Genomic DNA, 54329 nt, shown 5'->3' with positions numbered 1-54329 from the left:
GCGCGCCAATGCAGGGGAAACGCGCCGGCCGCGGCGGCGCGGGAAAACTCCGCCTCGGCGATCTCGGCGTTGTCCTCGTGCGCCGAGGGCGGCCGGGTCACCAGGCGGCGCGGGAAGACGAAGCGCGGGTCGCCGGCCAGCTGCGCCCGCGCGGCGGCGATCACCGTGTCCTTGCCGGCCCCGCTCGGGCCGACCACGAGGACGAAGCCGCCCGCCATCACACCACCCGCGCGCCGGCGCGCCAGACCTCGCGGACGACGGGCACCCCTTGCGCCGTCCGCACGCGGACGAGGTCGGCGCGCAGGCCGGGCGCGATCCGGCCGCGGTCGTCGAGGCCGGTGGCGCGGGCCGGGTTGGCGGTGACGGTGGCGATGGCGGCGGCCAGGTCGATGCCGGGCACGCGCTCGGGCAGCTGGAACGCCGCCATCAGCAGGCTCGCCGGCACGTAGTCGGAGGACAGGATGCTGAGCAGGCCGGCCTCGGCGAGAGCGTGCGCCGCCACGTTGCCGGAATGCGAGCCGCCGCGGATCAGGTTGGGCGCGCCCATCATCACGGTGATGCCGGCCGCGTGCGAAGCCTCGGCCGCCTCGCGGGTGGTCGGGAACTCGGCGAGCGCGACCGCTTCGGCCCGCGACTGGGCGACGTCGGCCAGCGTCGTGTCGTCGTGGCTCGCCAGCGGGATGCCCTGCTCCCGGGCCAGCGCCACGAGGATCGGGCGGTTGCGGGCGTTGAGCGCGGCGCCGTCGCGGATCTTGCGCTCGGTGCCGGCCCGGATCGCCTCGATCGGCCGGCCGCCGCGGCCGGCATATTGATAATACTTCGCCATGTCGCGGAACTGCCGCTGCCCCGGCGTGTGATCCATCAGCGAGATCAGGCCGACGGGATGACGCCGGACGAAGGCGCGGACGGTGTCGATCACGTCGGCCGACGGGATCTCGCAGCGCAGGTGCGTCCGGTGCTCGGCCCGGAACAGGTCGGCGGCGCGCGCGTCGGCGATGGCCTGCGCCAGCGCGTCGAGCTCGGAGCCGAGGCCGCTGCCGTCCGGGTCGGTGCCGGCGCGCAGCGAATCGAACACGGTGGTGATCCCCGAGGCGGCGATCTGCGCATCGTAGGCGAGCACGGCGCCCAGCGGATGCCAGCGCACGCCGGGGCGCGGCGCGTAGTGGCTTTCCAGGTGGTCGGTGTGCAGCTCGACCAGGCCGGGGACGAGGTGGTCGCCGCGGAGGTCCCGGCCGCGCTCCGGCGCCCGGCCCGCGCCGTGCTCGGCGATGCGGCCGTCCACGATCGCGAGCCAGCCGTCGACGACGCGGTCGGCCAGGACGAGGCGCGCGTTCTCGAGGATCTCGACCCGGTCCGCCATCGCTCCGCCGTCTCCGCTCATGCCGCGCCCGTTCATGCCGCGCCCGCTCATGCCGCGATCGGCGCGCGGAAATCCGCCACGTCCACGATCCGCGTCGCCACCGCCTCGCGTACGTCGGCGTCGTGGAAGATGCCGAGGATGCCCGCGCCCGCCGCCCGCTTCTCGCGGATCAGCGCGATCACGACGCCGCGGTTGCGGGCATCGAGCGAGGCGGTCGGCTCGTCCATCAGCACGAGGGGCCGGTCGGCGATCAACCCGCGGGCGATGTTCACCCGCTGCTGCTCGCCGCCCGAGAAGGTGGCCGGCGGCAGGTCCCACAGGCGCTCGGGCAGGTCGAGGCGCGCGAGCAGCGCCGCGGCGCGCGCGCGCGCCACATCGGCGGCGAGGCCGCCCTCGATGCCCGCCGCCTCGACGATCGCGCGGGCGCCGACGCGGGGGATCACGCGCAGGAACTGCGAGACGTAGGCGACGACGTGCCGGCGCAGGGCCAGGATCGCGCGCGGCTCGGCCGTGGCGACGTCCACCGTGCGGGCTCCGTCCCAGATCCGGATCGCGCCGTGCTCGCAGCGGTAATTGCCGTAGGCCATCTTCAGGAGCGAGGATTTCCCGGTGCCGGACGCGCCGCCGAGCACCACGCACTCGCCCGCCGCGACGGCGAGGCTCGCGCCCGCGATCACCGGCAGCACCGTGCCGCCGCGCAGATGCAGGGTGAAGCGCTTGCCCACGTCCTCGAAGGCGATCAGCGGCGGGGTCATGCGGCGAGCACCGAGGAGACGAGGAGCTGGGTGTAGGCGGCCCGAGGGTCGTCGAGGACCTGATCGGTCAGCCCGGTCTCGATCACCCGGCCGTGGCGCATCACCAGCACCCGGTGCGAGAGCAGGCGGGCGACGGCGAGGTCGTGGGTGACGATGATCACCGCGAGCCCGAGCTCGGCCACGAGCCCGCGGACCATGTCGAGTAGGCGCGCCTGCACCGAGACGTCGAGGCCCGAGGTCGGCTCGTCCATCAGCACGAGGCGGGGGCTCGTCACGAGGTTGCGGGCGATCTGCAGGCGCTGGCGCATGCCGCCGGAGAACCGCGTCGGCGGGTCGTCGATCCGGTCTGCGGCGATCTCGACGCGGCCGAGCCAGTCGAGGGCGGTGGCGCGGATGCGGCCGTAATGGCGCTCGCCGACCCCCATCAGCCGCTCGCCGACGTTGCCGCCGGCCGAGACCGCCATGCGCAGGCCCTGCGACGCGTCCTGGCGCACGAAGCCCCAGTCGGTGCGCATCAGCGCCCGGCGCTCGGCCGCGCTCAAGGTCGCGAGGTCGCGGCTGGCGCCGTCGCGCATCCGGTAGGCGACCGAGCCCGCATCCGCCGCGACCTCGCCGGCGACCAGGCCGAGCAGGGTCGACTTGCCGGAGCCGGATTCGCCGACCACCGCCAGCACCTCGCCCGCCTCCAAAGTGAAGCCGACGCCGTCGCAGGCGGTGCGCGCGCCGTAGCGCTTGGTCAGGCCGGAGACCGTGAGCAGGGGGGCGGTCATGATCGTTCCTCCGCTCCGTTCTTCCCTCCCCCCGGCGGATCTCGGACTTGCCCGAGATCCGCACACCGTGTGCCCAAGTCGGGCAGGCCCGACTTGGGTGCGGGGGAGGGTGGGCCTCGCGTGAGCGAGGGTCGGGAGAGGGGAGCGACAGTGCCGGATACCGCGCTCCCCTCTCCCGACCCGCTCCGCGGCTCCCCCTCCCCCGCAGAGGGGGGAGGGGGAGCCGCCGGCCCGAACCCGCACCGGCGCCGGTCCTCGCAATGATCGGTGTCGGAGCAGACGAACATCCGCCCGCCGGCATCGTCGAGGACGACCTCGTCGAGGTAGGCGTCGTCCGCCCCGCACAGGGCGCAGGGGCGGTCGAAGCGTTGGATTTGGAAGGGATGGTCCTCGAAGTCGAGGCTGCGCACCCGCGTGTAGGGCGGCACCGCGTAGATGCGCTTCTCGCGGCCGGCGCCGAAGAGCTGCAGGGCGGGGCAGTCGTCCATCTTCGGGTTGTCGAACTTCGGCGTCGGCGACGGGTCCATGACGTAGCGGCCCGCGACCTCGACGGGGTAGGCGTAGGTGGTGGCGATGTGGCCGTGGCGGGCGATGTCCTCGTAGAGCTTGACGTGCATCGGCCCGTACTCGGCGAGCGCGTGGAGCTGGCGTGTCTCGGTCTCGCGCGGCTCGAGGAAGCGCAGGGGCTCCGGGATCGGCACCTGGTAGACCAGGATCTGGCCCTCCCTCAGCGGCGCCTCCGGGATGCGGTGGCGGGTCTGGATCACCGTGGCCTCCACCGTCCGCGTGGTGGTGGCGATGCCGGCGGTGGCCGAGAAGAAGCGCCGGATCGAGACCGCGTTCGTGGTGTCGTCGGCGCCCTGGTCGATCACCTTGAGCACGTCGGACGCCCCCAGGATCGCGGCGGTGACCTGGACCCCGCCGGTGCCCCAGCCGTAGGGCATCGGCATCTCGCGGGCGGCGAAGGGCACCTGGTAGCCGGGGATCGCGATCGCCTTGAGGATCGCCCGGCGGATCATCCGCTTGGTGCCCTCGTCGAGGTAGGCGAAGTTGTAGCCGGTCTCCGGCCGCGCGGCGGGCGTGCTCATTCGGCGGCCTCCCGAAGTGCTTCGTCCGGCCCGGACTCTCCCGTCCGCGCGGCGGCGTGCTCGGCGCGCAGGCGGCGCAGCAGCTCCAGCTCGGCCTGGAAGTCGACGTAGTGTGGCAGCTTGAGGTGCTCGACGAAGCCCGTCGCCTGCAGGCTGTCGCAATGGGCGAGCACGAATTCCTGGTCCTGCGCCGGGGCGACCAGCGCCTCGCCGAGCTCGGCCGCGCGCAGCGATCGGTCGACCAGGGCCATCGCCATCGCCTTGCGCTCGCCCTGGCCGAAGACGAGCCCGTAGCCGCGGGTGAACCGGGGCGGGACGTCGCCGCCGCCGTGGAACTGGGCGAGCATCTGGCACTCGGTCATCGCCACGGCGCCGAGCTGCACCGGGAAGCCGAGCTCCTCGGGGACGAGCTCCAGCGCCACGGTGCCGAAGCGGACCTCGCCGACGAAGGGATGGGTGCGGCCGTAGCCGCGCTGCGTCGAGTAGGCCAGCGCCAGCACGAAGCCCTCGTCGCCCCGCGCCAGCGTCTGCAGCCGGACCGCACGGTCGGCCGGGTAGTCGACCGGCTCGCGGGTCAGGTCGCCGACGGGGGCGCCCTCGTCCCGGGGCGACGGCTCGATCAGGCCGGCCTCGCCGAGCAGGTCGGTCACGCGCGGGCAGGCGGCCGCGTCCGCGCCGGGCTCGGCCTCCGCGCCGGGCTCGGGCGCCATGCCCTCGGCGAGCGAGAAGTCGATCAGGCGATGGGTGTAGTCGAAGGTCGGGCCGAGCACCTGCCCGCCGGGCAGGTCCTTGAAGGTCGCCGAGACCCGGCGCGACACCGCCATCGCCCCGGTCTCCACCGGCAGGGTGGCGCCGAAGCGCGGCAGGGTGGTGCGGTAGGCGCGGACCAGGAACACCGCCTCGACGACGTCGCCGCGGGCCTGCTTGAGGGCGAGCGCGGCCAGATCCGGATCGTGGAGCGAGCCCTCGGTCATCACCCGGTCGACCAGCAGCCGCATCTGCTCGCGGATCTGCGCCACGGTGAGGTCGGGCACCGACGGGTCGCCCCGGCGCGTCTCGGCGAGCAGCCGGTGGGCGTTGTCGATCGCGGCCTCGCCGCCCTTCACCGCCACGTACATCGGTCTACGCCTCCGAAGGGACGGGCGAAGGGGCGGGCGAAGGGACGGGCCGCGACGAGCGCGGCAGCCCGGCGACGACGCCCGGCGCGGTGAGCACGAGGTCGAGCCCGCGCGGGAAGGCGGCGTGGTTCGCCGCAAGGCGCGCGGGCCAGTCCGCCGGCAGCGGCGCGGCGGCGAGCCGGATGCGGCCGCGGATGCCGGGGCCTTCGAAGGCGGCGCCATCCTCGGACAGGCGGTCGAGGGCTAGCACCAGGGTGGCGGAGGTGTCGGGATAGTCGGGCGAGCCCTGTGCGAACGCCGCGAAGGGTGGGCAGGCGGCAGGATCCGCGATCAGCGCGAAGGCCGCGTCGGCGGGCTCGGCGACGATCGGTGCGCCGGTGTGGAAGCGCAGGAACGCGGCCACCGCCGGGTTCGCGGCGAGCGGCGCGTCGAGCCAGACCGGCGTGTCGGCATCGGTCAGCGCCAGCGCGACGGCGGCGAGTTCCGGCGTGAGCGGGGCGGGCGGAGAAAGGTCGCTCGCGAACCGCCCGATGCGGCCCGGCCGGGCGAGCGCGTCCATCAGCGTGCGGAACGCCCCTTGCGCGTCGTGGACCGGGTCGGCGAAGCCGCGGGCGAGCGCCATCAATCCTCGCCCCGCGCCAGGGTGAAGAAGTTCACCCGGGTCGCCGCGATCTTTCGCGCCGCGGCGGCCGCTTCCGAGGCGCGGCGTTCGGCAATCCCCGCCAGGGCGGCCTCGACCGCCCCGCGCCGCGCCGGGTGCTGCCAATGCGCGTCGAGGATGGCGGCGAGCCGGGCGCGCGGACGGTCGCGGCCGAGATGGTAGGCGAAGCCGGTCTCGCCGCCGGGCAGGCGCACCGCCGCCCGGGTCACCGTCGCCTCGCCGACGTTGAAGGCGCGCCCGTCGCCGCCGATGCGGCCGCGCGCCATGACGAGGCCGGTCTCGGGCGCGCGCAGATCCTCGGCCTCGCAGGACAGCCCGGTCTCGGCGAGAACGGCCTCGAGCTCGGCGAGCGAGGCCGCCCCGGCACGCGCCATCGCGGCGCGACGGGCTTCGACCTCTGGCGTTGCCGGGTCGGGTGCTGTTTGGCTGGCGCGCGGCATTCGCGTTCGAAGGCCTCCGATTTGTCTATAGGTATAGATAAATCCAATCGTGGACGCAAGGGACGATGCGATCCGTCATGGACGAGGCGAGCGACACCCCGGTGACATCCGCCCGCGCCGGCCCCGTCGAGCGCGGCGCGGGCCTGGCCGCGTGGCGCCAGATCGCCGACGCGATCGGCGGCGCGATCGCGGGCGGCGAATTTCCGGCCGGCAGCCAGCTTCCCACCGAGGCGGCGCTGGCGGCCCGGTTCGGGGTGAACCGCCACACCGTGCGCCGCGCCCTCGGGACGCTGGCCGAGCGCGGCCTGGTGCGGGCGACGCAGGGGCGCGGCACCTTCGTCGAGCCGGGGCCGATCCCCTATCCGATCGGGCCGCGCACCCGGTTCTCCGAGATCGTCACCCGGGCCGGCCGCCAGGCCTGGGGCGACCTCGTCGCGGCGGCGACGGTGCCGGCGAGCCTCGAGACGGCGGAGGCCCTGGGGCTCGCGGCCGGCGATCCGGTGATCGAGATGCTGACCCTGCACCGGGCCGACGACGCCCCGATCTCGGCGGCGCGGATCGCCCTGCCGCTGCCGCGCTTCGCCGGCTTCGCCGAGGCCTACGCCGCCTCCGGCTCGATCACCCGCGCCTTCGCCGGGTTCGGCATCGCCGACTACACCCGCCTCTCGACGCGGATCGGGGCACGCGCCGCCACCGCGGAGGAGGCCAGCCGCCTCGACGTGGCGCCGGGGCGGACCCTGCTCACGGTCGCCAGCGTCAACGTCGACGCCGCCGGCGAACGCATCCTGGCCGCGGCCTCCGTGTTCGTCGCCGACCGGGTCGAGCTGGTGGTGGATTAGCGGCGATGCCGCCGGCCGCGACGAGGGACTGAACCGGGCCTGAGTGCCGCTCCTGCGCGCGAAGCGCCCGGCAGGGGCGCCCTTGCGGACCGTCGGTCGGCTATTTCGCTGCTGCGGTCTTCAGGCGCGCTTTCGGCGGCCCTGCGGACGCCGCCGCGAGCAACGTCGCCCAATCGTCGGGGGGATGGCCCATGTCGAGCATCCGCTCGAACACGGCATAGGCGTCGGTCTTCGCGCCGTGGGTGCGCAGCGTCTCCGCGTCGTTCACCCACGCATAGATCAGGATCCTGGTCCGGCTGTCGTAGCGGAAGAACGGGCGGAAGCGGCCGTTGCCGAACTTGGCCCGGAACCAATGCTTTCGGGACGCGCCGAGGGGGGCGCCCTGGCGGTACTCGGCCCGGGACGGGTCCTGCGGGACGGTCTCGAACATCAATCTCCGCAAGACCGCGAGCAGCTTCGCGTTGGCGGTCCTGCGGTACCCGTCCGGGTCGTCGGCCTCGGCCCTCTCCACGGCGGCGGTCAGCGTCTCGAGCTGGTCGAGCAGCAGCGGATGGGCGAAGATCGTCCACGCGCCGACGACCGTCATCGATCAGAGCGCCACGGGACCGTCGATGTCCGCGCCGGGATCGGCGTCGATCCCCTCGGCGAGGGCCGACATGCGCTCCATCAGATCGGCGGGGAAGGGCGTGATGGCCTGCGGCCGGCGCGCCATGTCCTGGGCGAGGAAGGCCAGGAATCCCTCGATCACGGGGTCCGCCTCCTCGACCTCGACGCGGGTGAGGCGCACGCCGCCCTCGTCGACGACGTAGGCGATCTCGCCGCCGTAGCTGACGCCCAGGGCCTGGCGCACGGCCTTCGGGACGGTCGTCTGGCCCTTCGCGGTGATCTTGCTGCGCTCTCGTACGAGGGGACCCATCGCGGCCTCGGCCGCTTGAGGTAAGGAATTTCCCTTCCCTCGTCGGCAGCCTTCGAAGCAAGCGCGTCGCGGCGCAAGGCGACGCCTCATGCTCCCCGGCATGGGCAGGGCCGCCGAGGGCGGCGTTGCTCGCAGGTGCCCGGGTTGACTACTGACCCCGGATGCGAGGCGCACGCGCCCCCCGGCAGGATACGCAACCCATGACCGAGCCATCGGCCCGCCACGTCGTGATCATCGGTTCGGGGGCGGTCGGGACCGTGAGCGCGCTCGAATGCCTGCGCGCCGGCCATCGCGTCACGGTGGTCGATCCGGGCGTGCCCGGCGGGGAGCAGGCGTCGAGCTACGGCAATGCCGGCTGGCTCTCGTCGCACTCGGTGATCCCGCCGGCGGAGCCCGGCATCTGGAAGCGCGTGCCGTCCTACCTCGCCGACCCGCTCGGGCCGCTGGCCATCCGCTGGCGCTACCTGCCCCGGGTGCTGCCCTGGCTGGTGCGCTACATCTGGGCGGCGCGCACCGGGCGGCAGATCACCGAGACGGCGCGGGCGATGCGCACCCTGCTGGCGGATGCGCCCCGCCTCCATGCCGGCCTCGCCGAGGAGGCCGGCCTCGGCCACCTGATCGAGCGGCGCGGCCTGCTGCACGTCTATCCCGACCGGGCGGCCTTCGCGGCCGACGCCGCGGCCTGGGCGATCCGCCGCGCGGTCGGCGTGCGATGGCTCGAGCTCTCGGCCGACGAGCTGCGCCAGCGCGAGCCGACCCTGCATCGCCGCTACACCTTCGGGGTGATGGTCGAGGAGGCGGGCCATTGCCGCGACCCGGGCGGCTACGTCGCCGGGCTCGCCGACCTCGCCCGCGCCCGCGGCGCGACCTACGCCCGCACCCGCGCCACCGGGTTCCGCCTCGACGCGGGTCGGCTCGTCGCGGTGGAGACCGAGGCCGGCGCGATCCCGTGCGACCGGGCGGTGGTCGCCGCCGGCGCCCGCTCGGGCGCGCTGACCGCGAGCCTCGGCGACCGGCTGCCGCTGGAGAGCGAGCGCGGCTACCACGTGATGATCGCCGGCGCCGAGGCGGGGCCGCGCACCCCGGTGATGGCCTCGGACGCCAAGATGGTGGTCAACGCCATGGACGGCGGCCTGCGCGCGGCGGGCCAGGTCGAGTTCGCCGGGCTCGACGCGGCGCCGAACTGGAAGCGCGCCGAGATCCTGCGCGACCACCTGACCGGCATGTTCCCGGACCTGCCCGCGACCGTGCCGGCCGAGCGGATCCGGATGTGGCTCGGCCATCGCCCGAGCATGCCGGACGGGCGGCCCTGCATCGGCCGCGCCCGCCGCACCGGGGACGTGGTCTACGCCTTCGGCCACGGCCATGTCGGCCTCGTCGGGTCGGCGCGCACCGGGCGCCTCGTCGCCCAGCTCGTCGGCGGCGAGGCGCCCGAGATCCCGCTGGCGCCGTTCGACCCCGGCCGCTTCCTGTAAGAAGGCGGCACCCGGCCTATCGCGCCGGCCCGCCGATCAGCGCCCGGCGCAGCCGGCCGGACACGGCGTCGATCGCCGCCACGGCGACGAGGATCATCAGCACGAGGCAGGCGACCTGCTGCAGCTCGAGCACCCGGATCAACTCGCTCAGGTACTGGCCGATGCCGCCCGCGCCGACGATGCCGATGATCGTCGCCGATCGGGTGTTCGATTCGAAGAAGTACAGCACCTGGCTGCCGAGCACCGGCAGGACGGCGGGCACGAGGCCGAAGCGGATGCGGTGGAGCGCGCCGCCGCCGGAGGCCGCGACGCCCTCGCCGTCGCGGCGATCGACGGTCTCGACCGCCTCCGAGAACAGCTTGCCGAGCGCCCCGACGTCGGAGCAGGCGATGGCCAGCGCACCGGCGAACGGCCCGAGCCCGACGACGTTGATCCAGACCAGCGCCCAGATCAGCACGTCGACCGAGCGGACCACGTCGAGGCCGCGGCGCACCGCGAAATGCGCGAACGGGTTCGGCACCACGTTCCGGGCCGCGAGCAGCGCCAGCGGGAAGGCGACCAGCGCCGCGGCCAGCGTCCCGAGGAAGGCGATGGCCAGGGTCTCGCCGAGCGCGTGCAGGAAATCGGGGAAGCGGCCGCCGGCCGAGGGCGGCAGCATCATCAGCGAGAACTCGGCGAGCCGCCCGAGGCCGCTCACGATGCGGGTGGCCGAGAAGTCGAGGCGCACCATCGCGAACGCCGCGAGCCCGAGGAGGGCGGCCAGGGTCGCGAGCGTCGCGAGCCGCGCGCCCCACGCGGTCCGGAACGCGTCGGGGTGGCGCCGGCGCAGGGCGGCGACGTCCACGGGACGCGGCGGCCGGCTCATCGCGCGCCCTCCGCCCCGATGAGGTGGTGGCGCAGCCGCTCGGTGCCGAGGTCGATCGCCATCACCGTCGCGACGATCATCAGGAGGATCGCGCTCACGTCCGCGTCGTAGAAGTTGCGGATCGCCACCAGCAGCTCCTGGCCGATGCCGCCGGCGCCGACGAAGCCCATCACCCCGGCGCCGCGCACGTTGATCTCGAAGCGGAGCAGCCCGTAGGAGGCGAAGCTCGACAGCACCTGCGGCAGCACCGCGAAGCGGATCGCCTGGATCCGCGAGGCGCCCGATGCGGTCAGCCCCTCGACCGGCCTCATGTCGATGTTCTCGACCACCTCGGAGAACAGCTTGCCGAGCGCCCCCGTGGTGTGGAGGGCGAGCGCCAGCACGCCCACCATCGGGCCGAGGCCGAAGGCGATGACGAAGAGCAGGGCGAACACGATCTCGGGCACCGTGCGCAGGACCTCGAGGGCGCGGCGCGTCAGGAAGCGGCCGGCGCGGGTGCGGGCGAGGTTCGCGGCCGCGCCGAAGCACAGCAGGAAGGCGCCGACGCCGCCGAGCAGCGTGCCGAGATAGGCCATCAGCAGGGTCTCGCCGAGGAGCGCCGCCCATTTCGGCAGGCCCCAGTACCATTCGGCGAGGTCGCCGCGCAGGTCGGCGAGGGTCAGGTGCGGCAGGATGCGGCCGAGATAGGCGGTGAGGTTGCCGATGTTGTCGGCGAGCACCATTGGCCGCACCTCGGCCATCAGGCCCGACAGGACCAGCAGCCCGGCGACGACCGCGAGGAATGCCAGGCTCCGCCGCCGGGTCGACGCGACCGCGCGCCCGTAGGCCTCGGCCAGGGCCGCCGCCCGCTCGGGCGGCAGCGGCGCGATCCGCCCGCTCACGGCGGCGACCCGTCCGGTCCCGGGATCAGGACTTGCGGCGCTGCGCGTCGTTGAACTTCAGCATCTCGATGATCGGCTGGTAATCCTCCAGCGTCACCGGGGTGAGGCCGAGGTCCTTGCCGTCGGAGAGGCGGTCGAAGGCGGCCTTGTCGGCGGTCGGCAAAGCGACGAAGGCCTCGACGATCTTGCGCTTCAGGTCGGCGGGCAGGCTCGACAGCATCGCGAACGGGCCCTCGGGCAGGAACGCGGACTTGAAGACGATGCGGAAGTCGGACGGGCTCAGCGGCGTGCCGTCGGGCTTCTTCAGCATACCCTTGGCGGCCATGCGGGTGACGACGGAATCGGTCTCGGAGTTCCACAGGTTGGCGGCGGCGTCGGCCGTGCCCTGGGTCAGCGCCAGCACCGCGTTCTCGTGGCTGCCGGCGTAGACGGTCTTGCCGAACAGCGCGTCGACGTCGTGGCCGCTCTTGTTGAGGAAGAAGCGCGGGGCCTGGTTGCCGGAGGTCGAGTTCGGGTCGACCAGGGCGAGGTTCCTGCCCTTCAGGTCCGCGATCGTCCGGTACGGGCTGTCGGCGCGCACGTAGAGCACCGAGTAGTAGCCCGAGGCGCCGTTATCGTGCTTCTGGTTGACGATCGGGTCGATCTTCACCCCCGTCATCACCGCGCGGGCGAACGAGGCCGGGCCGTAGAAGGCGATCTGGATGTTGCCGGCGCGCTGGCCCTCGATCACCGCGGCGTAGTCGTTGGCGACCCGCAGCTTCACCGGCACCCCGAGCGCCTTGGTGAGGTAGGCGGCGAGCGGCGCGTAGCGGTCGGTGGTGCCCGTGGCGTTCTCGACGGGAATCGCGCCGAGGGTGATCTCGGGCACCGTCGCCTTCCAATCCTGAGCCAGGGCGGGCTGCAGGGCGAGCGCGGCCAGGCCGCCCGCGAGGGCGCCGACGAGGGTGCGACGGTCGAGCATCATCATCTCCGGGAAGGGGCGTGGCACGGGGTTCGTCCGGGGTCAGGCGACGAGGGCGGCGGGCTCGACCGCGTGCGGCGCCCGGTCCATCACCTCGCCGGCCTCCAGGCCGTAGAGCTGCTTGGCGACGTCCTCGGTGAGGTCGAAGGCGCCGCCGTCGAACACCACGCGGCCGTCGGCGAGGCCGACGAGCCGGTCGCAATAGGCGCGGGCGAGGTCGAGCGAGTGCAGGTTGCACAGCACGGTGATGCCGAGGCGCCGGTTGGCGTCGGCGAGCGCATCCATCACCAGCTTGGTGTTGCGCGGGTCCAGCGAGGCCACCGGCTCGTCGGCGAGGATGATGTCGGGCTCCTGCACCAGCGCGCGGGCGATCGCGACCCGCTGCTGCTGCCCGCCCGAGAGCTGGTCGGCGCGGTGGGCGGAAAAGCCCGCCATGTCGAACGCCTCGAGCGCCGCGAGCGCCCGCGCCCGGTCCTCGGCCGGCCACAGCTTCAGGAGCGCGCGGTGGCTCGGGGCGTGGGCGAGGCGCCCCATCAGCACGTTGGTCAGCACGTCGAGGCGGCCGACCAGGTTGAACTGCTGGAACACCATGGCGCAGCGGGCGCGCCAGCGGCGCAGGTCGCGCCCCCGGAGCGCGGTGACGTCGAGCCCGTCGAACAGGATCCGCCCGGCCGAGGGCTCGGCGAGGCGGTTGAGCATGCGCAGGAAGGTCGACTTGCCGGCGCCCGAGCGCCCGATCACCCCGACGAAGCTGCCCGGCTCGATCCGCAGCGAGATCCGGTCGACCGCGAGGCGCGGTCCGTAGCGCCGCGTGAGGCTATCGACGATGAGCATGCGTGCCGTCCGCCGCGAGGGATGCGCCGGTAGACCCGTCGCGCGCGACGATAGGATGACAGCCGCGCCGCGACCCGTGGTTTCATCGTGAACGGGCGCGCCGTGCGGCTACGCAGCGAACGGGATCCGGCGCAGGAGGCGGAACGGCGCCGCGCCGTCCTGGCGCAGCAGCGTGATCGCGTCGATCGTCAGCGACGTCGGCGGGCAGGCCGCCGCGAGGCGGGCGCGCCAGGTTTCGCGGGCGTCGCCGGCGAGGCGGCCGGTCAGGGTCATGTGGAAGCGGAAGGCCTCGAAGACGTGGGGATAGCCCCAGCGGTCGAGGAGCGCGCGGCGGCGCGCGTCGAGGCGCTCCGGCTGGCGGCGCGCCCGCTCGGCCGGGGTGAGGCCGGCCCGGAACGGGTCGAGGGCGGCGACGCACTCGGCCGCGAGCAGGCCAAGCCCGGGCGGCGGCGCGGTGGGCACCAGGGCGACGAAGTCCCCGAGCAGGGTCACCGCGAGGGGCCCGACCGCCAGGGGCGCGCGGGGCTGCGCCAGCGCCGCGCAGGCCGCGAGGAGGTCGCCCTCGGTCCGGCCCGCGGCGAGGCGCATCGGCGCCTTCAGCGTCGCGTGGAAGCCGTAGACCCGCGGCGCCGCGGTGACGACGGCGAGCGCCGCGCGCGCGGCCGCGTCCCATCCGGGCAGGTGCGCATCGCCGAGGACCGCCTCGCCGAAGGCGGCGAGCGCCGATCCGGGCTCCGGCGTGACGTAGAGCGCGTAGCGTGTCGGGACGTCCACCGGGGCACTCGCTTCGGGCGTGGATCGGTCACGGCCCGGCGCGGATAGAACCCGATCGCCCGCTCGGCAAGGCGCGGCCGCTCAGCCCCGCGGGATCGGGCGGTTGCGGCAGGCGGCGCGATATTGCTGCCGGCTCAGGCCGCGCATGTTGCGGCGGTCGGCTTCCTGGGTGCAGGCGATCTTGCGGTCGGCCTTGTTGAGGCTCTTCGTGCCGCTCGACGGGACGTCGGTCGGCGCGGGCGCGGTGTAGGATTGCGCGAGGCCCGACGTCGTCAGCAACGCGAGACACAGGGTGCTTGCCAAGACCGTACGCATCCAACGAACTCCTGCTTCATCTGTCGCGCTCGCCGGGCAATAACCGGGCCAAGCTTGGCGGCTCGGGGCGTGGTCGATCATGCGGTGCGGCCGGCGGCGATCGCGGCGACGACGCGGTGCGAATCCGACACCCATCCGAAGATGCCGCCCTGCGCCACGATCATCGCGAGGCCGGCCGCGTGGAAGGCCGGGATGTACGAGCCGCAAGCATCCGACACCACGAGGCAGCGGTAGCCGCGGTCGTTGGCCTCGCGCACGGTGGTGTGGACGCAGACCTCGGTGGTGACGCCGCAGACGAGCAGCGTGGCGACGCTGCGCGCGGCCAGGATCTCGGCCAGGTCGGTGGCGTAGAACGCGCCCTTGCCCGGCTTGTCGACCACCGGCTCGCCGGGGGCGGGCGCGAGGTCGGCGACGATGTCGTGGCCGGGCTCGCCGCGGATCAGGATGCGCCCCATCGGCCCGGGCGCGCCGATGCGGGCGGACGGCGTGCCGCGGGCGATCTTGGCGGCGGGCGCGTCCGACAGGTCGGGGCGATGCCCTTCGCGGGTGTGGACCACGAGGAGGCCGGCCCGCCGCGCCGCCGCCAGCAGCGCCTGCGCCGGCGGCACGGCGGCGGCGAGCAGCGAGACGTCGTTGCCGAGGCTCTCGCCGAAGCCGCCGGGCTCCAGGAAATCGCGCTGCATGTCGATGATCACCAGCGCCGTCGTCGCCAGGTCGATCGCCAGCGGGCCCGGCTCGGCATCCACGGTCACCATCGGCGCGAATCTCCCGTCCTGCGGCCGGCTCGGCGGCGCACGACGCGACGATGTCGGGCGATGGCGCGGAATGCATCCGCAAATACTGCCCGACATTGCTCGAATGTTGTGCGCATGCTGCCGACGTCATGGGCGGTGGCGCGTTCGTCGGCGGACGACGCGCCGCCGGAGGTGGGAGCCCGGCCGCCGCGTCGCGCGTTTCAGGGTCGCCGCCGCCGCACCCGTCGGAGCGGGCGCCTGCGCTCGGCCGGCAAACCTGTTGCCGAATTATGACTCGGCCGCCGCCTCTCGCCCAGGTGGCACGCGCTGGCATATCGGTTGCTGCCTGCTCACCGGATTTTCGGCACGGAGAGGGCAGACATGATCGCTCGGGGACTCGTTGCAGCGGCCATGTCGCTCGGTCTGGTGGGATACGGCGCGGCGGCCGATCTCGACGCGAAGAAGGACAAGGCGCCCGTCGAGGCGCCGGCCAAGGAAGCGCCGTTCTTCCTCTTCGCCGACACGCAGTTCAGCTATCGCTACCAGTTCCCGACCGTGTCGCCGGGCGTCCAGATCCAGAAGGCCGACGGCTCGTTCGTCAGCCGCGAGGCGCCCAAGCAGATCTACAACATCTCGCATGCCGACGCCTGGGCCTACGGCACGAACTTCTTCTCGCTCGACATCCTCAAGTCGGGGTCGCAATTCCCGGCCGGCACCACGAACCCGCCCGGCAGCGTCGGCGCGCCGTTCTTCGCCGATTACGGCAACACCGAAGCCTACGGCCTCTATCGCGGCACCCTGAGCCTCAACGCGCTGACCAACTCCAAGGCGTTCACGCTGCCGGGCATCGTCAAGGACATCTCCCTCGCCTTCGGCTTCGACGCGAACTCGCAGAACGACGCGTTCGGCTCGAAGAAGCGCGACGTGGTCGGCGGCCTCAACTTCTCCTTCGACGTGCCGGCCGGGTTCCTGAACCTGTCTGTCCACGCCTACAAGGAGTGGAACCGCAACGGCTTCAACCTGCAGCCCGATCGCGACCAGAGCTTCGACGTGGTGCCGGAATTCGAGGTGGTCTACAATTTCCCCCTCGCCTTCACCAACCTGCCGCTGAGCCTGACCGGCTTCAACAACATCGTGCTGCCCAAGGGCCGCGGCGTGCAGAACGTGGCCGACTTCGCCTTCAACCCGAAGCGCGGCCTCGAATTCCTGTCGCGCACCAACCTGGTGCTCGACGTGGGCAAGCTGATCTACGACCAGCCCAACAAGGTCGACGCCTTCATCGGCTTCCAGTACTGGCTGAACAAGTTCGGCAACGTCGAGACGGCGACGTTCAAGGGCACGGAAGAGAAGAGCTTCCTCGCCGGCGTCGCGTTCCACATCTTCTGATCGCCGGTTGGATCGCCGATCGCACGACCGTGACGGGATGGGAGACGGCATGACGGGATCCGACGCCAGGCCCCGAGGGGACGAAACGCTCCGGCGCCTGTGGATTCGCGATCCGCTGGCGATCCTCGCCGAGGGCGCCGGCGGCGGCATCGTGGTCGAGGGCAGCCGCATCGTCGAGCGCGTGGCGGCCGGCGCGCAGCCCGCCGCGCCGGTGGACGAGACCTTCGACGCGTCGCGCCACGTCGTCATCCCCGGGCTGATCAACACCCACCACCACTTCTTCCAGACGCTGACGCGGGCCCACCCGCTGGCGATCAACAAGCCGCTGTTCCCGTGGCTGAAGGCGCTCTACACGGTCTGGGACAAGATCACCCCCGATGCGTTCCGGCTCGCGACGCGGCTCGCCTACACCGAGCTGCTGCTCTCCGGCTGCACCACGGCGGGGGACCACCACTACCTCTACCCGAAGGGGCTCGAGGATTCCGTCGACGTGCAGGTCGACGAGGCGCGCAGCCTCGGCATCCGCGCCTTCGTCACCCGCGGCTCGATGAGCCTGTCGGAGAAGGACGGCGGCCTGCCGCCCGAATGCCTGACGCAGGACGACGACACCATCCTCGCCGACAGCGAGCGGGTGCTGAACCTGTTCCACGACGCGAAGCCCGGCGCGATGGTGCGGATCGGGCTGGCGCCGTGCTCGCCCTTCAACGTCACCAAGCGGCTGATGCGCGAGAGCGCGGCGCTCGCCGACCGCCACGACTGCCAGCTCCACACCCATCTCGGCGAGACGCTGGACGAGGACGCCTACTGCCTGGAGATGTTCGGCCAGCGGCCGGTCGACTACCTCGAGGAGGTCGGCTGGATGAGCCCGCGGGCCTGGCTCGCGCACGGCATCCACTTCAACGACGACGAGGTGCGCCGGCTCGGCAAGGCCGGCGTCGGCGTCTGCCACTGCCCGACCTCGAACATGACGCTGGCCTCGGGCCAGTGCCGCACCTGCGAGCTGGAGGCGGCGGGCGCGCCGGTGGGCCTCGGCGTCGACGGCTCGGCCTCGAACGACAGCTCCAACCTGATGGAGGGCGTGCGCCACGCCCTGATGATCAACCGCCTGACCTACGGCGCCGAAGCGGTGACGCATCTCGACGCCCTGCGCTGGGCGACCGAGGGCTCGGCCCGCTGCCTCGGGCGCGACGACATCGGCCGGATCGAGCCGGGCCGCGAGGCCGACCTCGCGCTGTTCACCCTCGACGCGCTGCGCTTCTCCGGCGCGCACGATCCGCTGGCCGCGCTCGTGCTGTGCGGCGCGCACCGCGCCGACCGGGTGATGGTCGCGGGCCGGTGGCGGGTGGTCGACGGAAACCCCGTCGGCATGGACACGCGGAAGCTGCGCGAGGACCACGGCCGGCTCGCCCTCAGCCTCCTCGGCGGCGCCTGATGGCGGCCGTGCCGTCGCCCGCCGCCGGCACCGCGCCGCTCTACGGGGCCTACGGCATCGTCAAGCGCTTCGGCGACTTCAAGGCCAACGACGGCGTCGACCTCGAGATCCGCGCCGGCGAGATCCACGCGCTGCTCGGCGAGAACGGCGCCGGCAAGTCGACCCTGATGAAGATCCTCTACGGGCTGCTGGAGCCGACGGAGGGCGTCGTCACCCACAAGGGCGACATCGTGCAGCTGCCCGACCCCGAGGCGGCGCGCGCCATCGGCATCGGGATGGTGTTTCAGCACTTCTCGCTCTGCGAGAACCTGACGGTGGCCGAGAACATCGCCCTCGTCATGCCGAAGACCCTCTCGGGCAGGGCGCTTGCCGAGCGGATCGCCGCGCTCGGGGCGGCCTACGGCCTGCACCTCGATCCCGCCCGGCCGGTCTGGTCGCTCTCGGCCGGGGAGCGCCAGCGCATCGAGATCGTGCGCTGCCTGCTGCAGGACCCGCGCCTCGTCATCCTCGACGAGCCGACCTCGGTGCTGACGCCGGGCGAGGCGGAGCAGCTGTTCTCCGTGCTGGAGCGGCTGCGCGACGAGGGCCGGGCGCTGCTCTACATCTCGCACCGGCTCGACGAGGTGCGGCGCCTGTGCACCCGCGCCACCATCCTGCGCCACGGGCGCGTCGTCGGCGCCTGCGATCCGCAGGGGGAGAGCGCCCGCTCGCTCGCGGCCCTGATGGTCGGGGCGCAGGTCGGCGCGGTGACCGGCCGAGCCGGCGCCGCGCTCGGCCCGCCGCGCCTCGTCCTCGATCGCCTGTCCCTGCCGGCGCCCGGCCTGCACGGCACCGCGCTCGCCGACATCCGCCTCACCGTCCGGGGCGGCGAGATCCTCGGCGTGGCCGGCGTTGCCGGCAACGGGCAGGCGGAGTTCTTCTCCGCGCTCTCGGGCGAGACCGCCGCGGCGCGGGCCGAGGCGGTCGTCGTCGACGGCGCGGCCGTCGGGCGGCTCGATATCAACGCGCGGCGCCGGCGCGGCGCGGCCTTCGTGCCCGAGGAGCGCAACGGCCACGCGGCCGCCCCGGGCATGAGCCTGTCCGAGAACGCGGTGCTCTCGCGCCACGCCACCGCGCCGCTCGCGCGCTTCGGCCTGCTCCGGCGCGGGGCGGCACGCGCGCTCGCGGCCGCCGTGATCGCGGCCTTCGACGTGCGCAAGGCCGGCCCTGACCCCGCCGCCGGCACCCTGTCGGGCGGGAACCTGCAGAAGTTCGTCGTCGGGCGCGAGATCCAGGCGGAGCCCGGCGTTCTGGTGGTCAACCAGCCGACCTGGGGCGTCGACGCCTCGGCCGCCGCCCGCATCCGCCAGGCGCTGATCGATCTCGCCGCCCGCGGCGCCGCGCTGCTGGTGATCAGCCAGGACCTCGACGAGCTGTTCGAGATCGCGAGCCGGATCGCGGTGCTGCATGCCGGCACCCTCTCCGAGCCGGTCCCGGCGGGCGAGACGACCCGCGAGGCGGTGGGCTTGCTGATGGGCGGATCGCATGCGTGAAGCTGCGGCGTTCTTCCCTTCCCCTGAGGCGGGGGAGGGTACCCTGCGCAGCAGGGGGGGAGAGGGGAGCGCCGTATCCGGCACCGTCGCTCCCCTCTCCCGACCCTCGCTGACGCGAGGCCCGCCCTCCCCCGCAGAGGGGGGAGGGAGGAGCCGCCCGCGATTCTTTCCGACTGTTCAGAGCCTCCCATGCGCCTCGATCTGAGCCCGCGCGCCCGGCGCTCGGCCGTGCTCTCGGCGCTGTCGCCGGTCATCGCCTTCGCCGGCGCCGTGCTCGTCGGCGGGATCGCGGTGGCTTTGCTCGGCGTCGCGCCGGGGGCCGCGTTCACGACCTACTTCGTCATCCCGCTGAGCGAGGTGTGGTCGCTGCAGGAGGTGGCGCTGAAGGCGGCGCCGCTCGCGCTGGTCGCCACGGGGCTGGCCTTCTGCTTCCGGGCGAGCCTGTGGAACATCGGCGCCGAGGGCCAGTTCGTGGTCGGCGGCCTGGCCGGCGGCTGGATCGGCGTCGCGACGCAAGGGGCGGAGGGCTTCACGGCCTGGATCCTGCCGACGATGCTGGCCGCCGGCACGCTGGCGGGCCTCGCCTACGCGATGATCCCGGCGCTCCTGAAGGTCCGCCTCGGCGTCTCGGAGATCCTGACCAGCCTGATGCTGGTCTACGTCGCGGAGCTGCTGCTCGACTACATGGCCCGCGGGCCGTTGCGCGATCCGGCGGGCTTCAACTTTCCGCAGAGCGTGCCGTTCGATCCGGCGGCGCGGCTGCCCTACCTGATGGAGGGCGACACGCTGCATGCCGGCGTGCTCATCGCGCTCGCCGCCGTGATCGTCGCGACGCTCGTCCTCGCCCGGACGCTGTTCGGCTTCGAGGTCCGCGTCGTCGGCGCCGCGCCGCGCGCGGCGCGGTTCGCGGGCTTCAGCGACGCGCGCCTGACGCTCGCCGTCTTCGCGATCTCGGGGGCGGCGGCCGGGCTCGCCGGCATCTGCGAGGTGGCCGGCAAGATCGGCCAGCTGCAGCCGACGATCTCGCCGGGCTACGGCTTCACCGCGATCATCGTCGCCTTCCTCGGGCGGCTGTCCCCCCCGGGAATCCTGGTCGCCGCCGGGGTGATCGCGCTGACCACGATCGGCGGCGAGTCGGCCCAGATCGACCTGAAGCTGCCGCTCGACCTCACCCGCGCGTTCCAGGGGCTGCTGCTCGCCTTCGTGCTCGGGGCGGACGTGCTCGCCCGCTACCGCGTCCGGCTCGTGCCGGGCGGCCCCCGGCGGACCGCGTGAGGCGCCGGGCAAGGTGAGAAGGCGGCCATGACCCTCGACATCGTCCAGATGGTGCTCGTCACCGTGCTGACCGCGGCCACGCCCCTGATCCTGGCCGCCATCGGCGAGCTGGTGGCGGAGCGCTCCGGGGTGCTCAACCTCGGCACCGAGGGGATGATGGTGCTCGGCGCCGCCGCCGGCTTCGCGGTCGCCACCGAGACGGGCTCGACGCTCGCCGGCGCGCTCGGCGGCGCCGGCGCCGGGCTCGCGCTGTCGGGGCTGTTCGCGATCCTCACGGTCGGGCTCGCCGCCAACCAGGTCGCCTCGGGCCTCGCCCTGACGATCCTCGGCCTCGGGCTCTCGGGCCTCGTCGGCACCGGCTACGTCGGGATGAAGCGCGATCCGGCGCCCCACCTCCACCTGGCGGGGCTGAGCGACCTGCCGGTCGTCGGCGACCTGCTCTTCGGGCAGGACGCCTTCGTCTACGTCGCGGTCGCCCTGGTGATCGGGGTGTGGTGGTTCCTCGGCCGGAGCCGCGCCGGGCTGGTCCTGCGCGCCATCGGCGACGACCACACCGCGACGCACGCGCTCGGCCTGCCGGTGCGCAAGGTCCGCGTCCTCGCGGTCCTGTTCGGGGGCGCCTGCGCCGGGCTCGCCGGCGCCTACCTGTCGCTCGCCTACACCCCGTTCTGGTCGCCGGGGATGACCGCCGGGCGCGGCTGGATCGCCCTGGCGCTGGTGGTGTTCGCCTCGTGGCGCCCGCTGCGGGTGGCCGCCGGGGCGCTGCTGTTCGGCGGCGCGACGGTGCTCCAGCTCCACGCCCAGGCCGCGGGCCTCGGCCTGCCGGGGCAGGCGCTGTCGGCGCTGCCCTACGTTGCGACGATCCTGGCCCTGGTCTTGCTGTCCCTCGGGCGGCGCCAGGGCGGCTCGCTGGCGCCCGCCGCCCTGGGCCGCGAATTCACGCCCCACCGCTAGAAGGCGGGGGCCATGTTGGGGGTATCGACCTTGGGGACATCGACGACCATGCGGACGATCACCGGCGCCATCCTGGCGGCTCTTCTGCTCGCACCCGCCGCGCGGGCCGACGACAAGCTCAAGGTCGGCTTCGTCTATGTCGGCCCGGTGGCCGATTACGGCTATTCCTACCAGCACGACCTCAGCCGCAAGGCGCTCGAGGCGGCGATGCCCGGCAAGGTCGAGACCACGTTTCTCGAGAGCGTGCCCGAGGCCGACAGCGAGCGCTCGATCGAGAAGCTGGCGCGCTCGGGCGCCAAGCTGATCTTCACCACCTCGTTCGGCTTCATGGAGCCGACCCTGAAGGTCGCCAAGAAATTCCCCACCGTGAAGTTCGAGCACGCCACGGGATACAAGCGCAGCGCCAACGTCTCGACCTACTCGGCCCGCTTCTACGAGGGCCGCTACGTCTGCGGAAAGATCGCCGGCACGCTCTCGAAGTCCGGCACGGTCGGCTATATCGCCTCGTTCCCGATCCCCGAGGTGGTGAGCGGCATCAACGCCTTCATGCTGGGCGCGCAGTCGGTGAACCCCAACATCAAGCTCAAGATCGTCTGGGTGAACACCTGGTTCGACCCGGGCAAGGAGGCGGAGGCCGCCAAGGCCCTGCTCGCGCAGGGCGCCGACATCCTGACCCAGCACACCGATTCCGCGGCCCCGCTGCAGGAGGCCGAGAAGGCCGGCAAGCTCGCCTTCGGCCAGTCCTCGGACCAGTTCCGCTTCGCCCCGAAGGCGCAGCTGACCTCGATCACCGACGACTGGGACGGCTACGTGATCGGCGAGGCCAAGGCGGTGCTCAACGGCTCGTGGAAGAGCCACGACACCTGGGGCGGCATCAAGGACGGCATGGTCGTGCTCGCGCCCTTCACCAACATGCCGGACAACGTGAAGGCGATGGCCGAGGAGACCAAGGCCGGCATCGTGTCGGGCAAGGTCCACCCCTTCGCCGGCCCGGTGACGAAGCAGGACGGCACGGTCGCGGTGAAGGCGGGCGAGGACGCGCCCGACCCGATGATCCTCGGCATGAACTGGTACGTGAAGGGCATCGACGACAAGCTGCCGCAGTAGCGGGCCGCCGTCTCCGGCGCGCGAGCGGGGGGCCGCCCGCGCGTCCGGTTCAGTAGCGGGGCCGCGGCGGCACGTCGTCCCGGCGCGGCGGCGCCTCCGTCGTGACGCCGCCCGCCGGCGGCGGAACCGCCACCGCGTCGCCGTCGCGGACGGCGTTCATCTCGTTCTGTGGGCCCGCGCGCCCTTCGGTGCCGCCGGGCGCCGTCGCGGGGTCGAGCCCCGCAGGGGCGCCCGTCGACTGGGCGAAGGCGGAGCCGCCGAGGCCGAGGCCGGCGGCGAGGGTCAGGGCCGTGAGGGTGGCGAGGCGCATCGATGGGATCTCCGTGATCGCGTGAGGGGCGCGGGCGGCTCAGCGCCGGTGGCGGCGGTGGTGGCGCATCCGGCGCCGGCCGTAGGCGTCGCCGCTGCGGATCGCCTCCATCCGGTTGCGCGCCCCGGCCTTGCCGATCGTGCCGCCCGGGGCGGTCGCGGCGACGCGCCCGGCGGGGGCGCCGACGGACTGGGCCGAGGCCGCGCCGGCCAGGCCGCAGCCGAGGCAGAGCGAGAGGATCAGGACTTGGGCGGAACGCAGCATGGCGGCTCCTCGTGGGATCTGCGCCGACAACGCGCGAACCCCGCCGCGGTGCGCCCCAGGAAGACGATTTTCCGCGGTGCGGCTCAACTTCCGCGATAGGTCTGGAAGCTCCACGGCGTCGCCACCAGCGGCACGTGGTAGTGCCCCTCCGGCTCCGCGACGCCGAAGCGCAGCGGAACGACGTCGAGGAAGGGCGGCTCGGCGAGCGGAAGCCCGAGCCGGCGGTAATGGTCGCCGAGGGCGAAGCGCAGCTCGTAGACCGCGATCGGCACCGGCCGGCCGCCGACGAGCGGCGCGTCGGTGCGCCCGTCGGCATTGGTCACGGCCCGCGCCACCAGGGCCCTCTCGGTCTCCGAGACGATCTCGTGGAGGCTCACCGCGACGCCGGCCGCCGGGCGCCCGCTCACCGTATCGAGCACGTGCGTCGAGATCCGCCCCGTCGTCCTGAGCGGCCCCTCGCCGGAGACCAGCGCGTTCAGGCGGATCGCGGCGATGCGGAGGACCTCGGCCTCGGCGGTCCGCCGCTCGGTCGCGGCGTCGGACTCGAGACGCGCCGCGAAGGCGGCGAGCAGCGCGGCGCGCCCGTGCCGCTTGACGCACAGGATGAAGGGCAGGCCGAATTTCGCGCGGTAGGCCGCGTTGAGCGCTTCGAAGCGCGCGTATTCCGCGTCCGACATCCGGTCGAGCCCGGCCGCCGCCTGCTCGGCGATCGAATCGGGGGCGATGGCGCCGTCGCGCGCCGCGCGGCCCGCCAGCTCGGGATGGCCCGCCAGCAGCGCGAGGCGCGCCGTGTCGGGCGCCGTCTCCACCGCGGCGCGCATCGCGCCGTACAGCGCCTCGACGGTGGCGAAGGGCCGTGCGGCGGCCGCCCGCTGCGCCACCCAGGGCGCGTGCTCGAACACCGCGCCGAGGGCGGCGACGAAGTCGGCCTCCGCCATCGCGTTCAGGTCGGCCAGGGGAATCGTCATCGGGCCTCGCGCGTCGGGTCTCGCGGCCGAGGGTAGCAGGCAACGGGCCAAGCGGCGCGTCCGTTGGGCGGGTCGGCCGCGCGATCGCCCGCCCCTGCGGGGCCTGCGCTGGCACATGCCTTGCGCGAGGATCTGTCCTCGGCAGCCGGACCGATCCGGCGGCCTGCTGGAGCGTTCGCCGATGTCGAGCACGGCCCACCCGGATGTCCTGCCCGAGAGCGGTCCGGTGCCGCTCGGGCCCGCCACCGCGCCGGTCGCCCGGGTCGGCGCCCTCGCGCTCGGGCTCCTCGGCCTCCAGCACGTGCTGGTGATGTATGCCGGCGCCGTCGCGGTGCCGCTGATCGTCGGGCGCGCCCTGAAGCTGGCGCCGGAGCAGGTGGCGATGCTGGTGAGCGCCGACCTGTTCGCCGGCGGCCTCGCCACCCTGGTGCAGAGCTGGGGCCTGCCCGGCATCGGCATCCGCATGCCGGTGATGATGGGCGTGACCTTCGCCGCCGTCACGCCGATGATCGCCATGGGCGCGAGCCCGGAGATCGGGCTCACCGGCATCTACGGCGCGGTGATCGCCGCCGGGCTGTTCGCGTTCCTGGTGGCGCCGCTCGTCGGGCGGCTGCTGCCGCTGTTCCCGCCGGTGGTCACCGGCACGATCATTCTCGTCATCGGCATCTCGCTGATGCGCGTCGGCGTGAACTGGGCGGCCGGCGGGGTCGGCAACCCGAGCTACGGCGCGCCGGTCTTCCTCGGGATCGCCGCCTTCGTGCTCTGCGTGATCCTGGCGATCACCCGCTACGGCACCGGCTTCGTCGCCTCCGCCTCGGTGCTGATCGGGATCGTCGTCGGCACGCTCGTGGCCGGCGTCTTCGGGCTGGTCGACCTCTCGCACGTGGCCGCCGCCGGGTGGTTCGACGTGGTGCGCCCCTTCGCCTTCGGGCTGCCGACCTTCGACCCGGTCTCGGTGGTGACGCTGTGCATCGTGATGATCGTGGTGATGATCGAGTCGACCGGCATGTTCCTGGCGCTCGCCGAGATCTGCGCCGACCCGGTCGACGAGAGGCGCCTGACCAAGGGCCTGCGCGGCGACGGGCTCGGCACGATCATCGGCGGCGTGTTCAACACGTTTCCCTACACCTCGTTCTCGCAGAACATCGGCCTCGTCGGCGTCACCGGCGTGCGCACCCGCTACGTCGCCGTGGTCGGCGGCGTGATCATGCTCGGGCTCGGGTTGATCCCGAAGCTCGCAGCCCTGGTCGAGGCGGTGCCGCAATGCGTGCTCGGCGGCGCCGGCCTCGTGATGTTCGGCATGGTCGGCGCCACCGGGGCGCGCATCCTCGGGGCGGTCGACTTCGCCCGCAACCGCAACAACCTGTTCATCGTCGCGGTCTCGGTCGGCTTCGGGATGATCCCGCTCGTCGCGCCGAACTTCTTCAAGCAGATGCCGCACGCGCTGCATCCGCTGCTCGAATCCGGCATCCTGCTCTGCGCGATCGCCGCGGTGGTCCTCAACCTGTTCTTCAACGGCCTCGGCAGCACGGCCGACGCCCGCGACGCGGCCCTGCGCCAGGCCGCGGCCTCCGAGCACTGACGCCCGTCGCGGGATCGCGTCCGTCCGCGCGATCCGGCGAAGACGCTCCGACGAACCTCCACCCGAACCGGAGACCTCCATGCCGCTCATCGCCTCGACCTACGGCAAGGGCCGCGTCCGGGTCATGCGGTTGACCCGCGAGGGCGACCACCACACCCCGCGCGAGCTCACCCTCACCGTGCTGATGAAGGGCGCCTTCGACGCCGCCTGGACCGCGGGCGACAACCGCGCCTGCGTCGCCACCGACAGCGTCAAGAACATCGTCAACGTCACCGCGGCCAAGAACCTGTCCCTCGACAAGGAAGCCTTCGTCGAGGCGGTTGCGGCGGTGTTCCTCGACACCTATCCCCAGATCGAGGAGGTCACGATCGAGGGGCTGGAGACGCGCTGGCTCCGCTACGCCGTCGCGGGCGAGCCGCACGGCCACACCTTCACGCTGGACGCCAACGGCACCGGCTTCGTCCGGCTCGTTGCGAGCCGGCGCGCGCGCGCGCTGCAATCGGGCCTGCGCAACTTCACCTTCATGAAGACCACGCAATCGGGCTGGTCCGACTTCGTCGACGACGGCTACCGCACCCTGCCCGACACCACCGACCGCATCGCCGCCACCGCCATGGACGCGACCTGGACCTGGACGCGGCCGCCGGCCGGTTACGCCGCCGCCAACGCCGACATCCTCACCCACCTGCTCACCGTGTTCGGCACCACCTACAGCCTTGGCGTGCAGGACAGCATGTACCGGATGGGTGAGACGGTGCTGGCCGCGATTCCCGAGGTCGGCGAGATCGGGTTCGCCATGCCGAACAAGCATTACATCCCGATCAACCTGGCGCCGTTCGGGCTTGCGAACGCCAACACCGTGTTCCTGCCGACCGACGAGCCGCACGGGCAGATCGTGGCGACCATCGGCCGGGGCTAGCCCGGCACCCGCAGCGACGAGCCGGGTGCCGAACCGCACGCTCCGCGAAAGAAGCGTGCCATATGCCGAATAACAGGGCAGCGGCGACCGATCGCTCTGTTAAGTATCTGATTAAATGCGCCTTTTAATCTTAGAGTTCGGCTGGGCCGGCCCGTTCGATCCGCCCGCGGCGGGTATTCCCTGGAAATCAGGCTAAAACTTCAGCATTCACGGCCCTTTCTAAAGGCAGGTCTGGTGAAAATCTAGGTCCGAGAGCGTCGGCGACCACGGGGTCGCCGACCGATCGAACCTCGGATGCCTCCCATGACCGCACGCCTGATCCTCGCCGCCTCCCTCGGGCTCGCCCTGTCCACCACCGCCTTCGCCCAGAGCTACAACGCGCCCGCCGGCATCCCGCCCGCGCTCGCGCCCGGCGGCCTCGAAGGCCGCGCCGCCATCCCGAACGCCCTCGACGCCGCGGGCCGCACCCCGCGTGGCGACGCGCGGAGCGTCTACGGGGTCGACGACGGCCTCGTCACCGGTTCGCTGCGCGACGGGCGCGACGCGCGGGCCTATCGCAGCCGCTGAGGCCGGTCCGAACGCCGCCACGAGCTTTGCCGAAAAGATTCGCAGTGGCAGGACTGATTTTAGGCGCCTGATCCAAGTCGATCAGGCGTCGCGCTGAGCCGCGACGACGCCGACGATGCCGAAAATCTCGGCTTCGCCGGTGTTGCGGCCAAGCCTAGACTTCGCCCCGCATTCGGGACGGAGCAGACGGCCTTGGCAGATCATTCGCTTTCGCGCAGGCACCTCCTCGGGGGCGCCGCCGCGCTCGCGCTGACGCCCCTCTCGCGGGCGCGCGCCGCCGGCACGCTCACCGCCGGCTTCATCTATGTCGGGCCGAAGGACGATTACGGCTACAACCAGGCCCACGCCCTCGCCGCGAAGGCCCTGAAGGGCATGCCCGGCCTGGAGGTCACGGAGGAGGAGCGCGTCCCCGAGACCAACGCGGTCGAGAAGACCATGGAGAGCATGATCAACCTCGACGGGGCGACGCTGCTGCTCCCGACCTCGTTCGGCTACTACAGCCCCTACATGGTCGCCGAGGCCAAGAAGAACCCCAAGATCCAGTTCCGGCACTGCGGCGGCCTGTGGACCGACAAGGACCCGAAGAACGCCGGCTCCTATTTCGGCTACATCGCGCAGGGGCAGTACCTCAACGGCATCGCCGCCGGGCACGCCACCAAGTCGAAGAAGCTCGGCTTCGTCGCCGCCAAGCCGATCCCGCAGGTCCTCAACAACATCAACGCCTTCCTGCTCGGCGCTCAGAGCGTCGACCCGTCGATCACCTGCCAGGTGATCTTCACCGGCGAGTGGTCGCTCGCGGTCAAGGAGGCCGAGGCGACCAACGCGCTGATCGACGGCGGCGCCGACGTCGTCACCTGCCACGTCGACAGCCCGAAGGTGACGGTGGAGACCGCCGCCCGCCGGGGCGCCTTCGTCTGCGGCTACCACGTCGACCAGTCGCCGCTGGCGCCGCAGAAGTACCTCACCGGGGCGGAGTGGAACTGGCTGCCGATCTACAAGGGCTTCGTCGAGGCGATGCAGGCCGGCAAGGTGCCGGAGAACTTCGTCCGCGGCGGCCTCGCCGACGGCTACGTCAAGATGAGCCCCTACGGCCCGGGCGTCAGCGACGCGGCGCGCAAGAACGCGGACGCGGTCAAGGCCGAGATGATGAAGGGCGGCTACCAGATCATCAAGGGACCGCTCAAGGACAATGCGGGCAAGGAGATCCTCGCCGCCGGAAAGGGCTACCCCGAGAAGGCGGCCGAGCTGGAAAGCACGAACTACTTGGTCGCGGGCGTGAAGGGCTCGGTCTGAGGCACGGTTCGACGCTCTCCCTCCCCCGCAGAGGGGGAGGGAAGGGGCGGCGAAGGCTTGCACCGGCCCGGTTGCGGGGCTGGCACGCTTCCTGCCGCACGCGTCGCAGGATGGTGGAACCGGTTCGGAGGTGCGGGATGGTCGCGGACGCCGCTGTGGCACCGGTCGAGACGGCGGATCCGCCGGCGCGCGGCCTTCAGGCCCGGGCCTGGCTGGCGCGGCGCTCGGAGGCGTTCCTGATCCCGGTCGGCGCGGCGCTCGCGGGCTTCGTCCTGTTCGGGCTGTTCCTGGCGGCTTTGGGCAAGTCGCCGCTCCAGTTCGTCGACATCGTCTACCGCGGCGGCTTCGGCTCGTCCTTCGCGCTCGGCAACAGCCTGCAGCGCGCCGCGCCCCTGCTGTTCGCCGCGCTCTGCGTCGCGTTGCCCGCCCGCCTCGGCCTCGTGGTGATCGGCGGGGAGGGGGCGATCGTGCTGGGCGGCCTCAGCGCCGCCGCCGCGGCCCAGCCGCTGGCAGCCCTTCCGCCCGGTCTCGCGATCCCCTTGATGGCGCTCGCCGCGGCGCTGGTCGGCGCGGTCTGGATCGGCGCCGTCGGGTTTCTGCAGGCCTATCGCGGCGTCAACGCCACGATCTCGAGCCTGCTGCTGTCCTACATCGCCATCGCGCTCTCCAACCACCTGATCGAGGGCTGGCTGCGCGATCCGGCGAGCCTCAACAAGCCCTCGACGCTGCCCGTCGGCGACGCCTTCATGCTCGCGCCGATGCCGGGGATCGGGGTGCATTGGGGCCTCGGCGTCGGCGTCCTGTCCTGCCTCGTCGCCTACGTGCTGATGGACCGCACGACGCTGGGCTTCGCCGCGCGGATCGCCGGCGGCAACGTGCGCGCGGCGCAGATCCAGGGTCTGCCGGTCGGGCGGCTGATCGTCGGCTTCACCGCCCTCGGCGGCGCCTTCGCGGCGCTCGCCGGGTTCTTCGAGGTGGTCGCGGTTCAGGGCACCGCCAACGGCACGCTGGCCGCCGGCTACGGCTACACCGGCATCCTCGTCGCCTTCCTCGCCCGCCAGAACCCGATCGCGATCATGCCGGTCGCGTTCCTGCTCGGCGGGATCGAGGCGTCGAGCGGGCTGATCCAGCGCCGGATGCAGCTGCCCGACGCCACCGTGCTGGTGCTGGAGGGGCTGCTGTTCCTCGTGGTGCTCGCCAGCGAGACGCTCTACGGGCGCCTGCACCTGTTCAGCCCGCACCTGTGGGCCACCAAGCGCGCCGCCGCTGCGCTGCCGGCGGGAGCGCCCGCGTGAGCACCCCCATGAGCGCGGCGGAGAGCGGGCGATGAGCGGCGATCTCGGGCTCTGGAGCGTCCTGATCGCGGTGGTCGGCGGCGCGATCCGCGTCTCGACGCCGTTCCTGTTCGTCAGCCTCGGCGAGACCATCACCGAGCGCTCGGGGCGGATCAACCTCGGCCTCGAGGGCACCCTCGTGTTCGGCGCGATGTCGGCCTACGCCACCGCGGTGCTCACCGGCTCGCCCTGGGCCGGCGTCGCGGTGGCGGGGCTCGCCGGCGGCGCCTTCGGGCTGCTGCACGGGTTCGTCTGCCGCCTGCCGCGGGTCAACGACGTGGCGGTCGGCATCGCCCTGATGCTGTTCGGCACCGGGCTGGCCTTCTTCTTCGGCAAGGCCTTCATCCAGCCCTCGGCGCCGCCGCTTCCGGCGATCCCGTTCGGGTTCTGGTCGGACGTGCCGCAGATCCAGGCAGCGCTGCGCGTCAACGTGCTGTTCCTCGTCGGCGCCGCGCTCGCGGTGTTCCTGTGGTGGGCGTTCCGCAACACCAAGGCCGGGCTGATCGTGCGCGTCGTCGGCGACAGCGCCGACGCGGCGCGTGCCATGGGCTACGACGTCGACCGCGTGAGGCTCTTCGCGACCGCCGCCGGCGGCGTGCTCGCCGGGATCGGCGGCGCCTACCTGTCGCTGTACTATCCGGGCTCGTGGAACGAGGGGATCTCCTCGGGCCAGGGGCTGATGGCGGTGGCGCTGGTGATCTTCGCCCGCTGGAACCCGCTCGCGTGCTTCGCCGCCGCCCTGCTGTTCGGCGGCGCCGGGGCGCTCGGGCCGGCGCTGCAATCGGTCGGCGTCACGCAGGGCTACTACCTGTACTACGCCGCACCCTACGTCCTCACCCTGGCCCTGCTGATCGCCACCTCGTCGCCCGACCGGGCGCTGGCCGGCGCGCCGGGCGAGCTCTCCCTCTCGAAATAAGGTTTCGCATGAACGGTCTCGGTGGGCTGAACAAATCCCCGAACGGCGTCGTCGTCGGCCTCGTGCAGCTGAAGCTGCCGAAGGTCGAGACGCCGGCCGACCTGGGCGCGCAGGCCGACCGGATCGTGGCGATGGTCGCCAAGGCGCGAGCCAACATGGCGAGCATGGATCTCGTGGTGTTTCCCGAATACGCGCTCCACGGCCTGTCGATGGACACCCGGCCGGAGCTGATGTGCCGGATGGACGGGCCGGAGGTCGCCGCCTTCCGCAAGGCCTGCGTCGACAACCGGATCTGGGGCTGCTTCTCCATCATGGAGCTCAACCCGCACGGCGCGCCCTACAACACCGGCCTGATCATCGACGATGCCGGCGACGTGAAGCTGTACTATCGCAAGATGCACCCCTGGGTGCCGGTGGAGCCGTGGGAGCCCGGCGACCTCGGCATCCCGGTGATCGACGGGCCGAAGGGCGCCAAGCTCGCCCTGATCATCTGCCACGACGGGATGTTCCCGGAGATGGCGCGCGAATGCGCCTACAAGGGCGCCGAGATCATGATCCGCACGGCCGGCTACACCGCGCCGATCCGCGAATCCTGGCGCTTCACCAACCAGTCGAACGCCTTCTGCAACCTGATGGTCACCGCCAACGTCTGCCTGTGCGGCTCGGACGGCACCTTCGACTCGATGGGCGAGGGCATGGTCTGCAACTTCGACGGGGCGATCCTCGCCCACGGCACCACCGGCCGCGTCGACGAGATCATCACCGCCGAGGTCCGGCCCGACCTCGTGCGCGAGGCGCGGATCCACTGGGGCGTCGAGAACAACATCTACCAGCTCGGCCACCGCGGCTACACGGCGGTGAAGGGCGGCGCGCAGGACTGCCCCTACACCTACATGCACGACCTCGCCGCCGGCCGGTACAGGCTGCCGTGGGAGGATCAGGTGAAGGTCGTGGACGGCACGTCCTGCGGCTTCGTCGCGCCGACCCGCTCCTACGGCGCCGGCCAGGCGCCGGCCGCGCGCGAGGCGGCGGAGTGAGGGCCTCAGCCCTTCTTCAACGCCGCCAGCATCGCGCGGCGCAGGATCGCGTTGATGCGGGTCTGGTAGCCGCGCCCGGGCGCCCGCAGCCAGCCCAGCACGTCGGCATCGATCCGCACCGTCGTCGAGGTCTTGACCGGGCGGTAGAACGGGTTGCGCACGGCGTTCTGCCAGAACGCCTCCGTCAGGGTCGGGATGTCGCTGTGGTCGATCTCCGCCTCCGGCTTCGCCGCAAGGGCCTCCCGCTCCGCCGTCTGCGCCTCGCTCAGCGTCGGCGGATTGGCGAGGTCGATCTCGTAGCTAACCAGCTTCGTGTTCATAGCGTCGCCTTTCCGAACGATCGGCCTTGCGGGCGGAGATGATGCGGATGACCTCGATCTCCCCGCCGGCCTCGGTCGTCTCGCGAATCGTATCAGCTAGGAAATCCGTCGGCGATTTGGCCGCCAGGCGTTCTCCCTCCCCCCTCTGCGGGGGAGGGTACCCTGCGGAGCAGGGGGGGAGAGGGGAGCGCCGTATCCGGAGAGGTCGCTCCCCTCTCCCGACCCTCGCTGACGCGAGGCCCACCCTCCCCCGCAGAGGGGGGAGGGAAGAGCGCGTGCGGCGAAGGGCAATACTCGTCCCGCGCTCGTTCGCGGCATTCCGAATCGAGCGCACGTCACGACGATCTCCGTCAGCGGACATTCGTTCGTCAAGCCGACAGGGCGAGGCCGCATGAGCACGACGTCCTCGCCCGCGGGCACCGTCGCCGCCGAGCCCTACCCGTGGCCCTACGACGGCGACCTGCGGCCGGGGAACACCGCGCTCGTCATCATCGACATGCAGATCGATTTCTGCGGCGACGGCGGCTACGTCGACGCGATGGGCTACGACCTGTCGTTGACCCGCGCGCCGATCGCGCCGATCGCCCGCCTGCTCGCTGCGATGCGTGGGGCCGGCTACACGATCATCCACACCCGCGAGGGCCACCGGCCCGACCTCTCCGACCTGCCGGAGAACAAGCGCTGGCGCTCGCGCCGGATCGGCGCCGGCATCGGCGACCCCGGGCCCTGCGGCAAGATCCTGGTCCGCGGCGAGCCCGGCTGGGAGATCATCCCGGAGCTCGCGCCGCTCCCCGGCGAGGTGGTGATCGACAAGCCCGGCAAGGGCTCGTTCTGCGCCACCGACCTCGAGCTGATCCTGCGCACCCGCGGCATCCGCAACCTCGTGCTCACCGGCATCACCACCGACGTCTGCGTCTCCACCACCATGCGGGAGGCCAACGACCGCGGCTTCGAATGCGTGGTGCTGGGCGACGCCTGCGGCGCCACCGATCCGGAGAACCACGCGGCGGCGCTTCGCATGGTGACGATGCAGGGCGGGGTGTTCGGCGCGGTCTCCGACACCGACGCCGTCATCGCCGCGCTCGCCGCCGCATGAGCACCCGCCGCGCCGTCGTCCACCGCATCGCCACCGCCGCCCCGGACGACGTCTCCGGCCTGGAACGCGCGATCGCGGAGGGCCGGATCGTGCCGGGCGCGATCGTCGCGATCTTCGGCAAGACCGAGGGCAACGGCCTGGTCAACGACTGGACCCGGGGGCTCGCCGCCCGCGCCCTGCGCGACCTGCTGGGTCGGCACGCCGGCCCGGAGGCCGCCGAGCGGGTCTGCCTCGTCATGTCGGGCGGGACCGAGGGCGGCCTGTCCCCGCACGTCACCGTGTTCGAGGTGCGCGAGGCCGACGAGGCCGCCGTGCCCGGCGCGCTCGCCATCGGCCACGCCCACACCGCCGACCTCCGGCCCGAGCAGGTCGGGCGCCTGGCCCAGGTCGCGTCGGTGGCCGACGGCGTGCGCGCGGCGATGCGCGCGGCCGGGATCGTCGATCCGGACGAGGTGCACTTCGTCCAGGTGAAGTGCCCGCTCCTCACCTCGGAGCGGATCGCCGAGGCGCGCGGCCGCGACGCGGACTGCGCCACCGCCGACACGCTGAAATCCATGGGCCTCTCGCGCGCGGCCGCCTCCCTCGGCATCGCCGCGGCGCTCGGCGAGGTCGGCGCGCTGGAGGAGGCCGCGATCGGCCGGGACTTTTCGCTCGCCTCGTCGCGCGCCTCGGCCTCGGCCGGGATCGAGCTGATGGGCCACGAGATCGTGGTGCTCGGGCGCGGCGCCGGCTGGTCCGGCCCGCTGCGGATCGACCACGCCACCATGGCCGACGCCCTGGACGTCGAGCCCGTGCGGGCCGCCCTCGCCCGCCTCGGCCTCGGCGCGGCCGGACAGCTGGCGCCGGCGCAGCGCGCGCGGATGGTCGCGCTGCTCGCCAAGGCCGAGGCCCCGTCCGACGGGCGCCTGCGCGGGCTTCGCACCACCATGCTCACCGATTCCGACCACGCCGCGACGCGGCACGCCCGCGGCTTCGTCGGCGGGGTGCTCGCCGGCCTCGTCGGCCATGCCGAGCTCTACGTCTCGGGCGGCGCCGAGCATCAGGGGCCGGATGGCGGCGGCCCCGTCGCGATCATCGCCGAAGCGCCGTGAGAGGCCGCCCATGACGTCGTCACCGCTCGCGTCTCCTCCCTCGGCCCCGGCCCCGGGCCCCCCCCGCGCCATCGGCGTCGAGACCGTCGGCATGACGAAGCGCTTCGGCGCCTTCGCCGCCCTCGACGACGTGTCGATGAAGATCGCGGCCGGCGGCTTCCACGCGCTGCTCGGCGAGAACGGCGCTGGCAAGTCCACGCTGGTGAAGTGCGTGATGGGGTTCTACGCCCCGAGCGCCGGCACGGTGCTGGTCGACGGCCGCGAGGCCGAGATCACCAACCCGAAGGGCGCGCAGGCGCGCGGCCTCGGCATGGTCTACCAGCACTTCACGCTGGTGCCCTCGCTCACGGGGGCGGAGAACCTCGTCATCAGCCGCGCCGACGCGCCCTCGGTGATCGCCTGGAGCCGGGAGCGGGCGCGGCTCTCCGCCTTCATGGCCGGCATGCCGTTCCGGCTGAACCTCGACCGGCCGGTGGCGGAGCTGGCGGCGGGCGAGAAGCAGAAGCTCGAGATCGTCAAGCAGCTCTACCTCGAGGCGCGGTTCCTGATCCTCGACGAGCCGACCTCGGTGCTGACGCCGGGCGAGGCCGAGGAGGTGCTGGGGCTGCTCCGCGCGATGGCCGACCGCGGCGACCTCACCGTGCTGATGATCAGCCACAAGTTCCGCGAGGTCGAGACCTTCGCCCGAAGCCTGACCGTGCTCCGGCGCGGACGGCTCGTCGGCGGCGGCGCGGTCGGCGCGCTGTCCCGCGACGACATGGCGGCGATGATGATGGGCGAGCGCAAGGTGCGCGTGCCGGCCGCCCGCCTCGGCGAGCCCGACGAAGCCCGCGAGATCCTGCGCATCACGGGCGTGACCGCCACCGACGCCTCGGGCCTGCGCCACATCGCCGTCGACGCGCTCAGCGTTCGCGCCCGCGAGATCGTCGGCATCGCCGGCGTCTCGGGCAACGGGCAGAAGGAGCTCGCCGACGTCCTCGGCGGCCAGGTCCGCGCCACCGGCGGCCGGGTGGTGGTGGCCGGCGCGCCCTATGCCGGCACGCGGGCCGAGAGCCGCGCGCGAAAGGTGCGGTTCATCCCGGAGGAGCCGCTGCGCAACGCCTGCGCGCCGCGGATGTCGGTGGTCGAGAACTTGGGCTTTCGCGCCTTCGACCGGCGCGGCGACGACCCGACGGGCAAGCCGACCTTCTGGCTCGACCGGGGGGCGATGGCCCGGCGCGGGCGCGACCTGATCGAGCGGTTCAAGGTGAAGACCGCCTCGTCCGAGGCGCCGATCGCCACCCTGTCCGGCGGCAACGTGCAGCGGGCGGTGCTCGCCCGCGAGCTGACCGACCCGGTCGACCTCCTGATCGTCGTCAACCCGTGCTTCGGCCTCGACTTCTCGGCGGTCTCAGAGATCCGCAACCGGATCGTGGCCGCGCGCAACGCCGGCGCCGCGGTGCTGCTGATCAGCGAGGACCTCGACGAGATCCTGGAGCTGTCCGACCGCATCGTGGTGATGTCGGAGGGCCGCCTCGTCTACGAGACGCAGGCCGCCACCGCCGAGGTGGCGACGATCGGCCGTCACATGGCCGGGCACCACTGAGACGGACGATCGTCGCAAACGCGGGCTCAGTGGGCCTCGACCGGCCCCGAGGCGCGTTGCGGCTTCCTCAGGATCGCGACGACGCCGAGGCTCAGCACGAGGCTGACGCCGACGAGCCAGAACCCGTCGGCATAGGCCATCACCTCGGCCTCGCGCCGGACCTGGGCCGCCAGCATGCCGAGGGTGGCGCCCTTCGCGGCCGCGGCGTCGGCGACGTGCCCGTGCAGGCCGGCGGCCGTGGCCGCGAGGCGCTCCTGGGTGCGCGTGGCGTTCACGGTGATCGCCTCGGCCAGCACCGAGAAGTGCATGTGCTCGCGCCGGTCGATCATCGTCGAGAGCATCGCGATGCCGATCGAGCCGCCGAGGTTGCGCATCATGTTCGACAGCGCCGAGGCGTCCGCCGTGTCGCGCGGGGCGAGGCCCGCCGTCGAGAGCTGCGACAGCGGGATGGTGAACAGCGGCTGGCCGACGGCGCGCAGGAGCTGCGGCAGGATCAGCTGGTCCGCGCCGACGTCGTGGGTCAGCCCGACGTTGATCCAGCAGCTCGCGATGAAGAACAGCGTGCCGGTCACCACCAGCAGCCGGGCGTCGAAGGTGCGCATGATCAGCGGCATCATCGGGAACAGCAGCAGCTGCGGCAGCCCGGACCACATCACGACGTAGCCGATCTGCTGGGCGTCGTAGCCCTGGATCTGCGCGCAGTAGAGCGGGATGATGTAGATCGAGCCGAACGAGACCGCGCCGAGCACCGTCATCAGCACGCACGATCCGCCGACCGAGCGGTTGGCGAGCACCCGCAGGTTGATGAAGGGGCGCTCGGCCATGAGCTCGCGGACGATGAAGCCGGCGATGCCGGCCACCGCGAGCCAGCTCGCCTGGACGATGACGGGCGAGCCGAACCAGTCCTTCCGCTGGCCCTCCTCCAGCACGTAGGTCAGCGCCGGCAGGCCGGTCGCCATCAGGCCGATGCCGATCCAGTCGCCCTTCAGGAGCTCGGCCCAGCGCGCCGGCACGCCGTCGAAGGCGCCGAGCTGGATCGCGGCGGCGAGCGGGCCGAAGATCAGGTTCAGGTAGAAGATGTAGTGCCAGGACAGGTTGTCGGTGAGCCAGCCGCCCACCGTCGGGCCGATCGCCGGCGCGAAGGTGGCGGTCAGCCCGAACATCGCGATGCCGATCGGCTGCTGGCTCCTCGACAGGCGCGTGCGCACGATGACGATCGCGGTCGGGATCAGCACGCCGCCGGTGAAGCCCTGGCCGGCCCGGAACAGGATCATCTGCGAGAGCGAGGTCGAGAGCGCGCAGGCGAGCGAGAAGGCGGTGAACAGCATCGTGTTCACCGACAGGTACCGGCGCAGGCCGATCACCGAGGAGAGCCAGCCGGTGAGGGGGATCACGATGATCTCGGCCATCAGGTAGGCGGTCGAGATCCAGCTGCCCTCCTCGGTGGAGGCGCCGAGCGCGCCCTGGATGTCGGAGAGCGAGGCGTTGGTGATCTGGATGTCGAGGATGGCGGTGAACGCGCCGAGGATCGCGCCGAACACCGCGAGCCAGTCGCGCGCGCTGGCCTTGGCCTCGGGCCCGCGCATCGCCGCGGCGGCGCTCATCGGGGCAGGGCCTCGCTGACGAGGGCGGCGCCGGGCCGGGCGCGGCGTGCGGCCGGCGCGACCGGGTCCGCCAGGTGCACCGTGGCCTCGACCGACAGGCCGGCGCGCAGGCGCGCGAGCCGCGGGTCGGACGCGTCGATCGCGACCCGCACCGGCACGCGCTGGACGACCTTGGTGAAGTTGCCGGTGGCGTTCTCGGGCGGCAGCAGGGCGAACTGCGCACCGGTGCCGGGCGAGAAGCTCTCGATCCGGCCCTCGAACGCGCGGTCGCCCAGCGCATCGACGGTGAAGGTAACGTGCTGTCCCTCGACCATCTCCCCGGTCTGCGTCTCCTTGAAGTTCGCCACGAGGTAGATGTCGCGGCCGGTCGGCACGATCGTGAGCAGCCCGGTGCCGGCCGAGACGAACTGCCCGACGCGCAGGGCCCGGTCGCCGACCGTGCCGGCGGCGGGCGCGGCGATGGTCGTGTAGCTGAGGTTGAGCTGCGCCTGCTCGACCTTGGCCCGCGCCCCGTCCAGGCTCGCGCGGGCGCTCGCCTCCAGCGCCGTCAGGCTCTCCACCTGCTTGCGGGCGGCGTCCAGCGAGGCGACGGACTTGTCGTGCGCCGCCCGCTTCTGCCTCAGGTCGGCATCGGCCTGCTGCTGGCGCTGGGCGGTGCCCGAGCCGGTCTGCAACAGGTTCTGGTAGCGGGCGTATTCCTTGGTGGCGAAATCGAGGGCCGCATCGGTGTTCTCGACCTCGGCCTTCGCGGACTGCACCTGCGCCTGCTGCTGGAGGATGGCGGCGGCGGTGCCGAGCAGCTGGGCGCGGTTCTTTTCGACCTCGGCCTGGGCCTGCTTCAACGCGATCCGATACTCGCGGTCGTCGAGCCGCGCGATCGCGTCGCCGACCTGCACCGCCTGGTTGTCGCCGACCAGCACCGCGGCGACGTGGCCGGCGATGCGGGGGGCGACCGTCACCTTGTCGGCCTGCAGGTAGGCGTCCTCGGTCGTCTCCAGGAACCGGCCGACGGTCCACCAGTGCCAGCCGTAGCTGCCGCCCCCGCCGAGCGCGGCCAGGACGAGCAACGGAAGGATCAGCCGCGCGGGACGGCGCTTGCGCGCGGGCGCAGGAACGACGGGGACGGGCGCAGGATCGTCGGTGGATCGTGGTTGCATCGCGGCTGGCCAACAATAAAACGATACGGTATCGTTGTAATACGGTCGGCGGTTCGGGCTGACAAGGAGGAAGTTCATGACGCAGGTCGCGGCCGACGATGCGGAGGCGCAGCCCCGGCGCGGCGGCGGACGGCCGACCCGCGCGGAAGCCGCGCGGCGCGAGGCGCGCATCGTCGAGGTCGCCACCCGCCTGTTCATGGAGCGCGGCTTCGACGCGACCTCGATCGACGCGGTCGCGGAGGCGGCCGGCGTCAGCAAGCCGACGCTGTATTCGCGCTATCGCGACAAGCGCGCGCTGTTCGAGGCGGTGCTCGACGAGCGCATCCGCGAATGGCTGGCCCCGCTCTCGGCCGCGGCCGAAACGCAGGCCCTCGAGGCCAACCCGCGGGACGCCGCGACCGTGCTGGACGAGCTCAGCCGCAACCTCCTCGCCCGTGCCCATGCGCCGGGCGCCGCCGCGCTCACCCGCTGCATCGCCGCGCAGGCGATGCAGTTCCCCGATCTGGCGCGGCTCGCCTACGAGGAAGGCTGGATGCGCGGCGTGCGCGCGGTCGACCGCCTCCTCACGGTGATGGCCGCGCGGGGGCAGATCGCGGTCGACGACGCAGAGATCGCCGCCGACCTGTTCCTCAACCTCGTCCTCGGCCGCAGCGCGAAGCAGGCGCTCTACGGCATCGCGGTCGACCCGGAAGCGCAGGAGAAGCGCCGCCGCGCCGCGGTGGCCCTGTTCCTCGCCGGCTGCCGCCCCCTCGCACCCGAGCGCAGCTGAAGCCGGCGGGCTGGCGAAGAAAGCAGGCTTGCCAAGAAAGTCGAACGTCTTGTTCGAAACTATTCGGGTTTTCGGATCAGCAAGACGGGCCCATCTTCGCTTCATCGGACGGCGGCCACCGGGTCGCCTCGCCTCAGATCGATGGAGCCCCCCATGTCCAGCATCCTCAAGGTTTCGGTTCTCGCCCTCTCCCTGGCGGCCGCCCTGCCCGCCGCCGCGGTCGCGCAGAGCTACACCGCGCCGGCCGGCATCCCCACCGAGACCGCGCCCGGCACGGTCTCCGGCCGCCCCGTCGAGCGCGGCGTCGGCCAGGCCGCGCCGAGCGCCTACGATGCGATGGTCACCGGCTCGGTCGGCCGCATCCAGGCGCACAAGCCCGCCCGCCGCTGACCCGGCGGCGCCGACCTTGCTTGCCGGATCGCCGGGGCCGGACGCGCCCCGATCGTTCGAGGATCCCGGCATGCGCGGCCCCGGAACACCGACGCTGGACCAGCTCGGGGTCTTCCTCGCGGTGGTCGAGGCCGGGAGCTTCGCCGCGGCGGGCCGTCGCCTCAACCGGGCCACCTCGGTGATCAGCTACGCGGTGGCCAATCTCGAGCAGCAGCTCGGCCTGCCGCTGTTCGACCGCGACGCGACGCGACGGCCGCAATTGACCGAGGCCGGGCGCGCGGTGCTGGCGGAGGCGCGCATCGTCGCCCACGGCGTCGACGCCCTGCGCGCCAAGGTCGGCGGATTGCTGAGCGGGCTCGAGGCGGAGGTCAGCCTCGTCGTCACCCTGCTGATGCCGGGGCCGCGGCTCGTCGATGCGCTCAAGGCGTTCCAGGCGCGGTTTCCCTCGGTGGCCCTGCGCCTGAACGTCGAGGCGCTCGGCGCGGTGCAGCAGCACGTGATCGACGGCCGGGCGGCGATCGGCATCGGGGTCGAGCTCTGGCAGCGGGAGACCGACCCGCTCGAGCTGGTGTCCGTCGGCGAGGTCGAGATGGTGGCGGTCGCCGCGCCCTCCCATCCCCTGGCCGCCGCCGACGGGTCGGTGTCGGGCCTGGCGCGCGAGCACGTGCAGCTGGTGATCTCCGACCGCTCTCCCCTGTCGGAAGGCCAGGAATTCGGGGTGATCGCGCCGCGGACCTGGCGGCTCTCCGACATGAGCTCCAAGCACACGCTGCTGCTGGCCGGGATCGGCTGGGGCAGCATGCCCGCGCACCTGGCGCGCGCCGACCTCGAGGCGGGGCGCCTCGTGGCGCTGAAGCTGCCGGAGGCGACGCGCCGCCTGCTCCCGCTCACCGCGATCCACCGCACCGACCGCCCGCCCGGCCCGGCTGGGCGCTGGCTCATCCGCCGCTTCGTGGAGCAGGCCGAAGGCTGAGCGCCGCCCTCCGGGCGGCGCTCGCGTCTTCTTGATGCCACGCGACGGTCCCCGCCCGGGCCGGCGCGCCCGGATTCGGAGCAAAGGCGCCCCCGGTGAGTTCCCTCGCGTGGGGGCGGCACCGCGCCGTCCGCGCGGGTCGGGGTTCGGTTTCGGAAGGACGGATGGCTCAGGACACGGATCCCACCGGTGACGGGTGGACGCTCGCCAGCTTCACCGCCGCGATCCACCGGGGCGGCGTCGGCCTGTGGGCCTGGTCGCCGGAGCGGCGGCTCGCCCAGCTCGACGGCCTCTGCCGCGCGTTCTGGGACACGACCGAGCCGGTGGTGGGCATCGACGCGCTGTTCGCGAAAGTGAACGCCGAGGACCGCCCGGGCATGATGCGGGACTGGGCGGCGAGCGCCACCGATCCGCAGGCCTACAGCTTCGACTTCCGCATCGGCGACGGCGCCGACGCCCGCTGGATCTCGGCGCGCGGCGTCGGCGGCGAGGCCGGCCGGGTCGGGGAGTGGGTCCAGGCCATCTTCCTCGACATCACCGACCGCAAGCGGGCGGAGGATGCCGAGCGGCTGCTGACCGCCGAGCTGGCGCACCGCGTCTCGAACATGTTCACGGTCGCCCGCGCGCTCACCGCCATCGTCGCCCGCGAGGCCACGTCGACGCCGCACTTCGCCGAGGACCTGTCGCAGCGCTTCGGGGTGCTGCACGAGGCGACCGCCCTGGCGACGCGGTCGAACCGGGCCGACCGGGGCGACGTGCGGCTGCGGGACCTCGCCGAGCGCATCCTGGCGCCGTACCTGAACGGCGCCAACATCGCCGTGGACATCCCGGACGCGGCGGTGGCGCCGCCCGACAAGGTCAACGACTACGCGATGATCGTCCACGAGCTCGCCACCAACTCCGCCAAGTACGGGGCGCTGGCCGGCGGCGGCACGCTCAGGCTGGTCGGTCGCGTCGCCGACCGCGCGCTGACGCTGGACTGGACCGAGGGCGGCGCGCCGTCCGGGACGCCCAAGGCCGACGGGACCGGGTTCGGGTCCCGCCTGCTCAAGCAGACCATCGAGCGCAGCCTGGCGGGGCGGTTCGACCGTACCATCGACGCGGCCGGGCTGCGGTTCCGGATGGTCGTGCCGACCCGATGACCGGCCGGGCCCGCCTTCGGGGCGGATCGATGCCGTTCCCGGTCGCCGATCCGAGACGCGCGCGCACCAGCCCGACCCGAATCGCGGTTCTGACCCCATGGCGCTCCTGCTAGACGGCCCGGCGTGACCACAGCACCGCATCAGCCCATGCCGGCCGAGACCGAGGCGAGCCGCGTCCGCCGCGAGACCCACCGCATCCTCTCCGAGATCGCCGGCGGGGCGGACGTCACCGATCCGTTCGCGGCGGCGGTGCGGGCCACGCGCATGCCGATGATCGTCACGGACCCGCGCCAGCCCGACAACCCGATCCTCTTCGTCAACGCGGCCTTCAGCCGCCTGACCGGCTATGCCTCCGAGGAGATCGTCGGGCGGAACTGCCGCTTCCTCCAGGGGCCCGACACCGACCGGGACGACGTCGCCCGGGTGCGCGCGGCGATCGCCGCCCGGCAGCCGATCGAGGTCGCGCTCCTCAACTACCGCAAGGACGGCACGACCTTCTGGAACCAGCTTCTGCTGGCCCCGGTGAAGGACGCCGCCGGCGAGGTCGCGTACTTCTTCGCCAGCCAGTACGACGTCACCGCCGACGTGCTGCAGCTCGCGGCTCTGCGCGGCGAGAACGCCGCCCTGTCGGCGGCCCGCGCCACCGACGCCGAGCGCCTGCAGTTCAGCGAGATGGCGCTGCGGCTGGCGACCGAGGCGGCCGAGATCGGCACCTTCGACCTCGACGTGGCCGCCGACGCGCTGACCCTGTCCGAGCGCACCCGCGAGCTGTTCGGCCTCGCCCCGGACGCCGCGTGCGATCGCGCGACGCTTCGCGACGGCCTCCACCCGGACGACCGGGAGACGGTGCTGGCGGCGCTCGCCGCCGCCCTCGATCCGGAGCGGCGCGCGCCGTTCGAGGCCGAGTTCCGCGTCGTCTCCAAGGCCGACGGCACGGTGCGATGGGTGTCGGCCAAGGGGCGCGGCCTGTTCGACGGCCGGGGCCGGGCCTTCCGGGCGCTCGGGACGATGGTCGACGCCACCGGCCGCCGCGAGACCGAGGAGCGCTACACGGCGCTGTTCGAGGCGGTCGACGACGGCTTCTGCATCATCGAGTTCATCGACGGGCCGCACGGTCCGGCGAGCGACTACGTCCACATCGTCGCCAACCAGGGCTACGAGCGCCAGACCGGGATCGCCGGCATCGTCGGGCGGACCCTGCGCGACCTCGCGCCGGACGAGGCCGAGGGCTGGCTCGCGCTCTACGGCGGCGTCCTGCGCACGGGGGAGTCGATCCGGTTCGAGCGCGCGTTCCCGCGCGCGGGCCGCCACATCGAGGTCTCGGCCGCCCGGATCGAGCCGGCGAGCCGGCGCCAGGTCTCGGTGCTGTTCCGGGACGTCACCGGCCGCCGGCGCGCGGAGGCGGACCTCCAGGCCAGCGAGGCGCAGTTCCGGGCCTTCGCCGAGGCCGTGCCGAACCAGGTCTGGGGCGCCCGCCCGGACGGCACGCTGCATTGGTTCAACGGCCGGGCCTACGCTTATACCGGCGCGGCGCCGGGGGCGCTGAACGCGGCCGCGACCTGGTCCGACCTGATCCATCCCGACGACCTGCCGGCGGCGCGCGCCGGTTGGGACCGCTCGGTCGCCACGGGCGAGCCCTACGAGGTCGAGTTCCGCATCCGCGGCGGCGGCGGCTACCGCTGGTTCCTGGCGCGGGCGCAGCCGGTGCGGGACGCCGCCGGCGCTCTGACCCAGTGGGTCGGCACCCACACCGACATCGACGAGCGGCGGCGCCAGGCCGAGGAGCTCGAGCGGCAGGTCGCCGCCCGCACCGCGGAGCGCGACATGATCTGGAAGGCGTCGTCCGACCTGCTCTGCGTCGCGAACTTCGAAGGCCGCTTCGTCAGCCTCAACCCGGCCTGGGCCGCGACGCTCGGCTGGACCGAGGCCGAGATGAAGGCCGGCCCGTTCCTGGACCTGGTCCACCCCGACGATCGGGCCGTCACCGAGGCGGCCGCGGCCGGCCTGGCGCGGGGCGACGCCCAGCTGTCGTTCGAGAACCGCTACCGCCATCGCGACGGCGGCTGGCGCTGGCTCTCCTGGAACGCGGTCCCGAACGGCGGCCTGATCTACGCCACCGTGCGCGACGTCAGCGCCGCCAAGGCCCAGGCCGAGGCGCTGGCGCGGACCGAGGAGGCGCTGCGCCAGTCGCAGAAGATGGAAGCGGTCGGGCAGCTCACCGGTGGCCTCGCGCACGACTTCAACAACATGCTCGCGGGCATCGTCGGCTCCCTGGAGCTGATGCAGACCCGCATGCTGCAGGGCCGGATGGGCGAGCTCGACCGCTACATCGGCGCCGCGCAAGGGGCGGCACGCCGCGCCGCCGCCCTGACCCACCGCCTGCTCGCCTTCTCCCGCCGACAGACCCTGGCCCCCAAGCCGACGGACGTGAACCGTCTGGTCGAGGGCATGGAGGACCTGGTGCGCCGCACCGTCGGGCCGGGCGTGTCGGTCGAGGCGGTCGGGGCCGCCGGGCTCTGGCCGACCCTGGTCGACCCGAGCCAGCTCGAGAACGCCCTGCTCAACCTCTGCATCAACGCCCGCGACGCGATGCCGGAGGGCGGCCGCATCGTGGTCGAGACCAGCAACCGCTGGCTCGACCGGCGCGCCGCCCGCGAGCGCGACCTCGAGCCGGGGCAGTACGTCGCGCTCTGCGTCTCCGACAACGGCACCGGCATGGCGCCGGACGTGGCGGCGAAGGCGTTCGACCCGTTCTTCACGACCAAGCCGATGGGCGAGGGCACGGGGCTCGGCCTGAGCATGATCTACGGCTTCGCCAAGCAGTCGGGCGGGCAGGTGCGGATCTACTCCGAGCCCGGCAAGGGCACGATGGTCTGCATCTACCTGCCCCGCCACCTCGGCGAGGCCGAGGCGGTCGAGGCGGTGCCCGACCTGTCGGACGCCGCGCGGGCCAAGCTCGGCGAGACGGTGCTGGTGGTCGACGACGAGCCGACGGTGCGGATGCTCGTGACCGAGGTGCTGGAGGATCTGGGCTACGCGGCGATCGAGGCGGCGGACGGCGCCTCCGGCCTCAAGGTGCTGCAGTCGGACGTGCGCATCGACCTGCTGGTGACCGATGTCGGGCTGCCCGGCGGGATGAACGGGCGGCAGATGGCCGATGCGGCGAAGACCGCGCGGCCCGGCCTCAAGGTGCTGTTCATCACCGGCTACGCGGAGAACGCCGCGCTCAACCACGGCCACCTCGCGCCCGGCATGGAGGTGCTGGTGAAGCCCTTCGCCCTGGAGGCGCTCGCCACCCGCATCCGCGGCCTGATCGAGGGCTCGGCCTAAGCGAAAAGGTTCCGAGGACGGACCGCGTGTCCTGGAGGCGAGGGGCGTCCAACGGAAAAGGGCGCCCGACGGTGAGTCGGGCGCCCTTCGTCGAGGACACGTCGCGTCGCGGGCGCAACGGCGCCCGCGACCGGCGCCTCAGTAGCCGTAGCCGTAGGCCGGGTAGCCGTAGCCGTAGGCGGGGGCGTATCCGTAGGCCGGCGCGTAGCCGTAGCCGCCGTAGTAGCCCACCGGGCGGCCGTAGCCGTAACCGCCGTAGCCACCGTAGCCGCCGTAGGAATTCGCCACGATTGCGCCGGCGGCGAGGCCGGCGATGCCGAGGCCGATCGCGGCGCCCGGGCCGATGCCGCGGCGATAGCCGTAGCCGCGTCCGTATCCGCCGCGGAAGCCGACGCCGCGATAGCCGTAGCCGCCGTGACCGAAGCCGCCGTGGCCGTAGCCGCCGCCGTAACCCCAGCCGCGGGCCTCGGCGGGGGCCGATGCCAGCATGCCGAGCCCGAGCAGTGCGGTGGAAGCGAGTGCGAGCTTGCGCATCCAAGATCTCCTGTCTGGGTGAGTATGGCTCTTAAAACGACCTCGGCCGCACCGCGTTCCAACACCGGTGGTGGTTCGACATGTCACAGTGTCGTTGAACCAGCGTACCGGTGAAGGCTCCGGCCTCGCGCGGGAGCGCGGGAGCGCGAGTTCCGGCCCGGTGCCGGGGTCCCGGCCGGGATCTTGCTCCGCCATCCGCGTTGACCGGAGGCGACCGCGTGGAGCATGAAGGCCCGTCGGCGCCGCGGGCACCCGCATGGGAGCTTCCGTCGCCGAAAGCCGTTCTCGGACGGGCATGATGGTGGCGACCATGCCCCATGGAAACGGACGGCATGGACGACGAGATCGAGCGGCTGCGCAGCGAGAATCGGAGGCTCGAGGCCGAGGTCGCGCGCCTGCGCGAGCGGAACGCGTCGCATGTCAGGCTCCCGGATTCCGGCCAGCGCACGTCCGGGGCGGATGTCGACCTGCTGTTCACGGCGGCGGAGAAGACCCGCATGCCGCAGATCGTCACCGACCCGAACCTGCCGGACAACCCGATCGTGTTCGCCAACCGGGCGTTCCAGGCCCTGTGCGGCTACTCGGCCGACGAGCTGATCGGCCGCAACTGCCGCTTCCTGCAGGGGCCGGACACCGATCCGGCGGACATCGCCAAGGTGCGCGACGCCATCGCCGCGCGCCGCGACGTGGTCGTCGAGATCCTGAACTACCGCCGCGACGGGTCCACCTTCCGCAACGAGCTCTACGTCAGCCCGGTCTTCACCGCCGAGGGCCACCTGCGCTACTTCTTCGCGAGCCAGCTCGACGTCACCCGGTTCCGGACCGAGGAGGGCATGCTCGCCGAGAGCGAGGCGCGCTACCGCACCCTGTTCAATGCCCTCGACGCCGGCTTCTGCGTCATCGAGCTCCGGTTCGACGCCGACAGCCGCGCGGTCGACTACCGCTTCGTCGAGGCGAATCCGGCCTTCTCGCGCCACACCGGCCTCGACGACGTGGTCGGCAAGTGGGTGAGCGAGGTGGTGCCCGACCTCGAGCGCAGCTGGCTCGACACCTACGGCCAGGTCGCGATGACGGGCCGGGCCGTCCGCTTCGAGAGCGGCGTCGTCGCGCTCGGGCGCTGGTTCGAGGTCCAGGCCCTGCGCATCGGCGATCCGGTGCAGCACCGGGTCGCCCTGCTGTTCAACGACGTCACCGACCGGCAGAAGGCCGAGAGCGTGCTGCGCGACACCGCCCGCGACCGGACCACGGAGCGCGACCTGGTGTGGCGGGCGAGCCGCGACCTCCTCGTTGTCTGCGGCTTCGACGGCCTCTACCGCTCGGTCAACCCGGCCTGGCACGAGATGCTGGGCTGGTCGGCCTTCGATCTCGTGCGCACGTCCTTCAGCGACTACGTCCACCCCGAGGACAGGGCGGCCGCGACCGCGGCGTTCGAGCTGCTGCGGGAAGGCGAAGTTCTCGACAGCCTCGACGTGCGCATGCTCACGGCGGACGGCGACTTCCGCTGGGTGTCGTGGAACGCCATCCCGCAGGAGGACCACTTCTACGCCGCCGGCCGCGACGTCACCGAGCGCCGCGCCCTGGAGGAGCAGCTCCGGCAGTCGCAGAAGCTGGAAGCGGTCGGCCAGCTCACCGGCGGCGTCGCGCACGACTTCAACAATCTGCTGACGGTGATCCGGTCCTCGACCGACCTGCTCAAGCGCCCCGACCTGCCGGAGGAGCGCCGGCAGCGCTACATCGGCGCGATCTCCGACACCGTCACCCGCGCCGCCAAGCTCACCGGCCAGCTCCTCGCCTTCGCCCGGCGCCAATCCCTGACCCCGGAGGTGTTCGACGTCGGCCGCAGCGTCGCCTCGGTCGCCGACATGGTCGGCACGCTCACCGGCGCCCGCATCCGGGTCGTCACAGACGTGGCCGCGAACCGGGACGGTCGCGGGAACGAGGTGCCCTACCTGATCGACGCCGACCCGAGCCAGTTCGACACGGCCCTGGTGAACATGGCCATCAACGCGCGCGACGCCATGGACGGCGAGGGCCGCCTCGACATCGGCGTGCGCCGCGCCTCGGCGATCCCGGCGGTGCGGGCCCATCCCCGCATCCCCGGCGACTTCGTCGCCGTCTCGGTCCGCGACACCGGGACCGGCATCGCGGCGGCCGATCTCGATCGGATCTTCGAGCCGTTCTACACCACCAAGGGCGTCGGCCAGGGCACCGGGCTCGGCCTGTCGCAGGTGTTCGGCTTCGCCAAGCAGTCGGGCGGCGAGGTGCTGGTCGAGAGCACGCTCGGCCGGGGCACCACCTTCACGCTTTACCTGCCCCGCGAGGTCGGGCGGTCCGTGGCGATCGAGGAGGACGGCGAGCCCGAGCCCCTCGCCGACGGGCACGGCACCCGCGTCCTCGTGGTCGAGGACAACCAGGAGGTCGGCTCCTTCGCCACCCAGGCCCTGCGCGAGCTCGGCTACGAGACCGTGTGGGCGATGAGCGCCGAGGAGGCCCTCGCCGTCCTGTCCGCGTCGCCGCGCTTCGACGTGGTGTTCTCCGACGTGGTGATGCCCGGGATGAACGGCATCGACATGGCGCGGGAGATCCGCCACCGCCACACCGGCCTGCCGGTCGTCCTCGCCTCCGGCTACAGCCACGTGCTCGCCGAGCAGGGCACCCACGGCTTCCCGCTCCTGAAGAAGCCGTACTCGGTCGAGGACCTGTCCCGCACCCTGCGCCGGGCGGTCACCCGGGCGGCCTCGCCGGGGGCCTGACGCGCGGGGCCCCCCTCGATCACGGCGCTCGCGCAGATCCTGCCGCGCGGCGTGGCCGCGACCGGCTCCACGCGGGCCGGATCACCCGGAGACCCGTCCCGCATGCCCCGTCGCATCCTCATCACCGGCGCGAGCGTCGCCGGGAACACCGCGGCCTGGTGGCTCGGCCGCCACGGCTTCGACGTCACCGTCGTCGAGCGGGCGCCGGGCTTCCGCGACGGCGGCCAGAACGTCGACGTCCGCGGGGTCGGGCGCGAGGTCCTGCGCCGCATGGGCCTGGAGCAGGCGGCGCTCGACCGGGGCACCGGCGAGCAGGGCACCGCCTGGGTCGACGGGCGGGGCCGGGCGGTCGCGGCCTTCACGATGGATGCCAGCCTCGGCGACGGCCCCACCGCCGAGATGGAGATCCTGCGCGGCGACCTCGCGCGGCTCCTCTACGAGCCGGCCCGGGAGCGCGCGACCTACCGCTTCGGGGATCGCGTGACCCGGATCGACGACGGAGCGGAGGCCGCGACGGTGACCTTCGCCTCCGGGGCGAGCGAGCGCTACGACGCCGTCCTCGTCGCCGAGGGCGTCGGCTCGACGACGCGCGAGCTCGTGTTCCCCGGCGAGGCCGACCCGCGCTGGATGGATCTCGCCATCGCCTACTTCACCATCCCGCGGACCGCGGACGACGACCGGATGTGGCGGTGGTTCAACGCGCCCGGCGGCCGCGGCATCTCCCTGCGCCCCGACCAGCACGGCACCACCCGCGCGATGCTCACGCTGCGGCAGCCGCCGGGCGGCGAGCAGGATTGGGGCGCGGACCGGCAGAAGGCCTACCTGCGGCAGCGCTTCTCCGATGCGGGCTGGCAGGCGGCGCGCGTCCTTTCCGGGATGGAGGCCACCGCGGACTTCTACTTCGACGTCCTGCGCCAGGTGCGGATGCGGCGCTGGTCCAGCGGCCGCGTGGCGGTGACCGGCGACGCGGCCTGGTGCGCCACGCCGCTCGCCGGCATCGGCACGACGCTGGCCGTCACCGGCGCCTACGTCCTCGCCGCCGAGCTCGCCCGCGGCGACGACGTCGCCGCGGCCTTCGCCGCCTACGAGCGCGCCATGCGCCCGATGGTCGAGGACGGGCAGGGCGTGCCCAAGATCGCGCCGAAGCTGATGAACCCGAACAGCCGGCTCGGCATCAGCCTGCTCCACCGCGTGCTGCGCATCGCCAGCCGGCCGGGCCTCCGCCGCCTGGCCTCGAAGCTGTCCACCGGCCGCGCCAAGGAGCCGGACCTGACCGGCTATCCCGATCCCGCCGGCGCCTGACGCGAGCCGGCGGGGCGGATCGGGCGCTCACCCACGCGTGGTCACGGCGTGCGCGCCCCCCCGGCGCGGATCCCGCATCGGTCAGCCTCGGTAGCGCAGGGCCTCGATCAGCACCGCGAGCGCCGCCGCGGGCTGCCGGCGGCTCGGATAGTACAGGTGGTAGCCCGGGAAGGGCGGGCTCCAATCCTTCAGCACCCAGGTCAGCGCCGCGCTGTCGAGATGGGGCTGCACCTGGTCCTGCGGCAGGTAGGCGATGCCGAACCCGTCCAGGGCGGCGCGCAGGATCATGCTCACCGTGTTGAACACGACCTGCCCGTCCACGCGAACCCGGACCTCGCGCCCGTTGGCCGCGAACTCCCAGGCGTACAGGCCGCCATGGGTCGGCAGGCGCAGGTTGATGCAGGCGTGGCCGGTCAGGTCCTGCGGCGTCCGCGGCGCAGGCCGGCGCGCGAGGTAGGCCGGCGCGGCGACCGCCGCCATGCGCATGTCCGGCCCGATCGGGACGGAGACCATGTCCTTGGCCACCACCTCGCCGAGCCGCACCCCGGCGTCGAAGCGCCCGGCGACGATGTCGGTCAGGGCGAAGTCGGTGACCAGCTCCACCTGGATGTCCGGGTACCCGGGCAGCACCCTCCGCAGCGCCGGCCACAGCACCGCCGCGACCGCGTGCTCGTCGGCGTTGATCAGCACGGTGCCGGCCGGCGTCTCGCGCAGGTCCGTCACCGCGACCAAGCCGGCCTCGATCTCCGCGAGCCGGGGCCCGACGGACCGGATCAGCCGCTCGCCCGCCTCGGTCGGCGCGACGCTGCGCGTGGTGCGCGTCAGCAGCCTCAGGCCCAAACGCGCCTCGAGCCCGCGGATGGTCTGGCTGAGCGCGGGCTGCGACAGGCCGAGCTGCGCCGCCGCCCGGGTGAAGCTCCGCGCGCGCGCGACCGCGACGAAGGCGAGCAGGTCGTTCAGGTTCTCCCGCGCCATTCATGAAGTCCGGCGCATCGCCGCGTGCGCATTCCGGCATCTAACGCCGGGCCGGCGCGCGGCCAGCGTGGGGCGCAGGTCCCGCCGACGAGCCCAACGGTGGCGATCCAGCGTGCCGGCGCGACGCCGCCCGGCTCGGCCCCGATCGTCGCGCTGCTCTCCTCTGCGAGCTGCTCGGCCACGGTCACCGACCGACCCATCTCGACGAAGGTCGGCATGCCGGAGGGTTCCTGTTCGTGGCCCGGCGTCGGGGCAAGCGCGAGGCGCGGCGGATGCCGAACCCTGCGACGTGCGCGGGCCGGGCTCGCGCTCGGGGCTCAGTGCTCGCCGGCGGCCACGGTCTCGCGCATCGGTTTCGTGGGTCGGCCGATCAGCCTGCTCAAGTCGCGGCCGTCCTCGAACAGCGCACCCTCCGCCACGACGGAGTCGGAGGCGGCGACGAAGGCCGCCAGGTCCTTCGGCAGGCCGGCCTTCAGCAGGACGCCCTCGTACTCGGCCTCGGGCAGGTTCCTGTAGACCACCGGCCGGCCCGACACCTTCGCGACCTCGGCTGCGAACTGCTCCAGCGTGTAGGCGTCGTCGCCCGCCAGTTCGTAGATGCGGCCGTTCTCCACCTCGGCGGCCGTCAGCACGGCCGCGGCCGCGTCGGCGTAGTCGGCCCGCGCCGCGGACGAGATCCGCCCCTGGCCCGCGCTGCCGAAGAGGGTGCCGTGCTCGAGCGCCATCGGGATCGAGGCGGCGTAGTTCTCCGTGTACCAGCCGTTGCGCAAGATGACGAAGGGCACGCCGGATGCCGCGAGGACGAGCTCCGTCCGCCGATGCTCGTCGGTGAGCTTGGGCGGGGACGTGTCGGCGTGCAGGACGCTGGTGTAGGCGATGCGGCGGACGCCCGCCCGCTTGGCCGCCTCGATGACGTTCCGATGCTGGTCCACGCGCTTGCCGAACTCGTTGGAGGAGATGAGCAGCAGGCGCTCGATGCCCGCGAAGGCTCGGTCCAGGGTGTCGGTCCTCTCGTAGTCGACCTGCCGCACCTCGACGTCGAGGGCCCGGAGCGCCTTGGCGCCGTCGTCGTCGGGGTTGCGCAGGCCGGCCACGATCCGGGAGGCCGGCACGCTGCGCAGCAGGGCCTCGACGACGAGGCGCCCGAGGCGCCCGGATGCGCCGGTGATGCCGATGCGGGGATGTGCGGAGGTCATGGGCGCAGTCCACGAAGGTTCGGTTGCGATACATGCTTCCTATTCGAGACCACAACGGCGCATAAGGAGGCAGTATTTTGGGACAGGGTAACCTCGCGGGAACCGGGCGATGAGCCAGCAGGCGGAACTGGTGCGGCGGTTCGCGGAGTGGCAGGCCACGGCCGTCGATCCTTCGCTCTGCCCGGTGCGCGACGTGCTGGATCGCCTCGGCGACAAGTGGACGACGCTGGTGCTGCTCGTGCTGGCCGGCGGCCCGCGGCGGTTCAGCGCCCTCGGCCGGGCCGTGCCCGACATCTCGAAGCGCATGCTGACCCAGACGCTGCGCGAGCTGGAACGCGACGGCTTCGTCACCCGGCACGTCTTCCCGACCAAGCCGCCCAGCGTGGAGTATCGCCTCGACGCGCTCGGGCATTCGATGCTGGAGCCGCTGGCGGCGCTCGTCGCCTGGGCGGAACGCAACCACGCGGCCGTCGCCGCGGCCCGGACCCGCTACGCGGCCTCGGAGGCGGCCGGGCACCGGCCGTGATCGGGCCGACGCCGGGATCTCGGTGCGCGCCGAACCCGGGCGACGCGAGACGCTTCGGTGCCGGGCGTGATCCTTTGCGACGGCGTCTCGGATCCCGGGGGCCCCCGAAGGCCAGGGGCGGCATCGCGCCGCCGGAAGCGACGTGCGGCGGCTCGGCCGTCGACGCGGAACCCGGGGTCGAGCGACAGGCCGCCGCCGACGAACAGCGTCGTCCCCGTCACACAATCCGGATCGCGACGATGGCGCCCCGCTTCGGGCCGGCCGTCCGCCGCGCGGCTGCGCACGGAAACGGCGCAAGGCCCCGCGCCTGCAGGGGACTTGCCCGATGAGATTCACGTCGATCACCGCGTTTTAGTCATCCGGCGACAGGTCCGCGACCGCCGCATCCTTCCGGATGCCCGCGTTCGACCCCAGGACGTCGACCCGGCCGAACGCCGCCGCCGCGCGAACCGCGCGCAGGCTGCCGGCCGGCTCACGCGGACGGCGCCGGCTTTCCGACGCCGGGATATCGCAGGGCGTCCACCAGCACGGCGAAGGCCGGCGAGGCCTGGCGGCGGCTCGGATAGTACAGGTGGTAGCCGGCGAAGGGCGCGCACCAGTCGGCGAGCACCCGCACGAGCCGGCCCGCGGCGATGTCCGCCCGGACGAGGTCGTCGGGCATGCAGGCGACGCCGAGCCCGGCCAGGGCCGCCGTCCTGGCCAGGAACACGCTGCTGAACGCGAGGGGGCCGTCCACCCGGACCCTCAGCTCGCGCCCGCCCTTCTCGAACTCCCAGGCGTAGCGGCCGCCGTAGCTGGCAAGATGCAGGTTGATGCAGGCGTGGGCGGTCAGGTCCTGGGGGGTACGCGGTCGAGGGCGCGCCGCGAAATAGGCGGGCGTCGCGACCACGGCCATGCGCAGGGCGGGCCCGATCCGGACCGCGACCATGTCCTTCTCGACCTGATCCCCCATGCGGATTCCCGCGTCGAAGCGCTCGGAGACGATGTCGGTCAGGGCGTTCTCGGTGATCACGTCGACGGTGATATCCGGGTAGGCCGGCAGGAGCCGTTCCAGAGCCGGCCACAGGATGGAGGCGGCCGCGTGCTCGCCGGACGTGATCCGGATGGTCCCGGCCGGCTTGTCGCGCAGCGCGGTGAGTGCGGACAGGTCGGCCGCGATGCCGTCCAGTTGCGGCCCCACGATCCGCAGCAGGCGTTCGCCGGCCTCGGTCGGCACGACGGCGCGGGTGGTTCGCGCCAGGAGGCGGACGCCGAGGCGCTCCTCCAGCGCCCGGACGGCGCGGCTCAGCACCGGCTGCGTCACGCCGGACCGGGCGGCGGCCCGGGTGAAGCTGCCCTCCCGCGCCACCGCCGCGAAGGCGACGAGGTCGTTCAGGTTCTCCCGCAGCATTCATAACCCCAGGGCATGGCCTCAAGTGGAACCTAGTGCCTAATCGCGGCGCTCGGCAGCCCCTAGATCTCCTGCATGGCCCGGGACGGCGGCCCGACCGAGCCGTCGCCGTCACAGTCGGGCGACCCCCACCGACGGTGCGGAGACATCATGCAGCCCATGCGCGAGCCTGGATTGAACCGGAGAGACCTGATGGCAGGAACCACCGCCTGCGCGGCCATGGCGTCGATGCCGCCGGCCGCGAGAGCCGATCCCGGGCCCGGCGACCGCCCTATCCTGGCGCGGGTGTGGTTCACGATCAACGGCCAGCGGCGCGAGCTCGATCTCGACACCCGAACCACCCTGCTCGATGCGGCGCGCGCTCATCTGCACCTTACCGGCTCGAAGAAGGGCCGCGACCACGGCCAGTGCGGCACCTGCACGATGATCGTCGACGGGCGGCGCATCAACGCCTGCCTGACGCTCGCCTTGCTGCACACGGGCGCCGAGATCACGACCATCGAGGGTCTGGGCCAGCCCGACGCCATGCACCCG

54 protein-coding genes and 1 pseudogene (1 of these 55 running past the window's edge) are annotated in these 54329 nt (G+C 72.9%); 27 read left to right on the top strand and 28 right to left on the bottom strand.

The genetic code is table 11. The features are described from left to right. The 8 genes and pseudogenes from phnN to phnG all read right to left on the bottom strand — a co-directional run. A protein-coding gene (gene phnN, locus MKK70_RS25210; protein ID WP_243950627.1) for a phosphonate metabolism protein/1,5-bisphosphokinase (PRPP-forming) PhnN crosses the window boundary here: on the bottom strand, positions 1-218 show its 5' end (the start). Its footprint begins 325 nt before the window's first position; the window shows 218 of its 543 coding nt (coding positions 1-218); the start codon lies at positions 216-218; its stop codon lies off the left edge, out of view. After that, positions 218-1360, bottom strand: coding sequence for an alpha-D-ribose 1-methylphosphonate 5-triphosphate diphosphatase (locus MKK70_RS25205; protein WP_147729705.1), 1143 nt, complete (start codon positions 1358-1360; stop codon positions 218-220). Before MKK70_RS25205 ends, phnN begins: the two co-directional genes overlap by 1 nt. A 47-nt stretch (positions 1361-1407) precedes the next feature. Then, the gene (phnL, locus tag MKK70_RS25200; protein ID WP_243950626.1) at positions 1408-2115 is read right to left on the bottom strand and encodes a phosphonate C-P lyase system protein PhnL; all 708 of its coding nucleotides are present in this window, start codon (positions 2113-2115) and stop codon (positions 1408-1410) included. Further along, complete coding sequence (gene phnK, locus MKK70_RS25195) at positions 2112-2885, bottom strand: phosphonate C-P lyase system protein PhnK (RefSeq protein ID WP_243950624.1); 774 nt, start codon at positions 2883-2885, stop codon at positions 2112-2114. The genes phnL and phnK overlap by 4 nt, the downstream gene beginning before the upstream one ends. A 197-nt stretch (positions 2886-3082) precedes the next feature. Beyond that, a pseudogene (locus MKK70_RS25190) lies at positions 3083-3973 on the bottom strand (alpha-D-ribose 1-methylphosphonate 5-phosphate C-P-lyase PhnJ); the annotation flags it as partial. Then, positions 3970-5091 (bottom strand): carbon-phosphorus lyase complex subunit PhnI, encoded by a 1122-nt coding sequence (locus tag MKK70_RS25185; RefSeq protein WP_147844170.1) that lies wholly within the window; start codon positions 5089-5091, stop codon positions 3970-3972. The gene MKK70_RS25185 and the pseudogene MKK70_RS25190, both read right to left, overlap by 4 nt. 4 nt (positions 5092-5095) lie before the next feature. Then, a complete protein-coding gene (gene phnH, locus MKK70_RS25180) occupies positions 5096-5713 on the bottom strand; it encodes a phosphonate C-P lyase system protein PhnH (RefSeq protein WP_243950620.1) in 618 nt (205 codons plus the stop codon). Continuing rightward, positions 5713-6192 carry a phosphonate C-P lyase system protein PhnG gene (phnG, locus tag MKK70_RS25175; protein ID WP_279603797.1) on the bottom strand — a complete coding sequence of 160 codons (480 nt, stop codon included), beginning with the start codon at positions 6190-6192 and terminating at the stop codon, positions 5713-5715. Before phnG ends, phnH begins: the two co-directional genes overlap by 1 nt. A gap of 77 nt (positions 6193-6269) precedes the next feature. Here phnG and phnF point away from each other — a divergent pair, with 77 nt between their 5' ends. Then, a complete protein-coding gene (gene phnF / locus MKK70_RS25170) occupies positions 6270-7031 on the top strand; it encodes a phosphonate metabolism transcriptional regulator PhnF (protein WP_243950618.1) in 762 nt (253 codons plus the stop codon). A gap of 100 nt (positions 7032-7131) precedes the next feature. On the opposite strand, the gene MKK70_RS25165 is transcribed toward phnF, so the two are convergent. Together MKK70_RS25165 and MKK70_RS25160 are read right to left on the bottom strand one after the other, a co-directional pair. Further along, on the bottom strand, positions 7132-7617 hold the full coding sequence (locus tag MKK70_RS25165) for a type II toxin-antitoxin system YhaV family toxin (RefSeq protein ID WP_243950616.1): 486 nt from the start codon (positions 7615-7617) through the stop codon (positions 7132-7134). Positions 7618-7620: 3 nt separating this feature from the next. Continuing rightward, the gene (locus MKK70_RS25160; RefSeq protein WP_147843792.1) at positions 7621-7947 is read right to left on the bottom strand and encodes a type II toxin-antitoxin system PrlF family antitoxin; all 327 of its coding nucleotides are present in this window, start codon (positions 7945-7947) and stop codon (positions 7621-7623) included. Between the two features lie 200 nt (positions 7948-8147). Here MKK70_RS25160 and MKK70_RS25155 point away from each other — a divergent pair, with 200 nt between their 5' ends. After that, the gene (locus tag MKK70_RS25155; RefSeq protein WP_243938128.1) at positions 8148-9422 is read left to right on the top strand and encodes an NAD(P)/FAD-dependent oxidoreductase; all 1275 of its coding nucleotides are present in this window, start codon (positions 8148-8150) and stop codon (positions 9420-9422) included. Positions 9423-9438: 16 nt separating this feature from the next. Here MKK70_RS25155 and phnE (MKK70_RS25150) read toward each other — a convergent pair whose 3' ends face one another. The 7 genes from phnE (MKK70_RS25150) to MKK70_RS25120 all read right to left on the bottom strand — a co-directional run bounded on the left by phnE (MKK70_RS25150) (position 9439) and on the right by MKK70_RS25120 (position 14807). Then, on the bottom strand, positions 9439-10287 hold the full coding sequence (phnE, locus tag MKK70_RS25150) for a phosphonate ABC transporter, permease protein PhnE (RefSeq protein ID WP_147843794.1): 849 nt from the start codon (positions 10285-10287) through the stop codon (positions 9439-9441). Continuing rightward, positions 10284-11168, bottom strand: coding sequence for a phosphonate ABC transporter, permease protein PhnE (gene phnE / locus MKK70_RS25145; RefSeq protein WP_243950614.1), 885 nt, complete (start codon positions 11166-11168; stop codon positions 10284-10286). The genes phnE (MKK70_RS25150) and phnE (MKK70_RS25145) overlap by 4 nt, the downstream gene beginning before the upstream one ends. 25 nt (positions 11169-11193) lie before the next feature. Next, complete coding sequence (gene phnD, locus MKK70_RS25140; protein WP_243950726.1) at positions 11194-12129, bottom strand: phosphonate ABC transporter substrate-binding protein; 936 nt, start codon at positions 12127-12129, stop codon at positions 11194-11196. A gap of 42 nt (positions 12130-12171) precedes the next feature. Continuing rightward, positions 12172-12963 carry a phosphonate ABC transporter ATP-binding protein gene (gene phnC / locus MKK70_RS25135; RefSeq protein ID WP_243950612.1) on the bottom strand — a complete coding sequence of 264 codons (792 nt, stop codon included), beginning with the start codon at positions 12961-12963 and terminating at the stop codon, positions 12172-12174. Between the two features lie 108 nt (positions 12964-13071). Continuing rightward, on the bottom strand, positions 13072-13737 hold the full coding sequence (locus MKK70_RS25130; RefSeq protein ID WP_243950610.1) for a DUF1045 domain-containing protein: 666 nt from the start codon (positions 13735-13737) through the stop codon (positions 13072-13074). 81 nt (positions 13738-13818) lie between these two features. Continuing rightward, positions 13819-14052 (bottom strand): hypothetical protein, encoded by a 234-nt coding sequence (locus MKK70_RS25125; RefSeq protein ID WP_147844746.1) that lies wholly within the window; start codon positions 14050-14052, stop codon positions 13819-13821. A 77-nt stretch (positions 14053-14129) separates the two neighbouring features. Continuing rightward, entirely contained in the window at positions 14130-14807 is a 678-nt protein-coding gene (locus tag MKK70_RS25120) for a cysteine hydrolase family protein (RefSeq protein ID WP_243938120.1), read from the bottom strand. Between the two features lie 360 nt (positions 14808-15167). On the opposite strand from MKK70_RS25120, the gene MKK70_RS25115 reads away from it, so the two are divergent. The 6 genes from MKK70_RS25115 (at position 15168) to MKK70_RS25090 (ending at position 22472) form a co-directional block, all read left to right on the top strand. After that, positions 15168-16172, top strand: a complete 1005-nt coding sequence (locus MKK70_RS25115) for a hypothetical protein (protein ID WP_147729244.1) — start codon at positions 15168-15170, stop codon at positions 16170-16172. Positions 16173-16221: 49 nt separating this feature from the next. Continuing rightward, entirely contained in the window at positions 16222-17604 is a 1383-nt protein-coding gene (locus MKK70_RS25110) for an 8-oxoguanine deaminase (protein ID WP_243950608.1), read from the top strand. Continuing rightward, entirely contained in the window at positions 17604-19136 is a 1533-nt protein-coding gene (locus tag MKK70_RS25105) for an ABC transporter ATP-binding protein (protein ID WP_243938116.1), read from the top strand. Before MKK70_RS25110 ends, MKK70_RS25105 begins: the two co-directional genes overlap by 1 nt. 189 nt (positions 19137-19325) lie before the next feature. Continuing rightward, positions 19326-20411, top strand: coding sequence for an ABC transporter permease (locus MKK70_RS25100; protein ID WP_147859449.1), 1086 nt, complete (start codon positions 19326-19328; stop codon positions 20409-20411). Positions 20412-20438: 27 nt separating this feature from the next. After that, a complete protein-coding gene (locus tag MKK70_RS25095; RefSeq protein WP_243950606.1) occupies positions 20439-21365 on the top strand; it encodes an ABC transporter permease in 927 nt (308 codons plus the stop codon). A 48-nt stretch (positions 21366-21413) separates the two neighbouring features. Then, positions 21414-22472 (top strand): BMP family ABC transporter substrate-binding protein, encoded by a 1059-nt coding sequence (locus MKK70_RS25090; RefSeq protein ID WP_243950604.1) that lies wholly within the window; start codon positions 21414-21416, stop codon positions 22470-22472. A 49-nt stretch (positions 22473-22521) separates the two neighbouring features. Here the strand turns inward: MKK70_RS25090 and MKK70_RS25085 are convergent, their stop codons facing one another. The 3 genes from MKK70_RS25085 to uraD form a co-directional block, all read right to left on the bottom strand. Further along, positions 22522-22782 carry a hypothetical protein gene (locus MKK70_RS25085; protein WP_147859448.1) on the bottom strand — a complete coding sequence of 87 codons (261 nt, stop codon included), beginning with the start codon at positions 22780-22782 and terminating at the stop codon, positions 22522-22524. 39 nt (positions 22783-22821) lie between these two features. Then, positions 22822-23046, bottom strand: coding sequence for a hypothetical protein (locus MKK70_RS25080; RefSeq protein WP_243950602.1), 225 nt, complete (start codon positions 23044-23046; stop codon positions 22822-22824). 83 nt (positions 23047-23129) lie between these two features. Continuing rightward, a complete protein-coding gene (uraD, locus tag MKK70_RS25075; RefSeq protein WP_243950600.1) occupies positions 23130-24014 on the bottom strand; it encodes a 2-oxo-4-hydroxy-4-carboxy-5-ureidoimidazoline decarboxylase in 885 nt (294 codons plus the stop codon). A 181-nt stretch (positions 24015-24195) separates the two neighbouring features. On the opposite strand from uraD, the gene MKK70_RS25070 reads away from it, so the two are divergent. The 7 genes from MKK70_RS25070 (at position 24196) to MKK70_RS25040 (ending at position 31662) form a co-directional block, all read left to right on the top strand. Further along, positions 24196-25596: a nucleobase:cation symporter-2 family protein gene (locus MKK70_RS25070; RefSeq protein ID WP_243950598.1), complete on the top strand. Its 1401-nt coding sequence runs from the start codon at positions 24196-24198 to the stop codon at positions 25594-25596. Between the two features lie 79 nt (positions 25597-25675). Further along, positions 25676-26515 (top strand): factor-independent urate hydroxylase, encoded by an 840-nt coding sequence (gene pucL / locus MKK70_RS25065; RefSeq protein WP_243950597.1) that lies wholly within the window; start codon positions 25676-25678, stop codon positions 26513-26515. A 303-nt stretch (positions 26516-26818) separates the two neighbouring features. After that, entirely contained in the window at positions 26819-27082 is a 264-nt protein-coding gene (locus MKK70_RS25060) for a hypothetical protein (RefSeq protein ID WP_147728710.1), read from the top strand. Positions 27083-27274: 192 nt separating this feature from the next. Next, complete coding sequence (locus tag MKK70_RS25055; protein WP_147843347.1) at positions 27275-28375, top strand: BMP family ABC transporter substrate-binding protein; 1101 nt, start codon at positions 27275-27277, stop codon at positions 28373-28375. Between the two features lie 137 nt (positions 28376-28512). Beyond that, positions 28513-29670, top strand: coding sequence for an ABC transporter permease (locus MKK70_RS25050; RefSeq protein WP_243938103.1), 1158 nt, complete (start codon positions 28513-28515; stop codon positions 29668-29670). Between the two features lie 31 nt (positions 29671-29701). Then, positions 29702-30625 carry an ABC transporter permease gene (locus MKK70_RS25045; protein WP_147728579.1) on the top strand — a complete coding sequence of 308 codons (924 nt, stop codon included), beginning with the start codon at positions 29702-29704 and terminating at the stop codon, positions 30623-30625. Positions 30626-30633: 8 nt separating this feature from the next. Beyond that, positions 30634-31662 carry a formamidase gene (locus tag MKK70_RS25040; RefSeq protein WP_147728578.1) on the top strand — a complete coding sequence of 343 codons (1029 nt, stop codon included), beginning with the start codon at positions 30634-30636 and terminating at the stop codon, positions 31660-31662. Between the two features lie 5 nt (positions 31663-31667). Here MKK70_RS25040 and MKK70_RS25035 read toward each other — a convergent pair whose 3' ends face one another. Continuing rightward, positions 31668-31982 (bottom strand): BrnA antitoxin family protein, encoded by a 315-nt coding sequence (locus MKK70_RS25035; protein ID WP_243950595.1) that lies wholly within the window; start codon positions 31980-31982, stop codon positions 31668-31670. A gap of 391 nt (positions 31983-32373) precedes the next feature. Here MKK70_RS25035 and MKK70_RS25030 point away from each other — a divergent pair, with 391 nt between their 5' ends. Genes MKK70_RS25030 through MKK70_RS25020 form a run of 3 tightly spaced genes read left to right on the top strand, consistent with a single transcriptional unit; the run spans position 32374 to position 35754 of the window. After that, entirely contained in the window at positions 32374-33078 is a 705-nt protein-coding gene (locus MKK70_RS25030; protein ID WP_147728576.1) for a cysteine hydrolase family protein, read from the top strand. Further along, positions 33075-34169, top strand: coding sequence for a ring-opening amidohydrolase (locus MKK70_RS25025; RefSeq protein ID WP_147859849.1), 1095 nt, complete (start codon positions 33075-33077; stop codon positions 34167-34169). Before MKK70_RS25030 ends, MKK70_RS25025 begins: the two co-directional genes overlap by 4 nt. A 10-nt stretch (positions 34170-34179) precedes the next feature. Further along, the gene (locus MKK70_RS25020; RefSeq protein ID WP_243950593.1) at positions 34180-35754 is read left to right on the top strand and encodes an ABC transporter ATP-binding protein; all 1575 of its coding nucleotides are present in this window, start codon (positions 34180-34182) and stop codon (positions 35752-35754) included. Positions 35755-35780: 26 nt separating this feature from the next. Here MKK70_RS25020 and MKK70_RS25015 read toward each other — a convergent pair whose 3' ends face one another. Together MKK70_RS25015 and MKK70_RS25010 are read right to left on the bottom strand one after the other, a co-directional pair. Beyond that, on the bottom strand, positions 35781-37358 hold the full coding sequence (locus MKK70_RS25015; RefSeq protein ID WP_243950592.1) for a DHA2 family efflux MFS transporter permease subunit: 1578 nt from the start codon (positions 37356-37358) through the stop codon (positions 35781-35783). Beyond that, the gene (locus MKK70_RS25010) at positions 37355-38425 is read right to left on the bottom strand and encodes an HlyD family secretion protein (RefSeq protein ID WP_243938550.1); all 1071 of its coding nucleotides are present in this window, start codon (positions 38423-38425) and stop codon (positions 37355-37357) included. Before MKK70_RS25010 ends, MKK70_RS25015 begins: the two co-directional genes overlap by 4 nt. A 166-nt stretch (positions 38426-38591) precedes the next feature. Here MKK70_RS25010 and MKK70_RS25005 point away from each other — a divergent pair, with 166 nt between their 5' ends. The 5 genes from MKK70_RS25005 to MKK70_RS24985 all read left to right on the top strand — a co-directional run bounded on the left by MKK70_RS25005 (position 38592) and on the right by MKK70_RS24985 (position 45119). Continuing rightward, entirely contained in the window at positions 38592-39284 is a 693-nt protein-coding gene (locus tag MKK70_RS25005; protein WP_243950589.1) for a TetR/AcrR family transcriptional regulator, read from the top strand. Between the two features lie 153 nt (positions 39285-39437). Further along, positions 39438-39674 (top strand): hypothetical protein, encoded by a 237-nt coding sequence (locus MKK70_RS25000; protein ID WP_147726800.1) that lies wholly within the window; start codon positions 39438-39440, stop codon positions 39672-39674. Positions 39675-39744: 70 nt separating this feature from the next. Then, a complete protein-coding gene (locus MKK70_RS24995; protein WP_243938552.1) occupies positions 39745-40647 on the top strand; it encodes a LysR family transcriptional regulator in 903 nt (300 codons plus the stop codon). Between the two features lie 164 nt (positions 40648-40811). Beyond that, positions 40812-41789 carry an HWE histidine kinase domain-containing protein gene (locus MKK70_RS24990; protein ID WP_243950587.1) on the top strand — a complete coding sequence of 326 codons (978 nt, stop codon included), beginning with the start codon at positions 40812-40814 and terminating at the stop codon, positions 41787-41789. Between the two features lie 147 nt (positions 41790-41936). Continuing rightward, entirely contained in the window at positions 41937-45119 is a 3183-nt protein-coding gene (locus tag MKK70_RS24985) for a PAS domain S-box protein (protein WP_243950724.1), read from the top strand. 138 nt (positions 45120-45257) lie between these two features. Here the strand turns inward: MKK70_RS24985 and MKK70_RS24980 are convergent, their stop codons facing one another. Further along, a complete protein-coding gene (locus MKK70_RS24980; protein WP_147726794.1) occupies positions 45258-45653 on the bottom strand; it encodes a hypothetical protein in 396 nt (131 codons plus the stop codon). Between the two features lie 332 nt (positions 45654-45985). On the opposite strand from MKK70_RS24980, the gene MKK70_RS24975 reads away from it, so the two are divergent. Next, positions 45986-48406: a PAS domain S-box protein gene (locus tag MKK70_RS24975; RefSeq protein ID WP_243950585.1), complete on the top strand. Its 2421-nt coding sequence runs from the start codon at positions 45986-45988 to the stop codon at positions 48404-48406. A 102-nt stretch (positions 48407-48508) separates the two neighbouring features. Further along, positions 48509-49708: an FAD-dependent monooxygenase gene (locus MKK70_RS24970; protein WP_147726790.1), complete on the top strand. Its 1200-nt coding sequence runs from the start codon at positions 48509-48511 to the stop codon at positions 49706-49708. An 81-nt stretch (positions 49709-49789) separates the two neighbouring features. On the opposite strand, the gene MKK70_RS24965 is transcribed toward MKK70_RS24970, so the two are convergent. The 3 genes from MKK70_RS24965 to MKK70_RS24955 form a co-directional block, all read right to left on the bottom strand. Continuing rightward, positions 49790-50683: a LysR family transcriptional regulator gene (locus tag MKK70_RS24965; protein WP_243950583.1), complete on the bottom strand. Its 894-nt coding sequence runs from the start codon at positions 50681-50683 to the stop codon at positions 49790-49792. Next, the gene (locus MKK70_RS24960) at positions 50665-50901 is read right to left on the bottom strand and encodes a hypothetical protein (protein ID WP_243950581.1); all 237 of its coding nucleotides are present in this window, start codon (positions 50899-50901) and stop codon (positions 50665-50667) included. Before MKK70_RS24960 ends, MKK70_RS24965 begins: the two co-directional genes overlap by 19 nt. Positions 50902-51000: 99 nt before the next feature. Further along, positions 51001-51879, bottom strand: a complete 879-nt coding sequence (locus MKK70_RS24955; RefSeq protein ID WP_243937342.1) for an SDR family oxidoreductase — start codon at positions 51877-51879, stop codon at positions 51001-51003. 109 nt (positions 51880-51988) lie between these two features. Between MKK70_RS24955 and MKK70_RS24950 the strand changes: the two genes are divergently transcribed. Further along, entirely contained in the window at positions 51989-52405 is a 417-nt protein-coding gene (locus MKK70_RS24950; protein ID WP_147843237.1) for a winged helix-turn-helix transcriptional regulator, read from the top strand. A gap of 472 nt (positions 52406-52877) precedes the next feature. Here MKK70_RS24950 and MKK70_RS24945 read toward each other — a convergent pair whose 3' ends face one another. Then, entirely contained in the window at positions 52878-53795 is a 918-nt protein-coding gene (locus tag MKK70_RS24945; protein WP_147859856.1) for a LysR family transcriptional regulator, read from the bottom strand. A 192-nt stretch (positions 53796-53987) separates the two neighbouring features. Between MKK70_RS24945 and MKK70_RS24940 the strand changes: the two genes are divergently transcribed. After that, on the top strand, positions 53988-54329 hold a 342-nt coding region (locus tag MKK70_RS24940), incomplete at its 3' end, for a 2Fe-2S iron-sulfur cluster-binding protein (protein ID WP_409568325.1).

The organism is Methylobacterium sp. E-041, from assembly GCF_022829665.1.
Lineage (GTDB): Bacteria > Pseudomonadota > Alphaproteobacteria > Rhizobiales > Beijerinckiaceae > Methylobacterium.
Note: the sequence above shows the minus strand (reverse complement) of the source record. Positions and strands in the feature narration are given on the sequence as shown.

Excerpts from the sequence above, each read along its gene's own strand:
- MKK70_RS24985 (WP_243950724.1), top strand. The coding sequence starts at position 41,937 with ATGCCGGCCGAGACCGAGGCGAGCCGCGTCCGCCGCGAGACCCACCGC.
- MKK70_RS24950 (WP_147843237.1), top strand. The coding sequence starts at position 51,989 with ATGAGCCAGCAGGCGGAACTGGTGCGGCGGTTCGCGGAGTGGCAGGCC.
- MKK70_RS25005 (WP_243950589.1), top strand. The coding sequence starts at position 38,592 with ATGACGCAGGTCGCGGCCGACGATGCGGAGGCGCAGCCCCGGCGCGGC.
- MKK70_RS25050 (WP_243938103.1), top strand. The coding sequence starts at position 28,513 with ATGGTCGCGGACGCCGCTGTGGCACCGGTCGAGACGGCGGATCCGCCG.
- MKK70_RS25035 (WP_243950595.1), bottom strand. The coding sequence starts at position 31,982 with ATGAACACGAAGCTGGTTAGCTACGAGATCGACCTCGCCAATCCGCCG.
- MKK70_RS25105 (WP_243938116.1), top strand. The coding sequence starts at position 17,604 with ATGGCGGCCGTGCCGTCGCCCGCCGCCGGCACCGCGCCGCTCTACGGG.
- phnE (WP_147843794.1), bottom strand. The coding sequence starts at position 10,287 with ATGAGCCGGCCGCCGCGTCCCGTGGACGTCGCCGCCCTGCGCCGGCGC.
- MKK70_RS25090 (WP_243950604.1), top strand. The coding sequence starts at position 21,414 with ATGCGGACGATCACCGGCGCCATCCTGGCGGCTCTTCTGCTCGCACCC.
- uraD (WP_243950600.1), bottom strand. The coding sequence starts at position 24,014 with ATGACGATTCCCCTGGCCGACCTGAACGCGATGGCGGAGGCCGACTTC.
- phnG (WP_279603797.1), bottom strand. The coding sequence starts at position 6,192 with ATGCCGCGCGCCAGCCAAACAGCACCCGACCCGGCAACGCCAGAGGTC.
- MKK70_RS24990 (WP_243950587.1), top strand. The coding sequence starts at position 40,812 with ATGGCTCAGGACACGGATCCCACCGGTGACGGGTGGACGCTCGCCAGC.
- MKK70_RS25125 (WP_147844746.1), bottom strand. The coding sequence starts at position 14,052 with ATGCGTACGGTCTTGGCAAGCACCCTGTGTCTCGCGTTGCTGACGACG.
- MKK70_RS25000 (WP_147726800.1), top strand. The coding sequence starts at position 39,438 with ATGTCCAGCATCCTCAAGGTTTCGGTTCTCGCCCTCTCCCTGGCGGCC.
- MKK70_RS25045 (WP_147728579.1), top strand. The coding sequence starts at position 29,702 with ATGAGCGGCGATCTCGGGCTCTGGAGCGTCCTGATCGCGGTGGTCGGC.
- MKK70_RS24980 (WP_147726794.1), bottom strand. The coding sequence starts at position 45,653 with ATGCGCAAGCTCGCACTCGCTTCCACCGCACTGCTCGGGCTCGGCATG.
- MKK70_RS25115 (WP_147729244.1), top strand. The coding sequence starts at position 15,168 with ATGATCGCTCGGGGACTCGTTGCAGCGGCCATGTCGCTCGGTCTGGTG.
- MKK70_RS24995 (WP_243938552.1), top strand. The coding sequence starts at position 39,745 with ATGCGCGGCCCCGGAACACCGACGCTGGACCAGCTCGGGGTCTTCCTC.
- phnK (WP_243950624.1), bottom strand. The coding sequence starts at position 2,885 with ATGACCGCCCCCCTGCTCACGGTCTCCGGCCTGACCAAGCGCTACGGC.
- MKK70_RS24970 (WP_147726790.1), top strand. The coding sequence starts at position 48,509 with ATGCCCCGTCGCATCCTCATCACCGGCGCGAGCGTCGCCGGGAACACC.
- MKK70_RS25185 (WP_147844170.1), bottom strand. The coding sequence starts at position 5,091 with ATGTACGTGGCGGTGAAGGGCGGCGAGGCCGCGATCGACAACGCCCAC.
- pucL (WP_243950597.1), top strand. The coding sequence starts at position 25,676 with ATGCCGCTCATCGCCTCGACCTACGGCAAGGGCCGCGTCCGGGTCATG.
- MKK70_RS24960 (WP_243950581.1), bottom strand. The coding sequence starts at position 50,901 with ATGCCGACCTTCGTCGAGATGGGTCGGTCGGTGACCGTGGCCGAGCAG.
- MKK70_RS25160 (WP_147843792.1), bottom strand. The coding sequence starts at position 7,947 with ATGGGTCCCCTCGTACGAGAGCGCAGCAAGATCACCGCGAAGGGCCAG.
- MKK70_RS25110 (WP_243950608.1), top strand. The coding sequence starts at position 16,222 with ATGACGGGATCCGACGCCAGGCCCCGAGGGGACGAAACGCTCCGGCGC.
- MKK70_RS25060 (WP_147728710.1), top strand. The coding sequence starts at position 26,819 with ATGACCGCACGCCTGATCCTCGCCGCCTCCCTCGGGCTCGCCCTGTCC.
- phnD (WP_243950726.1), bottom strand. The coding sequence starts at position 12,129 with ATGCTCGACCGTCGCACCCTCGTCGGCGCCCTCGCGGGCGGCCTGGCC.
- MKK70_RS25080 (WP_243950602.1), bottom strand. The coding sequence starts at position 23,046 with ATGCTGCGTTCCGCCCAAGTCCTGATCCTCTCGCTCTGCCTCGGCTGC.
- MKK70_RS25040 (WP_147728578.1), top strand. The coding sequence starts at position 30,634 with ATGAACGGTCTCGGTGGGCTGAACAAATCCCCGAACGGCGTCGTCGTC.
- MKK70_RS25015 (WP_243950592.1), bottom strand. The coding sequence starts at position 37,358 with ATGAGCGCCGCCGCGGCGATGCGCGGGCCCGAGGCCAAGGCCAGCGCG.
- MKK70_RS24955 (WP_243937342.1), bottom strand. The coding sequence starts at position 51,879 with ATGACCTCCGCACATCCCCGCATCGGCATCACCGGCGCATCCGGGCGC.
- MKK70_RS25085 (WP_147859448.1), bottom strand. The coding sequence starts at position 22,782 with ATGCGCCTCGCCACCCTCACGGCCCTGACCCTCGCCGCCGGCCTCGGC.
- MKK70_RS24965 (WP_243950583.1), bottom strand. The coding sequence starts at position 50,683 with ATGGCGCGGGAGAACCTGAACGACCTGCTCGCCTTCGTCGCGGTCGCG.
- phnH (WP_243950620.1), bottom strand. The coding sequence starts at position 5,713 with ATGGCGCTCGCCCGCGGCTTCGCCGACCCGGTCCACGACGCGCAAGGG.
- MKK70_RS25025 (WP_147859849.1), top strand. The coding sequence starts at position 33,075 with ATGAGCACCCGCCGCGCCGTCGTCCACCGCATCGCCACCGCCGCCCCG.
- MKK70_RS25070 (WP_243950598.1), top strand. The coding sequence starts at position 24,196 with ATGTCGAGCACGGCCCACCCGGATGTCCTGCCCGAGAGCGGTCCGGTG.
- phnC (WP_243950612.1), bottom strand. The coding sequence starts at position 12,963 with ATGCTCATCGTCGATAGCCTCACGCGGCGCTACGGACCGCGCCTCGCG.
- phnF (WP_243950618.1), top strand. The coding sequence starts at position 6,270 with ATGGACGAGGCGAGCGACACCCCGGTGACATCCGCCCGCGCCGGCCCC.
- MKK70_RS25020 (WP_243950593.1), top strand. The coding sequence starts at position 34,180 with ATGACGTCGTCACCGCTCGCGTCTCCTCCCTCGGCCCCGGCCCCGGGC.
- MKK70_RS25100 (WP_147859449.1), top strand. The coding sequence starts at position 19,326 with ATGCGCCTCGATCTGAGCCCGCGCGCCCGGCGCTCGGCCGTGCTCTCG.
- MKK70_RS25095 (WP_243950606.1), top strand. The coding sequence starts at position 20,439 with ATGACCCTCGACATCGTCCAGATGGTGCTCGTCACCGTGCTGACCGCG.
- MKK70_RS25030 (WP_147728576.1), top strand. The coding sequence starts at position 32,374 with ATGAGCACGACGTCCTCGCCCGCGGGCACCGTCGCCGCCGAGCCCTAC.
- phnL (WP_243950626.1), bottom strand. The coding sequence starts at position 2,115 with ATGACCCCGCCGCTGATCGCCTTCGAGGACGTGGGCAAGCGCTTCACC.
- MKK70_RS25205 (WP_147729705.1), bottom strand. The coding sequence starts at position 1,360 with ATGGCGGACCGGGTCGAGATCCTCGAGAACGCGCGCCTCGTCCTGGCC.
- MKK70_RS25165 (WP_243950616.1), bottom strand. The coding sequence starts at position 7,617 with ATGACGGTCGTCGGCGCGTGGACGATCTTCGCCCATCCGCTGCTGCTC.
- MKK70_RS25155 (WP_243938128.1), top strand. The coding sequence starts at position 8,148 with ATGACCGAGCCATCGGCCCGCCACGTCGTGATCATCGGTTCGGGGGCG.
- MKK70_RS24945 (WP_147859856.1), bottom strand. The coding sequence starts at position 53,795 with ATGCTGCGGGAGAACCTGAACGACCTCGTCGCCTTCGCGGCGGTGGCG.
- MKK70_RS24975 (WP_243950585.1), top strand. The coding sequence starts at position 45,986 with ATGGACGACGAGATCGAGCGGCTGCGCAGCGAGAATCGGAGGCTCGAG.
- MKK70_RS25120 (WP_243938120.1), bottom strand. The coding sequence starts at position 14,807 with ATGGTGACCGTGGATGCCGAGCCGGGCCCGCTGGCGATCGACCTGGCG.